Here is a 49,834-nt window from a genome sequence, read left to right on the forward strand (position 1 = left end):
AAGAAAGAATTAGGTTTCAGGAAGGCAGACAAAGATTTTGAACCGGTTTATTTCAGGAGCCCAGGTGAAAAGACAATTAACTCCACCAGTTTTTATGATGTATTGGGAGGAGACCGGGTTGTAACTGCGAAACTGGAGCAAAACCCTGATATATATGGAACAAACATTTTTAGTACTCCCAATTTAACTCCGTATGTAAATGCACAACAACAAGCAGATATACCTATATCTGCTGACAATGCTGTAAAACCAGCAAGAGAAAAGAGGACACAGGTTATTACTTATCTCAATGCAAAGGAGGCAAGTGAAGTCGGTTTGTCGAAGTATATAGAATATTATCCAGAGAATAAGTTTAATATAGACAGAAGTAAAGCTGAATATCAAGGTGAGTATCTAGGAAAAGGAGATGGACTTCTTACTAAGTACTATTATAAAACCGGTTTTGATGTTTATGACAAGACTGTTATTGATTCAAATGTGAACTTTTCTTCAAGAGCAGATTTTAAAGCAGACGCTCAGAATAAGGAATGGTTTTCCATGAAAATGTTTGGAAAGCTTAAGGTTCCATTTTCCAGTACTTATACATTTAAGTTAAGGGCTGATGATGGTATGAGGCTTTTGTTGAACGGTGAAGAATTTATTAATGACTTTAACGAGGGTAGTGCCAGAGATAAATATGCAACTATCCCGATTGAAGGAGGAAGATTATATGACATAGAACTACATTATAATAACTATACAGCAGATGCAGAATTTAAGTTATGGTGGAGTTCAAGCGCATTTGGTGACAACGGTTTTAAAATTATCCCTGCCGGATCTTTTTTTACTGAAAAGAATGATGATGTTTTCATGGTCGATAAAAAATTCTACAGGGAAAAGAGAGTTAATAATATAAAAAAAGAAAATCATATTTCCGAAATTGATGTCTTAAACCCAGATGGCCGAAGGTATGTATATGGTATTCCGGTTTACAACCTTAGTCAGAAAGAAACCACTTTTTCTGTAGATTATAAAAGAGCAGATATAAATGAAGGGTTGGTAGCATACACACCGAATGTAGACGATACATTAAATAATCATATTGGAAGAGATGAGTATTACAATGGACAATTCATGCCAGCATATGCACACTCTTTTTTATTGACTGGTATATTATCTCCAGATTATGTGGATGTTACTGGTAATGGCATTTCAGATGATGATGCGGGAAATGCTATTCGCTTTAACTATACTAAAACAGCAGATATAAAGAACCCCTATAGCTGGCGCGCTCCTTATAGTAGTAAAGCTACCTACAATGAAGGCTTGAAAACAGATAACAGAGATGATAAAGGAAGTTATGTAAGTGGCACCAAAGAAATGTATTACCTGCACTCTATTGAATCTAAAAGTATGGTAGCGGTTTTTACTTTGGAAAAGCGCAGGGATCTGTTACAAATAGATGCATATGGAAATAAAACAGAAGGAGCTGCAAGGTTACTGCGTAAAATTGATCTGTATACCAAAGCCGATTTCCTGAAGAATACAGATACTAACGGTATCGTTCATGCGAGGCCAGTGAAGACAGTGCATTTCGAGTACACCTATGAATTGTGTAAAGGCATCAATCATAGCACCCTCGATACAACCAGTGGTAAACTTACTTTAAAAGAAGTTTGGTTTAGCTATAATGGAAACGAAAAAGGCAAGAAAAACCCTTATCGTTTCAGATACAATAAGTTCAATCCAAATTATGCTTCTAACAAATACGACAGATGGGGTAATTATAAAGATGCTGTCAATAATCCAGCAGGAATCAGTAATGCCGATTATCCTTATGCCTTACAGGATAGTACACTTGCTGCCCGTAATGCAGCGGCATGGACATTAGACACCATTGTTCTGCCTTCTGGTGGTGTGATGACAGTAGATTATGAGAGCGATGATTATGGGTATGTACAAAATAAGGTTGCAACACAGATGTACCAGGTCTATGGCTTCGCGTCAGAGATTCCTGATGCATTGAATGGATTTAAACCCAAATTATACGATAATGCTTCGTCAGGAGATAATTTGTATGTAGCGATAAGAGTGCCATACAAGCTTAACTCTATTTATGATGTTTATCCTCTGTTTGTAAATGACCTTAACCGAATTTATTTCAGACTTGCCGTAAAAATGCCATCTGATAAATTTGGGAGCGGTATTGAATTTGTACCCTGTTATGCTGAAATAGGAAATACGTATTATAAAACTTATGTAGATGGAAACTCCACTGTTATTTGTCTTCCGCTCGTAGGTATTACGGCAGATGGTAACACTCCAGGTGACAGAAGCCCGCTAGGGAAAGCCGCATTACAGTTTTTAAAACTGAATTTACCTTCAAAGGCTTATCCGGGATCTGATGTAGGAGATGATATGAGCCCAATTGATGCAGTGAAAATTTTGTACTCACAAGTGGATAATATTGGTAGCATGGTACTTGGATTTGATGAGATGGCAAAGCTAAAAGGGTATGCAAAAGAAATTGATACTTCACGCTCATTTGTCAGACTTAAAAATCCTAATCTCAAAAAATATGGTGGTGGGATAAGAGTAAAAAGAATCTCTAGCTATGATAATTGGAGTAAGATGACAGGGCAACGCGGAGCAACCTACGGTAAAGAATACCAATACACTACTACAGCCCAGTTGAATGGGGTATATAAGGAAATTAGTAGCGGTGTTGCATCTTATGAACCATTACTGGGTGGAGAAGAAAATCCATGGCGGGTACCCATTGAGTATACAGAGCGTGTATCTGCACTGGCTCCAACAACTTTGGGGTATGTAGAAGAGCCGCTTGGAGAGTCATTTTTTCCGGCTGCTTCTGTGGGATATAGTAAAGTAAGGGTACGCACTATAAACGCTAAGAATAACCGTTCTGTTAACGGATATGATGAAAGCAATTTCTATACTACCAAAGAATTCCCAACAATTGTAGAACGTACTGTAATCAATAACCATAATAAGAAAAGATTTAAGGACCCTCTGAGAGATTTGCTAAGAATAAATGCTAAACATTTGCTGGCAGTATCTCAGGGATTCAAAGTTGAGTTGAATGATATGAATGGGAAACTTCGTTCCCAGGCTACTTATCCTGAAGGAGATTCTGAACACCCGATTTCCTATACTGAGAACTTCTACCGGGTAGATAATCAAAATACTGTTGAGAAGCATCTTAATAATAAGGTGTTAACAATTAATCCTAAGGGAATAATAGAAAATAGTGAAATAGGTAAGGATATGGAGCTGATGTTTGATATGCGCGAGGAAAAATCAGTTACCATGGGGGCAAACATTGGCGTGAATGTGGATATGTTTACAGCCGGAATCTGGCCAATAGTAATTCCATCAGTAATCCCATTACCTCAGCATGAAGAAAATATTTTCAGATCAATTGCTGCTACAAAAGTTATAAACCGCCACGGAATTATTGATAGCGTTATGGCTGTAGATAAAGGTAGTAAGGTGGTGACACATAATTTACTTTATGATTCAGAATCAGGAGATCCTGTTCTGACAAGCGTACAAAATGAATTTAATGACAAAGTATATAACCTTACTTACCCTGCCGGTTGGATCTATGAAGGAATGGCCGGAGCATATAAAAACATTGGAACAGTATTGTCTGGTGTTTATTTCAAAGGTGGTAAGATTGTGAAAGGGTTTAATGGAAATATAAACGACTACTTCTTTAGTGGAGATGAGTTACTTGTTTACACCAAACGCCAGGTAGGAACCAGTGCTTGTATTGATACACTTGCACACTGGCCAGGTGCATTTAAAGTGTGGGCGGTGAATGCCAATATGCTTAAAGGTGGGAAACAAGATATCTATTTTATTAATGACGATGGAACACCTTTTACAGGTAATGATGTGAGCCTTAAAATTATACGTTCTGGTCGTAGGAATATTGCTGCTAATGCCGGAAGTATAAGCATGCTTAAAAACCCGTTGGATGCTGCTCAACTAGTGTTGAATGAACCTTCAGATGTTATTAATGCTTCAATGGTGGAGTATAAAGAGTTCTGGAAAGTGCCTGATAGAAAAGTGCCTGCTATAATTATAGATACTTTTAGGAACACGGCAATGACAATGTCTTTCCTGGTTACTTGTGGTGATAACACTCAAATGGTACCTATAACAATTGAAGCTGGAAAATTTACCTCGGTTGTTAGCCAGGAAAGAGCAGATGACGATGCTAAAAGTTTCCTGTTGATCAGTGGTCCTATGCTCGCATTTAATAAGATTGGCTGTACCTATTATTACAGTGATGCCAACTTTATGTATTTTCAAAAGCAATGTGGTGACCCAACTGCTATTGGAGAATTAGTAAAATATGTTTTAAATGCCAAAGCTGATTCCTCTCTCATTAGTAAAGCTGATGCGAACGATAAAGCTCATGCAAGGTTGTTAGCTGAGGGCCAAGCATTTGCGAATAGTAATGGTAGATGTTATTATTTAAGTGATCCGACTCAGGGAAATTTTACTCGTACCTGTACTCAGGGAATAGCAACACCTGTGACCTATTATCTTAATAGAGGGGCGGATACCTCATATATTAGCCAACTTGATGCTAATGCTAAGGCAGCATTCAGGCTGGCAGTTGAAGGTCCGGCATATGCAGAGTCAAATAGTTATTGCACTTACTTTGTGAAACTAAAACAAGAGGGAGACTGGTCATCGGCGAGCGGTTATTATACCAATTTAGTAGCTTATTTCTATGAAGATGAGGCCTGCACAATACCGACAACAGCAACTAACTTACCTGTGATTATTAATGTTGACGAGTCTACTCAAGTCATTAGCACTTCAACAACTGATACTCATAAGTATTACTCATGGAACGTTATTGCAAATGGTTCAAGAGCGGTACTTAAGTCAAATGTATTTGTTAGTACAGGATCGACAACAATGGAGGTAACAACTATTATCAGATTTTATTATTCACTAGAGATCCCAAGTCAGTATAACGTAATTGTAAAATAGACAACATCCTAATAATGAAAAAGTATTTGTTATTTATATGTTTTGTATTAAGTCGGTTTAGTACATATGGTTTTGATGCTCACGTCAGTAAATGGTATGTTGATACCAGTGGTACTTGTTATAGTGCAGTGCTGGACACAGGAATTAATCCATATACGCTTGGTATTGCTGCCAACTGGCGGCCTGCCAGAACATATGTCTACTATAGTTCAAGAAAGGAAAAGGATGCAACAAGTACGCAGACGAATATACGTAAGGACGGAACTTTTTCAAGTTTTTTGCCATTCTTTAAAAGGAGCACAGATGATACTCTGTTAAAGGTAGCACCGGATACCAGCGTTTGGGTCTGGAATGCACAATCGACCCTCTTTAATATCAAAGGATTTGAAATTGAAAATAAAGATCCTTTAGGTAGATATAATGCTGGTTTATATGGTTATGATTACACATTGCCAACTGCAGTCGTTCAAAACTCACATTTCAGAGAAGCTTTGTATGAAGGGTTTGAAGATTATGACTTCGCTACCAATGGCAATATAGTATGTCAGGTTAGCAGAAATTTTGACTATTCGACCTTTAAAAATCAGTTCGATAGCCTGAACGCCCATAGTGGTATCAGATCCATCAGGGTTACAAAAAATAATCCTGTTGCTGTAGGTGCTAATATTGTGAGTCAGGATGATGATAGCTTCAGTTTCACTGTTAAAACTGCTATCAATCCTTGTGCAGCTAAGGATACCATTTTGACTGCAATACGTGCAGATGCTAAAGTGGTATTACCTTCTTTTTCTCCATACGCTGGCAAAAAGATGTTGGTAAGTGTTTGGGTAAAGGAGGGGGCTATCTGTAATTGCGCCACTTATACTCATGCTGATATCTCAATTAAAACAGGAACGCTTACCGTTACAGCTGTTCCATCAGGTAATATTATAGAAGGTTGGCAAAGGATAGAAAAAGTAATAGACATTCCCTCAGGAGCTACCACTTTTACTGTCACATTTAATAGTAGCAGCGATAGTAATGTATATTTCGATGACCTGAGAATACACCCTTATAATGCTAATATGAAATCGTATGCGTATGACCCGATTTCACTTCGTTTAATGGCAGAACTGGATGAAAATAACTATGCCTCATTTTATGAATACGACGATGACGGAACTCTTATCAGAGTTAAAAAAGAGACCGAAAGGGGTATAAAAACTATTTCAGAATCAAGAAGCGCTTTAATCAAGGAATAAGATGAAGAAAATATTTTTTATTTATTGCTGCCTGCTTATTTCTCATATGATGAAAGCCCAGGATAGTAGTAGCTTAATAAAGGCTACTACTATCCTGTCAGAAGCGGGTGCAGTATTTGCAAAAGGTAATATGGCACTGGATATTACTTATACCTATGCAGATGAACAAACTCCAGATATTATAACAGATTCACTAAAAGGTTATGTTCTGGTATCAGGTGAAAATTATCGGGGTGAGATAGGGAATACGCTTACAGTAAAGAACTCACGTTATAGTATCATCGCATTCAGAGATGAAAAACTACTATATGTGGCCAGATCATCAGATTCAAGTGCAAATCCGGATGCTATTTCTCCATTCAGATTAATCGATAATGCAATCAAATCCGCCGGCATAAAAAATTGTGTGATTAAAGAGAAAAATGGATCTATTCAACTCTCGTTTGTATTTCCTGAAAAAACATCTTATAAGAGTATGAAGATTGTTTTGGATAAGAAATCGAAGAAGATGTTGGAGATAAGCTACATTATAAAAAAATCTTTATTGCCTTCAGAAGAGAAAACAACTAAAGATCTGTATGCCCAGGTAAAAACACTTTTCAATTACCGAAACATAGGCACCATTGCAAAGACTGACTTTGATGAGCATCAGTTTTTTACCAATAAGGCCAACGTTCTGGTGCCAGCTACTGCGTACCAGGGTTATGAAGTATTTATTGGATCTCCTACCAACTAATTCAGATGAAAAAAACTCCTATACCTATTAGAACATTCTTATTGTTTGTAGCTATTTTAATTAGCTGTGCATTTTCTTTGCAGGCCCAGAATATTCTTAGTGTCAAACAAACTTTGAAAGGCACACAACTCGTCACTGGAGCCGCCATAACAGTAACTGATGATGTGTATTATGATAATACATTGAACTCCAGACTGGAGCCTAATTATCCTGTAAAGAATATCGTCACCCTGAATCTTGATGAAACAAGTGCAGGGTACCCAACTGCTCCGTTTACAGCCACCGCAGTAGTAAAAATAACTTATAAGGGAACAGATAATAATCCACATTTTGTACAGGAAACCTTAACAGTTAATTATGATACAACAACCAGCTATAAAGCCAGGAGTAGCTTCATTTTTAATAATGCGCATTCTGTAACAGTTGAACTGGTAAGCCTTACTTCAAATAATACGGCAATGAATAACTCATTAATTCTTACTAATGAGATGAGTGGAAGCCGTATTTACAAAATGGATATGGCCAAAGATACTGTTACTGCTATAAGTTTTGATCTGGGATCTTTATCACCCAATGCAGACCAGGTTAGGATTACCTGGCCTGGTGTTATTGGCGCTGATGAATATGACTTGGAATGGACCTATATTGACTCTTCTGCTTATAAGAATAATGTTTATGGCAATCCAATAAACACCCAGTTGCTATTCCGTAATAATACAACTCGTACAAGCGTTACAGGTACTGAGTATAGCATCCCTTTGATGTATGATAACAGAGGATTTCTGTTTGCAAGAGTTAGAGCTGTACAGTTGAAACCGGGAAATAAGCGTTTGGAAACTATTTGGCCAAAATCTGTTGCTGTTATGGAATTTTTGGGCCATGAGAATAAATTGAACTGGCAGTCGAATATCAGCTTTGCAGAGGAGGGGAAACGCAAGATTGTAATGCAATACTTCGATGGACTTATGCGTAGCCGCCAGACCGTTACCAAAGATAATAGTACGAATTCTACAGTAGTAGCTGAAACATTCTTTGACAAACAAGGCCGTCCTGCTATTCAGGTATTACCTGCTCCAACTTTAAATAATATTATTTCTTATACTAAGGGTTTTAATACGGGCATCAACGGTGCATATGATGTATCCAAATATGATACACTTATTTCACCTGATCAGCTTTTGAATACTTCCGCAGCATCTATGGATAGTAGTAGTGGGGCATCTCAATACTATAGTGGCAGTAATCCGGACGCAACTAAAGATATCAGCCAATTTATACCAAACGCTGGAGGTTTTCCTTTCACGGAAACTATATATACACCAGATAATACAGGCCGTATAAGTCGCCAAAGTGGTGTGGGGCCGGATCATAGAATTAATAGTGGCCATGAAACAAAATATTCTTATGGAACTCCGTCTCAGCGTGAGCTAGATATTTTGTTTGGTACAGAGGCCGGGGATGCCTCGCATTACTTCAAAAATGCAGTGCAGGATGCAAATGGCCAGTATAGTGTTACCTACCTGGATATGCATGGGCGAACCATTGCGACTGCCTTAACAGGTAATGCAACAGGCGCAAATCTTCAAAGATTGCCTGGTGATACCTCTTTACCTACTGTTGAAACGCTGAGTGGAATAGGGAGGAACACCTGGTCAGATGGAGAGCTGACTATTCATAAAACATTGGTGGTACCTGTAGATGGGCAGTATGATTTCAATTACGAGTATCAGGTTCCTGGGGTGTCGCTAACTACCTGCGGTGGGGGTAAAGTTTATATTGATTTATACTTTGACCTTGAGATTAAGATAACTGATGATCAGTTTAATCAATTACTTCCTGGCAAAACACCATATATATTTAAAACAAAGAATTATGAAGGTTATATAGTACGTAACTTTATCAAAGCAAATTTTTCAGTTTTTCTTAAAGCAGGTACATATGAAATTACCAAGACCCTAAAAGTAAATTCTGAGCAAAACAATAAACAGCAATCATTTTATTTTGATAATGCTACCTGTACTACTTATGAGCAAATCATAGAAGAACAACGTAGATTGCAATCTCCTTCCAATTGTATTCCGGATTGCCAGGGGTGTTTGGCTAATTTGGGAACAAGGATAAGTTTTGCTACTTCGTATATGCAGAAAATGGGTAGGCCGGCTACCGATTCTGTAAAATATAGGGAGGAGATAGACAATGCATATAGTGTTTTGTTGGCCGATTGTGATGCTTTATGTGGCAATACCACATTAGCCGATTCGTATCGCACCAACATGCTCGGAGATATGACTCCTCCTTCCGGCCAGTACGCTAATCCTGATAATAATCAGTTTAAGTATTCTATATTTTATTCTGATGGAGATAGAATTGCTCCAATATATCAGAATAAGAATATTGTTTATCTCGGACCAGATAATAAGCCTTCAACAGTATATGATGAAACAATTGGTAGTTACGTAAAACCTCAGGACCTCTTACCTCAGCAGTTTATGGAGAAGTTTCAGCCTTCCTGGGCTGAAGCGTTATTGCCTTATCATCCTGAATATTGTAAACTTCAGGGTTATGAATTATTTAAACCTGTTTTGCTATGGGATAAACAATTTGGAAATACAGAAACTTATGCTGAGGCATTGGCTGCTAAGTATTTAAATCCTTTGGCCGCTCAGGGTAACGTGTTTGCGCCTTACTCTCAAACAACGCCAACAGATCCGCTTGCAACCAGTTTTCCAGCCTTAAAAGATAAGCTGATAAGTGAAATTAGAGGGGATAATGATAAAAATAACTGGTCGCTGTATAAGACTGCTGCTGTATCTACCTTCTGCCGGAACAGTAATGACCTTACTTGCGCAGATCGATATACTAATGCACAGAGTATCTTCAGCACTGATCTTTGCAAAGGGGATCTGGATATGTTGTGGCGTAATTTCAGAGAACAATATCTGACTGCCAAACGAAAGATTATTGATAGCAAACTGGCTGAAACTGCGTGTCAGCAAAATGGAGGGGCCGTTGATGTCAAAATGTTGTATGACAGCAGTAAAACAGTTCATTTCGGCTCTCAGGATATGGTGCTGGCTGCTGCCGGGCTTTCCAAATACCTGACAGCGGATAAAAATCAGTTGAAAGATTCGGCCAATATTATCTCAGCACGGTTGTATGATGAGAACTGCAGGAGTTATATCAATACCTGGAAACAACAACTGGCACCATGTTATAATAGTCAGCAGATAGACCAGATAATTACACAGTTACTGATAGTTTGTAAAGCAGGGGCAGATGAAACTCATCCTTATGGAGCCAGCACTGTTCCTGAAAGCAATACTTCGCTTGCCAACAGATCTTTCCAGGACGTCATCAGAAAATATAATATTGCCCATAATATTACATCATGTGGTGAAACCAGTCAGTTTTTAGTAACAATACCAGCTCCTTATTATGCACAGTCGGGTACTTCTGACAAACCTGTACTTACCAGACCTGAGGATTGTGAATGTGCAAAATTGGATAGTGCCAGAATGGAATATTCCTGGGCTAAAGTGGGAATGGAAACATTCTCTGAATATTTATTCAGAACATCAAAAGTAAAAATATCGCAGATCGACCTTGAGAATATGATTGCTGCTTGTCATCCATCATCTTCTTCCTGTACATTTTTGGAAAAGCCTATAAATATTCCGCCATATTTCCAATGCTATACACCGGCTCCATGTACTAATTGTAAGGTAGTTAATCAGTTGATTAACCGATATGCCACTGAATTCGGAACAGCAGCCCTACCTGTAATGCCAGGCACTCCAAATGCCCCTGAAATGGATTCGGCATATGAGTTAAAAGCCAACCTCTTTGCTTCATATATGAATAGTAAGCTAGGATATGGGTTATCGTATGTCGACTATCTGAATTTCAAAGATTCCTGTGATATACTTAAATATTCAGATAGTAGTATTATTAGGAAAACAAATACTATCAATGTATTTCAGTTGTATTACCAGGGGAATAAAGTAGATGTTGATATTGCGGACGTTAAGCCAACAAAAGACAGTGGTTATATTTTGGCTGGAGTTACGAATGGAAGTGGGAGGGTCGTATTGGTTAAAACGAATGTTACAGGGAATATCGTCTGGAGTAAGATTTACAATGCTGTTGACACATCCGAAATTTCTAAAGTTTTATCACTAAAAGACGGTAGTATACTAGTAGCAGGATCTTCCTATAAAATGCCGGTAGAGGGTACTGGTGCTCCTGCTTTATTGCGTAAGCAATTGGAAGGTTCGGATAGTGCTAATACTAATTTTGCCAATAAGATGAACACTGCAAATCTGAGTATTGGTAGTGATGGTGTATTACTTGATCGTAGTCGTTCAGCCATTTTCATAAAAGTTGATGCAAATGGAAATCTGATTTGGAGTAGAACCCGGGAAAACATTGAGCAACATACTGGTTTTAATATCAGAGACATATATGAGCTATCTAATGGTGATGTAGCATATGTAGGAGATTACGATGCTAGTTCAAATGCGGTGACCTGTACCCTGGGGGTTCTAGATAGTACGGGAACCGAGAAATGGATGAAGAATATTACGAATAGTAAAATTTCTCAGAATATAATTGAAGACGGTAATGATTTAGTTGTTGCCACCATCAAATTTGGTTCGAATTTTTTCAGTCCATTGCTTTCAAAATTTGATAAGGCTACCGGAGCAGTAGGTGCAACGAAGACTTACAATCTGGGTTCTCATACTGTTGTTCGTGATTTATTCAAAACAACAGGGGGTGGGTACTCTGCTGTGATGGCGAAGTATACTGGTATATACAGTGATACTGCCGCTGTTGTAATCATGAATGTGGATCACGACTTCAATATTAACAACATTTATAAGCTATCTACCCCAGCAGGCAAAGTAATATCAGAAGTAAGTGCTTATCAGCAACAAGATGGCAATTTGTTAATTTCTCAGTTATCAAGAGATAATGTTAACGGAGGTTTTATATGTAAATGGAATAGTAGTAATAACACTATTGCATGGTCTAAGAGACCTTTGTCTACAGAACGCTCAAGCGTAATGCGGCTAATGTCTAAGTATGATGGTGCTTTAGTGGGGGGCGGAGATTACAAGGGTAGCGTTGCTATTTTTCAATATGATAAAGATGGGAAATTAGGATGTGGGGATATGGATGACAATATTAGTGCAACCCCTATAATTGCAGGTGCCGGAACATTTATGCTGTTTACCAATGATATTGGAAAGGGCCTTAATCCTTATTCTGTAACACCTCAAAATTGTACTAGTAAACTTGAGAAAATTGAATGTATTGGTAAGATAGCTTCTAATATCAGTTATATAGATGTACAATATAATGGTGCGAAAGTGCAGATGACGGTAAGTGATGTAACGATTACCAAAGATAGTTGCTATATACTGGCTGGTACTACCAGATCTGATAGTAAGCCTATTATAGTAAAGAAAAATGTCAAAGGCGATTTATTGTGGGCGAATATTTATGATCCGGGATATGTAACTACTGTAGCCAATGTGTTGCCTTTGAGAGATGGCAATATATTGTTGGCAGGTAATTATAATACTGCAGCACCAGTGCAGGCTACAACAATGGCAATGGTAGCATCGGTATCAGAGGATACAACTACGAGGAGAATGGAATTAATGGCCGCTGCTGCCACTACTAGTAGCCTCTCCAATTTATTTGTGAAAGTTGGATCTAATGGAAATGTTATATGGAGTAAGTCAATCCATGGTGCCGGTACCGGATATAACCTCAGAGAAGTCGTAGAACTATCTAATGGAGATATAGCCTATGTGGGAGGTGATGATGCAGATTCCTACAATATACGTGGAACCATCGGACTTTTAGATAGTAATGGTAATGGTAAGTGGTTGAAAACCATGACGGGTATGCATATTACCCAGCGAATTCTTGAAGATGGTAATAATTTGCTTGTAGCTGCGATATGGTATGGCAATGGTTATTATAATCCTGGTTTTACCAGGTTTAATAAGGTTACCGGAGCAAACGTTGTTCATAAAGAATATAATGTAGGGAACCATGTCCAGGTGAATGGCTTATATGCTATGCCAGGTGGTGGTTACAGAGCAGTTATCACAAGGTATGAGTCTATAAACTCATTTAATGGATCTGCCATGATATTGAACCTGGATAATGATTTAAATTCAACAGGTGCTTATCTATTATCTAATCCTGATAAACCTATAAAGAAAGTAGGGTCATCAATGTTGTCTGATGGTAGTTTGTTGTTGACTCAACAAGCGACTGATGATTTGAATGCTGGATTCGTTTTAAAATATAAAAACAATAATACGGTTGCATGGTCTGGTCGTCGTTTAACGAATGATTCTTCCCTTATTGTGAAATTACTACCTAAATATGATGGCTCTTTGGTGGGGTTAGGACATTACTATTACAGTCCAGCAATCTTCACCTATAATGATCTTGGAAGGCAGCTTTGTGATGATAGGGCTGACAATATTTCTGTTACCGGCTATTTACCAACAGCAGCGCCTATCAGCCCATATTTTGATACACTTTCTTCAGTGATGTCTGATCGTCCATTAACCGTAAAACAAGGTATTGGAACGGTTCAAATTATAGAATGTGGAGTTGCAGGTGGCGGTACAACTAATATGTCGTTGTATCGTGGACCATTACTATGTCCTCAATCTACCCCTTCCTTCCCTGAAGTAGAAGGAAATACTGCTTCCAATTGTTCTGACAGTACATTCTTTCTGGTAAGTACTGCAACAGAAATTTTAAAGGCGAAGAGAGATTCGCTTACACTTAATTTTAACAAGGTATTACTAAATGCTGCATCTGCTTCAGGTAATTCTGAAGTATTTACTGTTGGTTATAACAAATCTGAATATCATTATACCCTGTATTATTATGATCAGGCAGGAAATCTTGTTAAAACAATTCCTCCCGCTGGAGTTATATTAGATACAAGTGCAGGCTGGCTCAAAACAGTGAAGGATGCCAGGACTGCAGGTACAACAGCATCGCCAAACTATAATTTGGCAACAACATATAGGTATAACACCCTTAATCAGGTTGTTTCTCAACAAAGCCCGGATGGTGGTGTTTCGACTTTCTGGTATGACAGGCTTGGCCGCCTAGCTGTTTCCCAAAATGCAGAGCAGCGCAGAGGTAATTACTTCTCGTATACTGTTTATGATAATTTAGGAAGAATTACAGAAGTTGGGCAGGTGAAATCTACAGTTGCGATGACTGATGTAATTAGTCGTAATGCCTCTCAGTTGCAGCAATGGTTGAATAATGTTACCAATTCTAAAACTCAGGTTACCAAAACTGTATATGATATACCTAATGAGATGATAGATGGTATATATCTAGTTAGTAAGAACCTGCGGAATCGGGTAACTTGGTCGGCTGTTTATCCAAGAGCTACTGAACTGGATGCGTTGGGGCATAGTCATGCAACCTATTACAGTTATGATATTCATGGTAACGTGGATACGTTGCTGCAGGAATATCATTTAAACAAGATGGATACCTCTGGCAATCGCTTCAAAAAAATCGCCTATGACTATGATCTAATTTCAGGTAAGGTAAATAAAGTCTCTTATCAGCCAGGGTCACCAGATGCATTTTATCATCGTTATTCATATGATGCAGAGAATAGATTAACAAATGTTGAAACTAGCAGGGATGAAACCTATTGGGAGAAGGAAGCATTTTACAAATATTATAAACACGGACCATTAGCAAGATCAGTAATTGGTCAGCAACAGGTGCAAGGTATCGATTACGCCTATACGTTGCAGGGGTGGCTGAAGGGTGTAAATAGTAGTACACTTTCATCTTCCTTTGATATGGGTAAAGATGGAGGAACTGGAAGTACCGTAGCAACCGATGCTTTTGGTTATTCATTGCATTATTATGGCAACAATGATTATAAGCCTATAGGAGGCAACATGGTTTTAGGCAAAGGGGCCGCAAATAACACAACCCTGTTCAATCCGTTATACAATGGTAATATTGGAGCGATGGCAGTAAATATTGCAGGTATAGATAAACCATTGTTATATAACTACAAATATGATGTATTAAACCGTTTGGTAGGGATGAAGGCCGCAACTGGATTAAGTATAACCACCAATACATGGACTCCGGTTGCAACAAACGATTTTGCAGAAAATATTACGTATGATGGCAATGGTAATATTCAATTTTATGCCCGCAATGGAAATGGTTCTGTTACTGGTAAGTTGGATATGGATAAAATGACTTATAAATACAAGTCAGGAACCAACCAATTGGATAATATAACTGATTCTGTACCATCATCCAACTATTCTACTGACATAGACACGCAAGTACCGAATAATTACAGGTATGATGCCATTGGTAACATGATCTCAGATAGCGCCAGTAATATCCGTGCCATAGGATGGAATGTGTATGGAAAAATCCAGTATATCGTTAAAACTGGAAACGATACAATTTTCTACACTTATGATGCTGCCGGCAATAGGGTAAGCAAAATGGCAAATGGGGTACAGACTTGGTATGTAAGAGATGCTACAGGTAATATACTCAGCGTATATACTAAGAATGATCCGAATATTAACAATAAAGATCTGACTCTGATCGAAACCAATCTTTATGGTAGCAGCAGATTAGGTGTTCTGTATCAACAAATTAATGTAGAAAATTTATTGCCTCCATCTACCAAAGATTTACCTAATTTAGGATCAGGATTTAGTTCTATCTTTAATCGTGGAGAAAAGGTCTTTGAATTAAGTAATCATTTAGGTAACGTATTATCCACTGTCTCAGACAGGAAACGGCCTAATATTCTCAATGGCACAACAATAGACCACTTTGATCCGGTAATCAAAACCGCTCAGGATTATTACCCGTTTGGGTCACTGATGCCTGGTCGTGGAGGGTATGCTATTGTCAATGGTTGGGTAGGTAATAATACTACAGTTAACGGCTATAGTTTACCTTCGAGTTTATCATTGAATACCCGTAGTGGCAACCAGCCTTCAGAGTACGTGGCTACCAATTCTATTGATTTTAATGTTGGTTTTGTTTCTGGTACTGGTGATAATTTCAATGCATATATTGCTGATGCGAGTTATGCTGGAGGAAGTGGTAGTCCGAATGGAAGTTTGGGTATCGATGGAAACGGTACATATCGTTATGGGTTTAATGGGAAGGAAAATGATAATGAGGTGAAGGGAGAGGGAAATCAGCAAGATTATGGGATGCGAGTGTATGATCCGAGGATTGGGAAGTTCTTGAGTGTGGATCCGTTGGCAAAGAGTTATCCATTTAATAGTGTGTATGCCTATGCAGAAAATAGTCCTATAAATTTTGTTGACCTTGATGGGCTAGAAAAATTATCTCAACAGTACCTTAATTCCATTGATAACAATAATGGACCTCGTTTAAAAGTTATAAAAGAGGATAAAAGTCTGAGCCAAATCGCAGCGCGTGGAGGATTTGATGCGGCACTAAATGCAAACTCTTTAGGGATATCGGATTATACTGGAGTTACAGATCATTTAAATGAATATCAAAAACCTGATGAACGGGAGGCATATATTAGAGGACGAATAGGTGGTGGTGTTGCAAGTGCGGTTCAGGGTCTTTTTGAAATTTCAGGGGGTGCATCTGGAGGACTTGCAACCGCAGGGCCAACATTAGGAGGAGGAGCAATTGTTGGTGCTGGTGTTGTTGCACATGGCTTTGTGGTTGGTTCATATGCGATGGCGGATATAGGAAAAATGCTTGCTCAACTTAGGCAATTAAATTCCTCAAGTGGTGAAAGCCCTGAAGGTACTTCCAATACTCAAAATGGTAGCGAGGCTTCTAGTCCTTTATCAGGTCAGGAAAAAAGGAATCAGAGATATTTGCAGTATAGAGCCAATTGGTCTCGGGCAAATTTAAAAGAAGTTGTTAATAGATTAACTCCGAATGTTGAAGGAGTGGTTAGTCAAGATGGAGTGAAGACTAGATTTATAAATGAAAAATGGGAGATTATTGCGGATAATGAAAATAATTATTTTAGGATTAAAAATCTTGAGACTAACCAATATGTTCTTCCTAACGGAAAACTTCCAAGTACAAGTGGATATACTGGAAAGGAAGCAAGTAATTACATGCAACAAGTTACCCATATATTAAATGTCGAAAATTAAATATGCATCCCTACGATAAAAAATATTGGATTTACGTACCTCCTAAATTTATTAATGAAGATGAAATGGAGTATACAGAGGTTAAACTTTGGTGTTTTTTCAATTTGACTCCAAATAGCCCTAATACCTTAGTATTGAAAGAGGAGGAAGTTTATTTGTTACAAAATGAGAGTCAAATTTTCGATATAATAAATGAGGAAAATGATTCGATGCTTGGCATATTTGAGGACACTGAAATTTTTGATTCGTCAGTCAAATCAATAGTGATTAGCCGTTTAGCACAATATAGGGTTGAAGTTAAGAATGAATTAATATTAAGACTACTTAATGAAATTCTCAGACTTTTGGAGATATCATATACTACAAATAAGGGGATTTACTTTATGTTTTAGAGTCGAATATTCCTAAACGTAATTGATACGTTTAGGAATATCTAAGGATTATTTAAATAACATTTGATAAGTCGTCCTTTTTGATATTATGATTAGTCCAGCATATTTTTTTGAAAGAAATCTTTAAACTTAGTGTCTTGTCCTGAAATAGGTTTACATATTTGATGTAAATCTATTTTTATGACAAGGCATTTTTCTTCTAATTGTAACCGACCTAATTATGAAAGTTAATACAACACTCCTGCCTTCATCATATTATGATGATTCTTTTACTAGATGTTCAAATGCGAAACGATAATAACTCGCTAGGAATTCTTTATTAATAGGTAGTACCTATATGTATGATATGAAATGACTGAAAAATCGGTGGTTAAACTAATAATGGAGGTTCATTTAAGATAGGAGGCTATCTTTATGGGTTAAATGGTAAGGAGAATGATAATGAGGTAAAGGGAGAGGGAAATCAGGTGGACTTCGGAGCAAGAATTTATGATCCGAGGATAGGTAGATGGAATAGCTTAGATCCTTATCAAAAGAAATACCCAAGTTTTAGTCCATATAATTTTGTGCTGAATTCTCCTAACTATCTGAAAGATGTTGATGGGCGTGATGTAGGGGTAACAATTTCTGGAAATACAATTACGTTTAGTAACACCTTCTTTTTACAAGGTAGTTCTCAAGTAATGCTAGATCATATTAATAAAGAATACAATAGGATGTATAATGGAAAACTTGGAGGTAAATATGTTGATGCTACTAGTGGAAAAGAATATACAGTAAAATTTGAATTTAGTTTTAAGATAGCTACTAATGACGATATAGTGAGGATTTCTCAAACTTCATCACCTTTAGCAGAGTCGCTTGTGAAAATTAATCCAAACTCTGGAAATGGCTATTCATCTGGTGACATTGGGGGCAATATTATCAGAATGGATAGGGGGGTAGCATATGATATTGGGTTTTATTTGCATGAGGGTTCTCATAATCTTGGCCTTAGTGATAGATATGATAATATGGCATTAATAGATGATAATGGTTTTAGAGCGAAATTACCGAAGGAATTTGAACATTTAGATAATCAATCCATAACACAACCAGGATTTGAGGGTGATCCGCTTGGAGGTAATTATAAGTTAGATGAAAATAATAATTTGGTTCCAGATAAAGCAGTGAATTATACTCAAAAGGTGGTTGATCAATTTGCATCTAAAGCATTAGAGTATTCTAAAAATAATAATGCAACAAAATTTGTATTGGACGGAAACTTGGATACAGAGGAGAATAAGAATAAAGGAGGATTTAATAAGATAAGGAAAGTTCCAGTAAAATCGGCCGAAAATATTATTAATAAAAAATCTAATTGATGGTTAAATATTTGTGTCTATTGGGATTTTTAGCAATTTGTGGTAAAACTATTAATATTTCAGACTCAACTAAAGTCAGCTATAAGATAATTACAGATACAGGTTTTGTAATTTATACTCAACCACACTTTACAGGTCTATTTGTTGTCACGAGAAGTGATAACTTCATAAAAGAACTAGATGACAGTAATAGTCTAAAGTATTATAAAACATATCATGAGGATTTTAAAAAGTTTATTCTTCTTAATGATACCCTTCCAAAATTTATTAAATATGATAGTTCAATTTGTGTATATAATAATGGAAAGTTAGACCAAGTTTCTATTACTTATTTTAGGGTCGTGTTGACTTTACGAATTCCAAAGAATGTTGTTTTAAATAACGTGGTTCCGAGGAATTATCAATCAGAATATTATCTTGAGAATAAACGGTCTGGGAAAAAGACATATTTAATGGAGTATGGCAGTCCAATATGGGATATATTTGATTGTATTGCTTATAAGTTACTACCTTAAGTTACTATTGTATTGAGCGATCAAGGGTCTTCTAATTATAAAATGAGTGCGGTGATATTCTGAATATTCGAACGAAGGTATTATATTGAATGAAGATAGTATCATTTTTGATGATTTAGGTATTAATGGTTTGGAAAATGGTAAGTTTTTTAAAGAGGTGATTTCGTATTAAAAAGATACTTTGGAGGAGAAGACGTATATTTTTTACTAGAACGACACTATTGTCTTGTCCTAAAATATATTTACATATTTGATGTAAATATATTTTAGGACAAGACATATTTATGGCTTGGGGAACTCAGACCATACTAAGTTTATATTTCAAGGGCAAGAGATGGAATCCCAAGATATAGGTAATCATCACTTTGGAGTAGTGGCAAAGGCAACAGGCTTCTTTTATGAGAAACTAATTTTAGTTAAAGCAGGTGAAAATCAAATGACTAAACCAGGAGCCTCTAAACCGGAGTGGCAGAAGTATATTATCCATCGTGAGCGAGTTCCATTAGAGCATGGAGGTTCATATACAATTGAATACAAAGAATGGCTACCGCCATATGGGGATGATCCAAGAGATCAGTATTGGATTATTCAAGGGTTTAACTACTTTAGAGAATTTAATAAACGTTGATTTAATATGAAACCTTATACTCCAAAGTTTTTTTTGATAGTATTATTTAGCTTAATAGTATTGAATTTATTTTCCTGCATTTCTCCATTGTCAGAATCGAAACCTTCTGTTTTTAAGACAATAAAGCTGCCAAACAAGGGGTATTTATTGAATGTAGAAATTTATCCATCAGATGCTACTATTCAAGGAAGTGTAACAGTTCTTGCAAAATATATTGATTCGACCTCTGTATTGGGGCGTTTTGAAAGATATAATCAGATATTTATGGATTCGGTTTTAGGAGATTCAATGATTATGTTGTGCTTAAAGGATACAAATTCATCTGTTATTATTGCTGATACTATATATCTTAAATTGCCTTAAGTTTTACTTAAGATCGAGCGTATAAAAATTAATAAGATGCTTTCTGACTGAGATAGTAAGGACTTCGATTTTATTTATTCACAGTTGAAGTTGGTCTATCTTGAAATCCTTGGCATAAGTATCAATAAGATAAATATGTAACCCGGTCGCAGACCGGGTTACATATTTGATGTAAATCTATTTTCATGCCAAGGCATTTTTCTTCTAATTGTAACCGACCTAATTATGAAAGTTAATACAACACTCCTGCCTTCATCATATTATGATGATTCTTTTACTAGATGTTCAAATGCGAAACGATAATAACTCGCTAGGAATTCTTTATTAATAGGTAGTACCTATATGTATGATATGAAATGACTGAAAAATCGGTGGTTAAACTAATAATGGAGGTTCATTTAAGATAGGAGGCTATCTTTATGGGTTAAATGGTAAGGAGAATGATAATGAGGTAAAGGGCGAGGGAAATCAGCAGGATTATGGGATGCGTGTGTATGATCCGAGGATAGGAAGGTTTTTGAGTGTGGACCAGTTAGGAATGCATTTTCCATGGAACAGTGCTTATGCATTTAGGAAGAGGAATATACAGTTTTTGGGGGGGAGGAAATGAGAAATATAAATTATGGGTTTCCTGGACAATCTGTAAACTTTCATTTCAATCCTAAAGTTTCTAAAACTGAAGTTATCGATATATCAACACCTGGTTTGAAACAAAAATAATATGCATCGAATTATATCAGAATATCTTAGTCAGTATAAGTTCCAGTATAGAAAATATAACTTGCTTATGAAAAAAGTGCAGATGGGAACTATGGGCTATGATGATTTATTGCGAGAAATAGACCCACGCAGTATAGAAAAATTGAGAGCTCTTTGTGAAGATGATTATGCTAAAGCTCTTAATGAAGTATCAGATACAGGATCAGTATTTTTTGAATGGATCAGGAATGCAGCTGAAGAACATGACTTTTATCTTTTGGAGGTGTTGATTTCAGTAAAAAGTGAGGTTGAAAATGTTGACTACACCTGTATTAATTTGTATCTACTAAATTATTTCGTGGAGTGTTTTGAGAAATTAGAAGACGAGGAAGATATAAGTTATGCAAAGTATTTATTTGAATGGATACTCGATGTATTAGATAACGAAACGGAAGAATGTACTGGAATATTAGAAAGAATTTTTTCGCTCGGCAAACCGCCTGAATGGTATGTAGGATTTTATGATCAAATTATGAAGCTTACTTTAAGGGCTCCTGTAAATGAAAAGACATTTTCCGCTGTGAAGAAAGGACTATCAGTAGAGACGACGCCAGATATTAGAACTTTTTTGGAGGAATATCTTGAGGAGAGAATGTCTTAATGTATCGAATGTTAATAGATAAATGACAAAGCCAGAACATCTGGGCTTTGTCATTTTATGGAAGTTCTTTGATTGCATAACTGTCACCTTTATTATTGTATCTTTTTTCATTCGATGTTCAAATAATAAACAATAATAACTCACTTGGAATTCTTTATTAATAGAGTTGCATCTATATGTATGATGAGAAATGACTTAAAAATCGGTAGTTGGACTGGTAATGGAGGGTATTTACGATTAGAGGCTATCGTTATGGGTTTAATGGGCAGGAGAGATCAGATGAGATAAAAGGTGAGGGAAATAGTTATACAGCGCAGTTCTGGAAGTATAATCCGAGGATTGTAGGATATGGAACTTAGATCCGAAACCTGTAACGGGTATTAGTGAGTATTCTGTTTTAAACAATAGCCCAATATTTTCCAGTGACCTATTAGGGGATGTATCAGACCCACCTCCTGGTGCAAATTTGGCTGTCTGGGTAATAGCTTTTATGTATATGAATTATTATCAACCGGTAAGTAGAGGAGTAGAAAACTACCATTTAAAGGAGTGGAGTCAGATTAAAACAGATACAAAGGAGTTTGCAGGAAATACTTATTGGGGTAATATGGGAACCATCAATGGACAGCTAAGTCTATATACAGGAGGAATGTATTCTAGATCTGCAGAGAATTTTAATTTAAGTGTAGAACAAGCTAAGGCTTTCCAAACAGCATCAGGAGTGAGTGAGAAAATATAAGTGATATCTGAGATGGGTGGAGGTGCTCCGATGCCAAAAGTTGCCTTGTCTGGAAACGCTGGTGCAGTTTTGAAGCCTGTGGTAGCTCTTGAAATAAAGATAGCAACTGTAGTAATGGCTAAGGCATCTAACGCAACTGTTTCGGGCCAAATATCTGGAATGTTGAATGGAGAACCTAGAGATATTACTACGCATAACTTAGAGAATGTTGTAAAGAATTTTAACAATGTATATTTCCAAATAGGGAAGAATAGTAAATTGATACTTGATAAAGCTGGACTAACCCATATTTTGGGGCGGAATCATCCAGATTTTAGATAAGGTGTTGATAAAGCTATACAATCTAATTTTCCTTCTAATACAACGGTTAATGTTATAGTATCCACAATTGAGAAAATTATTAAGGGAAATACAAATAAAATTTTAGAATTAATGACAGGTAAAAATGGTGCCAATGCCCAGTTTGAAGTAGGTGGGAAAAAATATCAGTTAGGTCTTAATAGTAGAAACACCAATAGAATTGGACAGTTTTTCGAAATAACCAATTAGAAATTGTAATTATGATTAGTATAAAGAACTATTTAAGGAAAAGGCAACTTGAAAACATTCAGAGCATGCGTCTTGCTAATGAAGATGATTTTTTTTACATAAAGGACGAAGTTTTATTGAATAAGAATAAGGAATGGTTTCAAATGGAATTAATATACATTCCAGGTGCAATAAACATAGAGATTAATTATAAAGAAGTAACAGGATTTGTAGATTGGGACTATCCATATTGGATTTATACGCAGGCTACCTGTCAAATGGACAACATTTTGGAAGGAAAAGGATTTCGGTTACCACACCTAGAGTCAGATATATCCTTGGATGTTAATGTACTTAGTAAAGATCGATATTTAATTGAATATAGAGAAGGGAAGAATGTCAAGAGCAGAATTAATTGTGAGAGATTGATTTTTTTGAAGAGTTTCTTTTATTCTGCTCTCGAGGCTCTTAAAGTTGCAGAAAGATTTGGAATAGATTGTAGTAAGGAAATAAATATACTAGAAGGTGGATTGTTAAAGTTAAAATAGAAAATTCAGAGGGGATGTCATTGAAAAGGTGAGTATAGCTGTATGGGTTTAACGGGCAGGAGAGATCAGATGAGATATAAGGTGAGGGAAATAGTTATGCAGCGTAGTCCTGGGAGTATGATCCGAGGATTGGTAGGAGATGGAATTTAGATACGAAACCGATGGTTGGATGGAGCATTCAATGATAATCCAACTATGTTCGGTGATCCTCTTGGAGATTGCAGTGTATTTGATCCTGTAGGGAAGATTGTCCATTATGACAAAAATGATAATGATAAGCGGGTTTTTATGTTGCAATATGATAATAACTTAAAGCTTTTAGGTAGGATAGGTAGACTTGTTGATGTAAATGAAATAGTTGGAAATATTGTTGTAGCAAATACTCCGACTGCACGACAAACATCTTCTGCAGGTTGGGTGAGGAGAGTGCTTCCAAATGCGCTCTGGTACTACAAAAATAATAAGAATACAATTTTTGGTGTAATATGGGCAGAAGATATAGCAGCAGCAGGTAGTATTAAACCAAATGATCCTGAAAAAGCGAATAATCCACTAAAGTATAATGGAATGACTATATGAATAATGAAATCTATGGCTAAAGTTGGAGCAGCCTCAATGGTGAAAGGACAACGGACAAAATTTCTTTACGGGTCATATGTATTTAATGGTTCTGCAGATTTTGGTAATTGTCATGCAGGTTTCATGGGTGTCCAACAAGGTATGCCTAGAAATACACAGTATTTGTGGGCTGGTATGGATGAACTTGTGAAATTGCATCCTAATACTTGGGAGCGAATAGTACAAATATTGAGTGGTAGTTCTCCAATGGGAGATCAGCCGATTGATCATATGTGGAATAAACAAGGAATGACAGATGGAGAAAGTTTATTAATAATTTATCCCAATAAGTATAATGCAACAATTATGGATCGAATTCTACGCACCGGACCGTATTAGTAATTAAATATTATTTATGAGACTATTATTAGGATGGATCACTATTTTTTTGATAGCTGTTTTGTCAATTTTTATCAGCTTCAATGATTATAGATATGAAAATGGAATTAATATGAATATGCTTTTATGGTCAATAGTATTGTTGGCTTTGGGTATATGGTCATTAGTAAAACCAAAGTTGGCATTCATATTAATTCTAATTTTCTATCTAGTCACTGCCATTTACCGTTACATTACACAAGGCGGAGAAATACTAGTATTTTTACTTATTCATATTACTTTTATTGTGGTGATGCTTTTATCTATATGGGTAGTCTTTACTAAAGAAAAGTAACATAGATTGTTAGCTGAAATGTTAGAAAAAAAGGTGAGTTCACATTGATTAATAATATAAACAGCTCTGATAATATCGGAGCAGTTTTATTTTAGTATAGATTGTAATTTAGCTTTGGCAAGAAATGCGTCCAGTAAAGAATATACACATTAATTATGAAGTGGATAATATTTATTTGTCTCTTAAGTTTAGGATTCGCTTGTAGAATGAGGTCTAATTCAAGAGTGACTTATAAGAAATATTTAAAAGAAGCCTTCGCACGGAAAGATACATCATACGTTCTATCTGTAATCGATAACTTGAATGACGTGACAATTTCAGATTTCGAGTATTATGATATGTTAGTAAGAATATGTCAATTGTCTGGATTTTATTATGGAAATCTTGATGCACGATCAGATTTATATAAACATAAATCTCAAAGCGAAAGAATGATACTTCGACAAAATACAGCAAAAGTGATGTCGATATATTCGAAATCGTGTTTCTTTCTGCATTATGCAGATCCCGATGTTTTTCAGTCTATCGAGCAAGATTTTTGGAAATATGAGAAATTATCAACGAAAGATCTTGATCAGATAAAGCGAAGGTTTGATTTGCTTTGCATGGCCGATAAGAGAGACGTCAAAAAAAACTGATTTTTTGATCTCAAATAAATTCAAATTCACTTGTGTCTTTTCCTGAAATAGGTTTACATTTTTGATATAAATCTATTTTCATGGTGAGGCATTTTTCTGCAAATTGAAATTGACCTAATTATGAAAGTTCTTTGAATACATCGATCCTGCCGTTATAATATGTATACATCTTTTTTTACTTCATGTTCAATGGCGAAATAATAATAGGTTACTGCGGATCCTTTAATAATATCGGGTGTACCCATATCTATGATGTTGAATGGCTGATAAATAGGTTGTCTGGGTGGTACCTTTGGCACAGTGACGATGGGAAGCTATCGTTATGGGTTTAATGGTAAGGAGAATGACAATGAGGTGAAGGGTGAGGGAAATCAAGTGGTCTTTGAAGCAAGGGTGTATGATCCGAGAGTGGGCCGTTTCTTATCATGTGATCCACTGGGAAAAGAATATGCATTTCAAAGTTCATATGCATTTGCTGCTAATAGCCCAATAAAATTGATTGATGCATTGGGTTTGGCACCAGACGATCCGCCTAAAACTCTCTATACAAATACACAAGCTGGAAAGCAAATTTTTACAGAGGGATTTAATGCTTCGGCGCATGGTAAATATTCAAAATATAACTGGTTTAGTACGGAAGCGAATGCTTCAAATACTGGAAGAACAGGGCTGGGCATATCGTTACAAATGGAAGGGATTAATGTATCAGATGCGCATATTATTACTAAAGAGCAAACAAGTGCTTGGGAGCTTGAAGCGATAAAGGAAATGGGTTATGATGATAAGAAAGGTTTTAGTGCTGCGAAGAAATCTATGAGTAAGGAGGCATTTAGTGACTTGTATACAGAAATGAGAGGTCGAATGTATGATAAAGTTGGTAAATATATGGATAGTAAGAATCTTCCATCTTATATTCTTGAAAGAGATGGAACATACGCAGTGTCAGATGCAGCAGCAAATTCTGGAACTATAAAAAGTATAAGTGGGTCAGCAGTAGCAGTCAAGGCCCTTAATGGTTTAAAGTGGGGAGGCCGCGTACTCATGACAGTTGCTGTAGCTAAGGACTTGTATGATATATATAATAGTGGTTTTGAAGTAAGGACGATTGTAACGAAACTAGGCTTTTGGGGAGGGGCATGGGCTGGTGGTTCGGCGGCAGGTACTGCTTATACTGCAACTGGATTAGATTTAGCAGGACCTTGGGGATGGGTTGGACATGGTGTAAGTGTGATAGCAGGTGGGGCAGTAGGTGGTTTTTTAGGACAAGAAGCTACTAAAACAGTATATGATTATGTAACAAAACCTGGTGTTAAGCCAGGGATGAAATAAGTTATAAATGGTCTTTCCTCAAGAATTTAATGAAGCATATTGGTACAATGATGAACTTGGTTATTTGCAGATAATTTTAAGTAATAAGAATGCAAAAAAGTATTTATGGTTTAACGGTATGGATTTTTATGGTTTGATTACTTTAAATTCTATTCCACTTTCATTTAAGGAGTGTGATTTGAAAACCAAAGGTGATAGCTTTGTTGTTGAATCCATAAGACAGTCTGATGATATTTTTTTTATTAAGCTATTAGATGGAGACATCTGGCAAATATATTTTATGCTTGATGGAGAAAATATTCAAAGACTGTCAATATTTAGTAAATTAGAACATGGTAGTATACTTTCGCCATTAGGAGTAAGCCTTTATGAAGCAGCTTGGCGACGGTTTTCAGAAGCCATGGAGATTGAGGTTTTGGCTGTTGATTTCATTGAGTAGTGTTCTAGTTCATCGTTACAAGTAGGATACATCAGGTAGAAAATCGGTGGTTCGATTGGTAATGGTATGGGTTTAATGGTAAGGAGAATGATAATGAAATCAAAGGAGAAGGAAATCAACAGGATTATGGGATGAGGGTGTATGATCCGAGGATAGGAAGGTTTTTAAGTGTGGATCCGTTGACGAAGAATTTTACTGACTTGGCTCCCTATCAATTTAGTGGCAATACACCAACAGATCTTGATGGTGCAGAAACATATCTGCAACGTCACCAAACTGCTTTAAGAAATAATGTTAAAATAAAAGTAGCAATAGCGGATAAAGTTATTGCAGATGCGCAACAGGCGGAATTAAATAGATGGAAGCCGAAAGAAATGGAAGTATGGTTAAATGATCCATACATGAAACTCCTCCGATGAAGGCTCAAAGCGATAGCAAGAAAGAAAACCGTTCTGAATATGAAAAGTATAGAACCAGAAGACCAAGTTATGGACCTACTCAAGTTCAGGATGTGTGGGATTAAAATATTAACAATGATGGAAAGGTTAGAGACCAGAATAAAAAATGGATTATTTTAAAGTGGAATAAGAATTTACCGCGTACTGGTCAGTGGGATATGGGGCATAAACCAGGTCAAGAATATAAAAGACTATTTAATAAACTTATGAAATGAAAGATCTCATTCGAGAAGTTTCTAAAAGAATATAGAACCCCAGAAAATTATCATCCCAAAGACCTTTCTAGCAATAGGGGTCATGAACATGAAAAGTAATAATAAATGAATAAAAAGTTTAAATTGTCAGCAAAAGAGATTGTTGATTTAATCCCTCCAATGGGAGGGGCTTTGGCAACAGACAAAATTACAGTCGATGGAATGAAAATTGGTTATATGTATAGAGAAAAACCAATAAATGAATTAGATAGCGGCTGGAGATTTTTTGAAGGAGATGAAGGTCAGGAGTATACTAATAACACTAAAAATAGTGGAGTTTATAACGTTAATACAATTGCTAATTATGATCCAACAATAATCCCTTATTTGTTAATGCCTATAGGAACTAAGATGGAGAGGATTCCTGGAACGAATAGGTTTAAAGAAGTATTTGATTGAATATTGCAATTCCATCTTTCAGAAATTTCAAAAAAGAAATGGCCTACTTTAAATTGTACAGAATTACAACGATTAAATATTAGAAATAATTTAGAAAATTATGTACTATAGGTCCTTGTAATAATTGTTAAGTAATTTTTTCTGATAAACCTAAAAAGGATAATGAGTAGTATATATTATGAGAGTATAAAATTGCTTTCAATTAAAGCTAGACTTGCATTTGCATGTAGGTGTCTAGAACTTGCACTTGATAAATACAAAATTAAAAGTGAAATTCTAGATAAGGTTATAGCCCAAATTTGGGAATTTACAAGTGAGGATGAACGGTTGGATTTATGGGAAAATTTGACTGCTGGATTTAATACGAAAGATGTATTAAGCCCCTATTATAATAATGAGGATATACCTGAATTAACTCCCGATCAATTTAAGTCACTTGTTAATTGTTATAGAACTTTGCCAATTTTTATTTGTGAAATAATTGATGAAACTATATGGATAGGAAGAGCCAATTTATATTCTAAGGTTGATGGATTTAGTGATGAAACATTGTCTCCATTAAGAAAAGTAATTACCCTAATGATTGAAAATAGTATACCATTACCTGGTTTAGATACATTTTCTAAATCTTCGTTTACAGAAGATGGAGGATGGGGATTGCCACATACTAGAAGCTATTATTTAGAGCAATGACTTGTATTACAAAAATAATTTGTATTTATTCCCTAATAAATGAAAGCAGTTGATTAAAAAGATAACTCCACATTCCTATGAAGATATTGCAGTGATGGCAATCACTTGGTAGGGAGTTAAAAGGCTTGTTCGAAACCTCCACCAAGTGTAAAAATGGATTACCCAATACCACCAATCTCACAAACAATACCAACACAATGTATTTATTGCAATGTGTGTCAACGATAGATCATCTGCTAGTATGAGACTGCGTAAAAATGAGCTATCTTTTAGCAACTATACTTTGATGCTATCTGGTAGCTAGAAGGACTAGCAGCACAATTAGGCTTCTGGAAAGGTTTGGATTTGTAATGCTGCTGGGAATTATGTAGGTAAAATTGTTACTGACAATACTAGAATTACATCTAAGCTGAATTGGGCTACCCAAAATATAATATTGTTGTCTGTTTGTGCTGCCGATCGGCTTGGTCTTTTTCGTGTTGCTAAAAAGATGGAAAATAAGAAAATTGAGCTATGTGCGTAGGTACTGATAAGACAAAAATAGTACAATATCAAAGTACATATCCAAATATCAATATAAAATTCACAGAACCAAATGAATAGCATATTACAAATTAATGATGTTTATGATATAGCCAGTTACCTAAAGGGAAAGGGTATGGAACTAGAACCGTGTACTGCAGATGAAGTAATTTCTTTGGAAGATCATTTCAAGCTTACACTTCCCCAGGTTTATAAGGATTTTTTACTGCTAATGGGTAGGGGAGCTGGTTCCTATATGCGAGGAACGAATGTGTTTTATAAAGATATATTCTTATTAAGTTCTTATGCTGAAGAAACTATAAGAGAATCTAATTTGAAACCACTGCCATCAGATGCATTTGTATTCTGGATGCATCAAGGGTATATCTACGCTTATTTTGTAATGGGAAGTGATAACCCTCCTGTTACTGTATTTTATGAGTCAGGAGAAATTATAGAATTTAATACTTTATTTGAGTTTTTAAAATCTGAGCTTCACCTAGATGGGTTTGTTAATATAGTTGGTTAGTTAGTATTGAATCGAAGTGTGATGAGGGCGTCACGGAGTTATGTTGTGCAATGGCTGATAACTCGTTAATTCTGGTAGGAGCAGCAATATAGTGTTGATGTGAGGCTATCGTTATGGGTTTAATAGTAAGGAGAAAGATGAAAAGGTAAAGGGAATTCGATAAGTTATAAATATCGGATTTCAAAATGCGAAGATCGACGGGTTTTTTGCTAGCATTAGAAAACAATAAAGATGTAACGGAGATAATAACTATTGATTCTAAAGCTTTAAATGAGAAAACTATTTTAATAGGTATACATGAAAATTACAGGAACGCGCTCATACATTTTGATAGAATATGACCATCGTGTTTTGAATATTAAAGGAGAATTGGCACTGTCTGCATTTTATGCAAGTCTAAGCGCAATCAATTGTTGGGAGCCACCATTTGAGAAGGTTAAAGTTACGGAAGATGAGAAAATAGAATTAGTAAAGAGACTTCTAGAAGAACAAGAGAAGGGTTCTTTTAGATTTAAGATAATATTTGTGGAATAAATATTTCTAAACAGGAATAATATCAATTTTGAAAAAAAATAATATGGATAGAAATATTTCAAAGTATCTTAATCAATTTGAATCTGAGTCTAAGAAATATGAGTTTCTTATGAGAAAAGTTCAAATGGGAGCTGTGACTTATGATGATTTACGGAGAGAAATAGACTTACGTGAAATAGAAAAATTAAGAACTCTTTGCATTGATGAATATGCTAATATTCTTAAGAAAGAATCGGATCTGGAATCAGTATTTTACGAGTGGATTAAGACAGCGACTGATAATGATGATTTTTATCTTTTAGAAGTATTGCTTTTAGTGGAAACCAGAGTTACAAATGTTGATTTTACTCGTGTTGATTTGCATCTACTAAATTATTTTGTGGAATATTTTGGTAAATCAGTTGACCTGGAAAATATGAATCATGCGAAGTATTTATTCGAATGGGTACCTGATGTGTTGGATAATGACACTGAAGAGTGTAGTGAAATATTGGAAAGGATCTTTTTGCTAGGCAAGCCGTCTGAATGGTATGAAGGTTTTTATGATCAAATTATGAAGCTTACTTTAAGGGCTCCTGTAAATGAAAAGACATTTTCCGCTGTGAAGAAAGGGCTATCAGTAGAGACAACACCAGAAATTAGAACTTTTTTGGAGGAATATCTTGAGGTGAGAATGTCTTAATGTATCGAATGTTAATAGATAAATGACAAAGCCCAAACGTTACCTTAAGTTAGCAGTGATGGGAGGGATTGATAAAGAATATGCAATAAATGGAGATTCATATCTATAATATCACGTACGCTCATTACTTGAGCTAAACTAAAATAATCACACTAAAAAAACGAATGATATTTATATGCTGCAGACTACTAATGAAAATTTATTTAAGAAATTTTTAGAGACAATTTTATTTACGGTTGGAAGTAACGACAAATTTTATGGCCATTTATTAGAATTTTTAAATTATAGAAGAACCATTGCAAATAGAGAGGAAGTTTACAGCTTATATTCATTGCGGCGTGGTATTGGAGAAAGAACACGAGAACAATTAGAACAGTTTGATAACGTGTTAGATAGTATGCGTAGGTGTAGTTCCACTGAAGTAATGATTCATACAATTCAATTTCAATCAGAATGCTTTATGTTTTTTACAAGTTCCGATTTGAAGGAATATTTTGGATATATTGTATTTCCTTATATCGAGTCTTGATGGAAGATGATGTTAAAGTAACTCCTAATTTTTGCCATGTTATTTGTATTTATTCAAAGAGTACTATCCTCAGCTCAAAAGGTGTTTTTTTTTACTTGTTAATGAAGGTGTAATTACTTATATGTCGGTACTCTGATATAAAGAGAGTTGTAAAAAATAAGCGAGAGAATTCTGTGTGCATATGTATGGATTTTAAATGAAGCTTTATTATGGATATTCATTCAATTACGCAATACTTGTTGAGACAAAAAATGAAATTAAAGGGTTGCAGTATATCTGAAGTGAAAAGACTGGAATGCAATTTTGACTTGAAATTTCCTCCTGCGTATAAGGAGTTTTTATATTCTATGGGTAAAGGAGCTGGGAAGTATATGCAAGGATCGTCAGTTTTTTTAAATGAGCTTTATATTATAAAACCTGATTTTGTGGATCTGCTATCAGATCATGGACTTTCTTTACCTGATAATGCTTTTGTGTTTTGGGCTCACCAAGGTTATCAATTTGCTTTTTTTTGTATTGATGAGGGATATAATCCACCTGTGTATTTTTATTATGAAGGGGATATTTCTATTGAGAAAAAGGAAGACTCTTTAACGGATTTCTTCACAAATCAATTATTGATGTCGGGATTCGATCTGGAAAGATGAATTCCATTCCCTGTTTTAAAAATAAGAGTTCATGAATAATATAGAATAGGACAATGAAATTTTTGGAACCTCGGTAATTCAGTAATTGATAAGTAAGAGCCTTATTCCTAAACAATAATTTATGAAGCATAGTTTTGTAATAATTATTCTATCTGTTTTTTTTATTTGCTGTAATCAGAGAATAGCTGATAAAGAATCGAGTAACCAGAATTTTGATTCATCAAAAGAGGTCTTGCTTAATCCTGCGCCTGCCCAGGTACCTGTTGCCAGTGATATATCCAAATTGCAGTCAGATAGTTCCTTACTGGTTGAGAATAAGGATACGTTGGATTGTGGGGCAATTATTAATACACTATTTCATAGGAGTTTATATAAATTTCCTGTAGACAATGGATTTGAAAAGGAAGAATTAACAGCGGTAATTGAAGACGCAAAAGATTCAGTACTTTCTATTAAAATAATGCTTGTTGATACAGTAAGTAACGATCGATTAACCGTCGACTGGCTTACATTAAATTGTAAAAGCAAAGAATTTCAGACTATCCCAAAAGACGGAACAAATAATGGAATTAGAAGAATAAAGTATGATACTAGATTTCTAGATATATTAATGAGAAAATGCGCACTTAATTATTAATGGATTTCCTGTGGTAAGAGAATAAACTGGTGATGTTTGGTGGATTTAGTAACCACATAGTATAATAATCTAAAAGTAAGAATGGTTATATTTTGAGATTATTTTAAACATAGAATAAAGTTTTACTCTTGAAAAGTTGCGTTTAGACTTATTTAGTTATTTAAACCATAGGAATTACACCATGAGTGGTGAAAATGAATTCAGTGTATCTATATCTAATATTGATACTAATATTTATACTGAACTAATTTTGAGCCCAAAAGATAATATTCAGGTCATTTAGTATATTGTGGACTATGATATAATTAAAGGTCTCCGTTATTACTTAGTAGTTGGGATTGGCAAATATGTTGAAGATACTGAATTAGGTTTTTTTACAATAGAAAAATGTTTAGTACAATTAAAGTATAATGATGATTTAACTTTCTATGATGCAGAATTGTATATAGAAGAGTTGAGCCGACAGCGTTAAAAATTAACTGTTTTTTTCTTGAAATTAGGTTATACCTTTTCCTGAAATATAAATCGACTCTTATGATAAGACGTTTTTAATTTATTCTATGCTCTTACTATTTAATTTACTACCTATTGCCACGAAATGCTAAAAACAATATTATTGCTCTTCTTAATTTGTAGCTTCAGTTCTTGTAATGAATCACCACAATCAAGGATTAAAGGAAAAGTTGATTCTACATCAATAGAATCTATAGCTACCCCTAAATTTATTGAGCCAGCGTCCTATAGTATCTGGGATAGTATTAGTAGTAAATTTCCACTTAATACTGAACAAATTAAAAAATTAGGATTCAGTGAACTTTATATGACTGGAGAAGAGGAATCCTGGGGAGAATCATATTATAGTATAAGCGACAGCTTACGAGTAGTTATTTTGAGTTTTAATGATAAACGTGTTTGTATAAAGAAATTATTGGTAACTGTAAACTCAAGATCAGAAACTGGGATTGAATATAAAGTGATCAGTACAGATTGTGATATTGATGCAAGTACAGAGAATGTCAGAACGAATTTTCAACATATTAATGATACTACCTTTGCTATTGAAGAGAGACTGTATGCCAAAGGTGATGAGGACATGGAAAATCCCCAAATAACAAAAAGAAAATTCCGAATTAAAGAAAATGGAGAGATTCTGGAATTGAAGTTTTGATATATTTTTTCGAAGTAATAAAATTAAAATAACATCCAAAATATAAAATTGAGAATGTCGTACCACTTGCTAATTCATAATTTATGAATTTAATAGAGCGAAATGAAGTTAGAGGATTTGGACAACCTGTTCTCTTAGGGAGAAGGTTAACTGTTTTTAATACTTTGTTTTATGCTAATGCCAGAAATAGTATAGGTGAATTTCTAGAAGAGTTTGCTGTATCTATTGATGAATTAAAATCAGCAGTATCCTATTGTAAGAATAGAGAGTGCAAGACTTTACATCATCCAACAGATAAATATTGTGATGGTTGTATATTACGAAGTTTTGCCGAAGGTTATCAATCTACTAAAAATGATTTCACTGAAGAGGGTGGGATATCATATTCTAAAGATGGAACTATAATTTTTTTAGGAACATTGACGGAGTTAGATGATGACGAATTTGGTCAATTGGGATGGATTTTGGCGGAAAAGGTCGAGAAGCGTTTATTAGTCCTTTAAAATAACTCTAGGTATTGAAAGCTCTTCTAATCTCATTTTTTAATATCAGACTCCGTAATTTTTGAAAAAAGAACCCTATGGGATAATTGAATATTTTTTAGTTAAATAATACCAATAATGAAATAGACCTAACCTGGAAACAGATAATTAGATTTGATATGGCAAGATTTCATTTGTTGGCAAAACTTTCATGAGATGATTCATTACAACATTGAAAATAAGTTTATTAGAACAGCTGCAGTTTTCTTATTTATTATTTTTATATTCTCATGTAGCAATGAAGTGAATCTAAGAACGGGAAATGAATTAGTTGAAGTGAGTTGCCTATCATGTCATAATTATAATGAAGTCAGGACGTTGTATCAACCATCAATTTCTAAAATGAGAAAAACGTTGCTGAGAGATTTTTTGGACTCTGTGTTAATTGATTCCAATCATAGACTCATTTTAAAACGTTTTTCAAGAATTGAGAGAGATAGTATTTATCATTATATAAAGTTTTGGAATAATGTGTATGAAGATCCAAAATGATATAAATGAATGAAGCTTCAAAGTAACTGAAATTATATGATTATTAAAATATATGATAATACTTTATGACCCATTATAGATTGGTGGATGATTTATCTATAAACGGAAGATGGTTTTTAGGTGAGTTAACTTCTCCGCAAATTGAAGTTGATGTCTGGGAGTATAATTCAGTGGGTCCGGTTACGGTTAGTGATTTACCCTTGTTTATTGAAGTTGCAGAAAATGGAGTGGCACTCGATTTAACGTTTGCTGCATTTGACGTGCTGATTTGTAATAGTAAATCGGCCAAAATGTTAAAGGAGAATGAGGTACAGTTATTACCTGTAAGTATAATTGGTGAGCAGGATACCGATTACTATGTAGTCATTATTTTAAATGAAGTTGATTGCATAGATAGGGAAAGCTCGGACTTTACATTGTTTGAAGAGAACGACTCTATTAGACCTGATCTGGCGGGAGAGTTTAGTAGTTTTTTTGTTATGGTAGTTAATGATGATTTATTGGGGAATTTAGATATAGTGAGGGTAAAAGGGTTTAATAATACAGTAATTATTAGTGAGCGGTTGAAAGACTCAATTGTTACTTTGGGATTGACTGGAATTAAGTTCGAATCTGTTAGTAAATAATATAGTTAGGATGGTATGAGAGCCTTTAAAAGATCATAAAGTATTCCTTAAAAGTAAAGAGTTATGGCTAATTTTCATAACAATACAACATTAGACAAAAATTGAAATAGGATAAAAACTATTGTTAGAATTTTTCTATTGTGGGTTATTTAGATAGTACTTGATTCTATTTCAAGTATGTTGATTAGTAATCTTTTTGAAGACGATATTGAACTTGTTATGGGGTTCTATTACGTTTTGGTACCATTAGCTTTATTTATTTGCTTAATGGCTATTATTGCAATAACAACATCAAGATGGAATCAGACTAGGATGAAGTTATCGTATTTGGGCTTGTTTTTTGTCATGATCTTATTGAATTTTTATTTTTATCTGGCTAGGAATCCAAGCTTTTTTTCTGCTTATAAACAAAAGTCGAGCTTATAATCCAGGAGAGAAATTGCGAATTGAAATTAGCCCACCAGATAAAAATGTTGAAACTTAATTCATTTGCCAATGATCAAATAAGAATTTAAAATACATCAAATAATGAATTCCCAAAATTTAATCCCTATAAAAAAGTTTGTGTTACTTTTATTAGTATTATCCTTTATCCCCAGTAAGGCTTCAGCCCAAGCCTTATGTAGTTTTAACCAAATCTGCTTAAAAGAACGAACTGATTTGGTTAAAGAAATTAAAGTACATCCTTCATTATCTAGTAAAGAATATGAGAATTTTCCTGTTATAGATACTTTTTTGTCTTTGAAAACATGGATAATTAATAAAACTTTCAACATAAAACATAAAGCCCCCAGTTTTTCTTTAAGGATGTTTAGGGATAATGTCTCTGATACCTTAATAATAAATAATCAAAAGTTCGATTTAAATAAAATTGTTAAGAATCAGATTGTAGCCATTGTTCACAAACTCTTTACCTTCAAACAAGGTAATGATGATTATTTATGCCTTAAGATTCTGGATGCAAGTAATGGCAGGGTTCTCACATGCTATTTAATAGTGTTTAATATAACCAACAGAAATCATGTTATATGTCTGAATGAGAAAGCAAACATTTCTGGCGCTACCTGGAAGGTGAAAGAGAATCTGATCACAGATCAGGACAATGATGGTTTGCTAGAGTTAAATCTTAGTGATTCATTGAATATCAGATCATATCTCATATCTCCTACAACCTTAATTAAAACTGATAAATGTTTAGTCTTAGAACAAGTAGATGATTTAAGGTTTTGTGTTGATTTAAAACGATCTAACTGGTATTTTAATATAGGAAATTATCTGTCGAAGTGTGGTAGATGCAGGTTTGATTTTAATGAAGTAATACCAGAGTCAAGTTATTAATTTAGAATGAGTTTAAAATTTAATGGATGGAAGTTGAGAAAATTGACTGGCAATTTGTAACTGATTTTATCGTGGAAGTTTTATCAAAGGTACAAGTGTATTTGGATCAGGAAGCTATTAATACAATAACAATGTATTTAACTTACGACGAATACGAAATGGCATTTGAGATTTTGTATCTTAAAATAATGGAATTACAAAATACACCTCCTATTAACCTGGCTAAAAGCCTGGAGGTAGGGAAACTATTAAAATTAGATGAGTATGCTGTTTTTGACGGGGGCTTTTGGAATAAATTTGAGCATTATATAATTAAACATCAATGAATTGCAACTTCTAATAGATTGTTTATGAACGAATTGGATAAAACCTTAGGTTTATTCGTAGATCACCTGGTGGCAAGATTTAGAGCTGAACTTGTGTTGAAAAGTATCCTGGATGTCAATGTCAGACTAGAAAAGCATTATGAAAAACAAAAAGTTCAATTCATTATAGAAGTAATAGCCTTAAATTATCAAGCACGCGAAGATAGTTACTATGACGAATATGGCCCTGTGCTTTCCATTACATTAAATACACAAGATAAGAAGTCGACAATCGAGTTTTTAATAATTAGATCTCATGGTCCGATACTTTATGAGAAGATAGTAGAGTTTGAGGAAGAACTAAATATAGAGTTAAAATTCCTGGAGACGGAAGTTTTATTAATGAATTTTCTGGTTGCATTATATCTTAATTAAAATATATGACTACAATGGAGGATGTTTATCAGGGAATGGACATTGGTTGGTATGCCTTGGATAACGAAATGAATCTGGCAATGTTTCTTTCGGGAGGAGGCTTACCATTATCTGTATTAATAGCAAGTGAAAGTGATGGGCGGTGCGATTGATTCTGTATTAATTATTGCTTTAATAACTACCATTATTATCCTGGGTACTATTTTTATAAGTTTGAAAAATAGAATCAAAAAGAACTGGGTGTTGGCTTTATTATTAATTATACTGATTCCTGTCGTCTTTTATTTTGTATGTAATAGAATTATTAACATAATTGGAAATCTTTAAGAAAGCTTGATAATTAATATACCCGTTATGAAATACTTATGCGCAACTGTTTTATTAATCCTATTTACCTTAAAATCATTTTGTTGCAGCTGTATTGGTTTTAATTCTGTAGAAAGTGGATTAAAAAATTCGGATGTGGTATTTGTGGGCAAGGTATTATCGAAAGAAATAATTGATCTTTCAGATCCGCTATACCCGCAAATGCTATTTCAACAAGTAAAGTTAAAATTTCTTGTTACTAAAGCTTATAAAGGAAAAGTCAAAAGCGATACTCTCACTGTTATTACTGGTATGGGAAAAGGTGATTGTGGATATCCATTTGAAATGAATAAAAATTATATTGTTTATTCCTCCTATTATAGGAATGTGGATAAACGAAGAAAAAAGGATAAAAGATTTCTAAGCACAGATATTTGCCAAAGAACAAGAAGTTCAGATGACAAAGACGAAATAATAGCGCTTGAGAATAGTTGATGTATTAATAAAATTTGTAACTCAATTCTTCAAAAAAATTGGACCAGTGCCATTTTGGAGAGATCATAGAACTATTGAGTCCTGCTGTCGAAAAAACTAAGGTGTTTAGTGGATTGATGATAGTATTACTGTGTAGATATTGAATCGTGTTACCAGTATAACCCTAATGTTAACTAATGAATTTATTTTTACTATTGTATGGCAATAGATATTTACAAAAGAAAAGACACCAGGAATCTACGTTTTCAAATCACAGATCAATTGTATAATTCTATTGAAGATACTATAATTGCTCAATTTCAGAAGAAAACAGGTGTCTATATTGATAATTATGGCACTACTATATTAACTTTCCAACATGCCAGAATTTTGAAAGAATTATTGGAGGTAGAAAGCAAATCTGCAGGTAATGATGTCAGTAAAGAAACAGAAATGTTAATAGCTTTTCTTAGTGATGTATATAATAATGAAACAGACTTAGATCTTATTGGTGACTAATTCTATTTGTACAAGATGGTTATATAACTACATTCAAATTCTAACCACGAAATGAATTGGATTAAAGACTATATAATAACTTTCGTGGGCTTAGGGCTTATCGACTATTTATTATATACTGCAATGATCAGAAAATTGATCGACCAATATGTAGAAACAAAACGTATAATGAAGCACTCAAATTATACAAAAGGAATTATTATTGGTTATGAAGAAGGAAAAAATTGGGATGAAGATACTGTATACTCCCCTATAGTTAGATTTGCAGACAAAGAAAGTGTTATACATACAAAAACTTCCGATGAAGAAAAGTTCACTAAAAATCAATTGCGTAAGAAAGTAGATGTTTACTACGACAATGATTTTAGTAGAATTATTGTGGATACCGGGAATCTGCTATTCTTTAAATTTAGTTTGATTTTATTTGCAATTGGTGTTGGCCTTGTCGTAAATATTGGAACCATCTATTCTGCGTTATTTGAGTAGTGTTAAAGTTGTCAAGATAAAATAATTCCCCTTAAGCTTTTGATTTATAGTTTTGTAAATCAATTTTTGTTGAAAAATCACCATGCAATTAAAGTTTGAAATTTCATGTATAGACTATATAATTGCTAAGATATACAGACACAACAATAACCAGACTATAGGGCATAGTTCAGATCAAGGAGATAAGTTTCAGGAATTATTGAATGTTTTCTTTCAGATTGATAAGCTTAATGAGTCGGCAGATAAACAACAATTGCTTCCATTTTCATCCATGGTTTGGTGGTACAATGATTTTATAAATTACTGTTGGCATATTCAGACATCTGATGGTTTCAATTTGAATATTGAAATTGTAGAACACTCTCCTGAAAATGAAAAATATCAACTTGCGATAGTAAGTGAATATTTGACCCTGGATACACTACTGCTTGATATCTATAAATCGCTGCGCGAAATGTGGATGAAATTCGGGTTTGTTGGATATAAAATGAATTGGAGTGCTGGTAATTTCCCAATCTATGAGTTATTGACCTTAAAATCGAGATTCAGCGATATTAAACTAACCTTTCTGGAACAGGACGAAGAAAATGAATGGAGATATAAGGTACGCCCCGAAGAAGAACTACAATTACTCCTTAAGAATTAATATGAAGTTTATAGATATCAAGCTTTCCTTGTCCTTATTAATATTGCTGACTGTGTTGAGTTGTCAGAATAGGAGTACAACAATAGGAAAATCATCCAATACCCAATCGACCGACAGCATTGAACATTTTAATGTAAAAGATTCAATCTTAAGGCTTACAGCTACTCCTCAGACAGATGGTGAAATATGTTTAAAGTACTATTTGAATCATTTTGCATCCGAAAGAGATTTATGTTTTAAATATTTTGATTATTCGGATGTTATATTCCCAAATATTTCTGTAGGTATTCTAAATGGCCATTCCTTTAGAAAATCGAATTACGGACTTATACACGATAGTATCCTGGTGTTGCCGTTGATAGGAATGAATGATTTTATGTCTGTATATGTCTTAAATCTGGCATCTCAACAAATCCTAGCAAACGATATTCGCACTTCTATGGAATTGGTTTGGATTGATGAAAAAAAGTCGACCTTTTTGCTTTCCGATACCCCTCTGTATATTAATGATACAACCTACTTGTATAAACTTAAAATGTATAAAATTACTGGAAGTCATCTTTCAATAGTAAGAACAGATACTATTCATATGCCAATAGATGTCAAAGATGATTTGAGAGTAAACTACACGATAGCTCAACGTATTTTATATGAAAATTGATAAGACGAACTATCTCATAACTTATGAAAATAGCATATAACCCTTCAGAAAATATTGTCCTTAATGAAAGTGTGATAAAATTTGGAGAGTCTCGAAATTTAATGGGATCTGTAAGAAGTGCTTTGGGATATTCTACTGTTCTGCAGATGTAAGCCGTTTAAGATAGTTAAAAATTGAATAAATGAAATTACTCGCTATATTCACCTTAACCCTGCTCATATTTTCTAATGGAGACCCAAAATTAATCTCCAAACAAGGTGTTGGAAGGATAGATTTCAAAACCCGATTAGATAAAGTTACTAAGGCTGGTTATCTAAAAACAAAGCGACAAGACTTTGCCGATGAAGCAGGCGAATTTAGCCTTGGATTAATCCTTTATAATTCAATAGATAGATTTGTCTCTCTTCAAGCAGATCCAGCGACCAAGGAAGTATATGAGATATTAACAAATGATCCTGACTATCATACTCAGGATAATATTAAGGTTGGAATGGGATTTTTAGAATTAATTTCTAAGAGGAATGACCTGGAATTAGTAGATGGGGAAGGAGGTGAGATTGTTGCATATCTGAGAAATGACAATCTTAAAATATATTTCGATAACTTAAAATTTAAGAATGAATTTGATTATGAGAATAAGCATATTCTTACAAAAGAAAAGATTCAAAAGAATTTAGTTACGAAAAGATCCGTTGTTACTTTTATTTCAGTAGTTAAATATGCACTACCAAGGTGAGAATTTATACTCTTGTTGTAGGATCATTATTGGCAATATTGATTAATCGGATTTCCAAAATAGCTGTAATATTAATTCCTATTATCTTGTGTCTGGTCTTCTGGGGCTTAACCGATATCTATCAAATTATTTTTTACTTTGGGCTGAGTATAATAATTATGCTTTTATTAGCTTATAAACTATATCGATAGTAAATTAAAGACTTTGACTATGGGAACATTTAACTTATTAATGTTGCAGAATGTCGCTTGCCCAAATTGTAGACAATTCCAAAACTGGACTGTACAGTTTAAATATGGTGATTGTTGGTTACACAAATATGGTTTATTCGAAGAATTACGTTGGGATGGAAATGATGTTGGGGTGAGAGCTGCAAAAATTGTTTTAGTAGAAGGAATTTGTGAAGAAATGTGCAAGCACTGTGCGAATGATGAAATTTATGCACGTATTTTTATTGATAATAATAAAATAGTAGCCGCATCATTAGTTGTTAAGAATATTATATTCCCAATTAGTAGTGATGGAAATTATATGATAATCAATTAAAATAGTTTATTAGTTAGAAGTATATCTATTCCCTATAAAATGACCAACAAAATTTTTGGACTAGAACAAAAAATAATCATCCAGAAAAGGTAGCTCTGTTCAAGATATAATGCCCAATATTTAGCTTCTCCATTTGAGCAAATAATCGGCGTGGCAATGAATACTTTTGCTAAAGAACTCCTATGGCCAGTTAACGGATTACGACATCCCGTTAAAGCTGTACATTCGGCTGGTTGGTATATTTGGGGAGGAGAAGAATTTTCAGAAGCTTCTGATTTTTTTAGTCCGCTACATATTCATCATTTACTGGAAACTATGCCTAAAGTACTTCAATATTTAGGTTTAGCACCTGGATGGCGATTTTTGTTTGATGAGACATATGAAGATGTGTGGTTTGATGAAAGTTTGTTGATTCTTTAATAACCATTCACATTAACCTCCACACATATTCTTTTACTTTTAAGTTACTCACCACTAAGCTTAATTCCCAAATATTGGGTAACTTATAGTCTATATTCCTAAAACCTAATGAAAGACAGAGTAAACGCGTTCTTAATCCTCTCACTATTATTATGTTACTGTATTTCCTGCGTTGAAGTAGCACAAGATAAGAATGTTGCAAAGTCTTCTCCCGACAATATTTGGGATACAATAGACCATAAGTCGGAACTTAATATGAACCAACTTATAAGAATTGGCGCTTATAATTCCTATATTTCTAATGGCGGAAGAGTATATGGTGATTCTTATTATAACTTAAATGATAGTGTGCGGGTTATAGTTTTGAGTTACACAGATAGAATGTCGTGTTCGGGTAAGTATCTGGTGACTGTTAATTCAAATACAGTGCAAAGTATTTCTTCCCAGGATCTGAGTATAGATTGCGGGGCAGATACCAGCAATGGATTTTTTAAAAGAACTTACAAAGTTATTAGTGACTCAACATTTGAAATTATTGAATATGCAGTAGGAAGAATGATTGATGGAACCCGTCATGAAAAGTCGAGAACCACAAAGTTTTTAATTCAACCGAATGGCGAAATAGTTGATTCACAGAAAGTTAATACTCAATTAAAAACCGTTGTTGTGAAATATAAAGACCCAAAATCGGGATGCCAATGTGAAATTACAAGATTCAACCTCGATTCGGGCATCTATATGAAGCAATTGACTGGTGAATATAGAATCAATAAGGAGGATGCTGATCTGAAATGTTTTGCATTAGATTTATGGGTCTACAATCATAAACTTTCCCTGGATTCTGTTTACTATTCAAACGTCCAAAATAAAGACTTACTATACATTGGAGGTTTTATAGAAGGAAATTATGTTAAAAAAGAAAATATTGTAAAGCTAAAGTTGTCATTTATTAATGAGGCATTAAATTCCTCCAGACCTTCAGATCATACTTTTACCATAGAGTATAATCTGGTTACACATAAGTTTGGTAAGGTGGAATTAGATTTTGATGATGAAGATTTTGACCTGTTTTAAACAGAATTTAAATTTTGAGTATTTGTATAATATGAAAAATAGCCTGTTATTAAGCATTGTTTTTTTCGCTAGTACTATTACATTATTGGGGCAGAGACTTGATAGTGAAAAGATTTATGATGAATTTGAAACTTGTATCCATAACTACTTGAAGTCAAAATACGTTAAAGATTCTGATTATTTAGTTTATTATGGAAATAGCAATAATTTTAAAGTAAATAAATATTACTCCTCAGGTGGGGCTTATTATAGTGTGGAGGCCCTGCTTCCGGAAATTGATACCTCACTTAATATGAATAAGTATCATTTCAATAGAGAAATAGATTTTAGAGACTTTATGCGGATGATGATTAGCCAGGTTGCAGGCGATGACTGCAATCTACCAATACTTAATGGAACTATTTTCTTTATACACTGCCCTAATGAATCATGGGAACAATTCCACTTCGATGAAATCATTTATGCCGACAATTTCTACCTTACACCAACTATAGATATCATAAAGGCCGACGAAAAGGAAAAGTATCATAAAAGAGAAATATTGGTCTGCAAATATTCTAGAAAAAATGGGTTTGCAATCGAGAATGCCGTGAAAGTTAGAGAGAGCTTAAATTGTAAATAACATTTTATGCAGAAAGATCATATCAACATTGTTTATTCTGCCAAATTAATTGATGATTGCACTTTCAGTGCCTTCTATAAACTGGTTAATTTCCTCGAGATGGAACTAAACATTGGCTTTATTGATATTGTGGATGACTTTGATTCCTTATTCTATACTTTTAATTACAAGGAAATGAAATTAATATTATGTTATAGGGTTGATGATGGAATTAAATTGCAGTTATTAGCTTCTGGTAAAGAGGTTTAATCCAATTGCTAGTACCTATACAAGATAAATACTTATGAAATACATCAAAGTTACCTGGATTCATGATGTTGAAGATGACCCCATCCTATTTTACAGTGAAATCGATTCTGAAAGATATGAAGTGCGGAAAATAGAGATTTATATTGATGAGAGCTTTGGATTAGCATCTCAGAACTTTGAGTTCGGAGGGGCTGCTTTAGGAGAAATGCCTGTTCCATCTCTTGATGAAATAGCGGAGAATACAGAGTTTTTGCCTTTTGAAATTTTAAAAGAAGAGTTTGAAGAGGCTTGGAATAAGTACTCTAATTATTTAAGATTAGAGGAGAAATAGCTATAAATGCCTTCTGTGTTGAGAATTATTAAAATAGCATTGGTCGGACTAGTTGGTATTCTAGTAGCTTGTAATGAGGTTCGGCATCAGCAACCCCAATCAGCAATAGGAGATACTATCAAAGTCCAACAACATAAATCATCTTCAACATTACGCCATGCCAATGGCGGTGCGAAGGACGATTATGATATTGTAACTCTTAAATCTTTAATTCGCCCATTCAAAGATTATTTATCTATGACAGTTTCAGATTCATCATTTATTACGGAAAATGGTGTAACACTTGGACTATCAGAAAACTGAATTCCTTCAAAAATTTGAGAATGTTAAATGGACTATTACCCATACAGGAACAAAGAAGATCTATACATACCATAATGAAAGTATGGTTTACTTGCTGTTTATATCTTTATGAACGAACGATTAATTGAGTGTAGATTTGGGTATGATGAATCGTGAGAGATCAAATAAAATATCCCTATATAATTATGAGACACCTATTTAATTGGCAACCATTATATTACTCGATTTTTATTCTATTAGTTGCAGGTTGCCAAAATTCGGCCCGGAAAGTGTTACAGGATAGTGTTACTACTGTTGATACTGTTACTCATACTGAGGTTAAGCAGGATAATGGGGGCTTGATGACTATACCAGAAGATTCTCTGGATAAGTTTATATATCGAACATATAAGTTTGATTCAGCTTTTGGCACCAAATGGAAAGCAGTTCTCAATAAATCAACAGATCAGCAAGATAACTATGAAACAGTAACCTACCAATATACTTTTGGTGAGCATAGGCTGGAAGTAAAATCAACCAGATTTTTTAGGGAATCTACCTCCATACCTGATTCTACATTTACTTCATATTATTTTGATGGCAAAAAGTTCGATACAACTAGAATTGATGAAGGCAACTTCACTACAGCAGGTATAGATCTCGATTTGAGTGATGAGATCGTGTATCAGTATACTACAGATAAAAATTATTATGTTATAGAGGGGAGCCCAATTGATGCTGTTGGGAAGTTTGCACGGATTGCTTATGCTCTTGTATTTGATGTGAACAAGAAGCAGGTATATTTGGCATCGACTTATTATGATCCCGGAGAGTTTTATTTTAAAAATGATAAAGGTGTGTTAACTTATCTATTCTATTATCCGGCTGATAGGGAAGATGGTGAAGAAAAAAAGTATGAGATAAAAGTGGATAGCCTAATTTTCTAACTTATGCATATATCAAAATTTATTGGAGCAACTCTGATCTTACTAGCAATATTTAGTTGCAATAATTCTCATACAACTTCTAAAGCTGATAGTATTTCGGTAAAAGAACCCATTATAATTCCTGTTGAGGAAGTAGAGGAGCCTATTCGGCAATTAAATAAAATTTCAGTCAATACTATTGAATCAGATACAATGAATTTCGAGGAAGATTCTAATTTTGGTATTGGAGATGATGATGCATTCACAGCTGAAGACTTCACAGTACACAGAGTTCGTGATGGCTTAGTATCTGATGACATAAAAAAGCTTAATGACTATTGCTTAACTACTTCTGTTAAGAGCAAATTTAGTGGCCGGGATACCTTTATGATAATAATTTGGTTTCCGGGAATCGCTGGGCGACGGAACGACACTCTTATTTCTGTGAGTAAGTTAGAAATCTTTAATGGTGACAGGAGTAGTTATCATAACTGGGAGAAATCGGGTGGCATAAAGAAAATGTCTTTAGCCATAAATCAGGAAGTACTTGATTCGGCCATTATTCTTGAAAATACATACAAGCTCCAGATTATAGATTTCTCTTACAGGCCTCTATACAATATAAGTGGAAACAGAGATACAATTAAGGTAATTGTTGAAGAAATTTATCCAGGAGTAAATGGTACTTATGGACTTAGCGAGCTAAAGTTGGATGCCTGGAGGTTTTATTAAATGAAAGTTAAGAGATGTAATTCCAACATTTATACCAAATCAAATGTATAGTTTAATCGCTGGAAAATATTTAGAAAAAACAGAAGTAATATCTGTAATTCAAATTTATTTTCACAATGTTTCAGTATCCTGGTTAAATATCAATTGCTCTAATACAGCAGATATATTGCTGGAGCAAGAAGAGTTAACTGGTGATTTTAATATTACTCTTAATGTTTATACAAATATTGAAATGGATATCAAAGAACTCGCACTTTTCTGTAGCACTAAATGGTGCACTGAACTTATTATAAGTAATAATGAAATGAATCCGTATACATGGATTATGGTGAGCCCAAATGGATCGATAAAGAATGTTAGTCAAATACCTACTGATGATGGACGTTTTTTGATTCTTTAGCCTAAGTTAAATTATTTAGTGACACGTTTATTTAGAATTACAGAAGATATGAAGAAGAAGGAAAAATTTAAAAGCATGGACTGCTTCCATTACTTCTTATGATCCTGCAATCATTCCATATATAGATCTACCTATTGGAACTAAGCTGGAAAGAGTTACAGGAACTACATTTTTAAAGAAATTGACGATGAATTATGAATTATAAAAACGGTATCGGGATCGAGTATGAAATCGATCATAATTTCAAAGATAATGATCGAAACTTTATTTATGGAAACTTCCGATTCATTATTAACGGTAGAAAATTAGGTTCTTTTGAGGAACTTACTACTATTTCTATTGTAGTTGCTTACATGAGGGAGTTTATAGGCCAGAGAAAACTTTATGAATATTTAGGATCTGAAAATCTAACTAAAGAATGTCTGTTTTATGAATTACATGATGTATTTATTGCAGATACCATTCCTCCGAAAGGCGTACGACAGTTTATAGAATTACATCGTTTAAATCTTGGAATGATACGTAATCAGTTTTGGCTGGATGAAATAGGTGAAGATAGTTTCAGAGATAAAATATCTTGTATTATAGTAGACGAGCCATATATGGAAAGAGAAAGACTAGTATGGAAGGATTTGCGTAGTAATAAAGTATTTGAAGAATTCCTGTCTCCGGGTTTATTTAGAAGGGCTTTGATTCAATTTGTAGAGACAATAAATGCAGAATATGGAATATAATGTTAGACTGTATGAATTTGATGTCCATATGGTAGATCAACTTATCAAATGTCACAATTAACTACACCACACCATGGAAACAACAATCCTTATAGAAAGAAATGAAGCCATGCAACTTGTCGCATGGAAAGAATTAATGGCTCTTAGCATACAACGCCGCAGAGATATAGTAAAAGAAATTTTGTTTTATGATGAAACGCCAGAAGAAGAGGTTAAACAAGTAGATTCATTGAGTGAGATTTTCAATCATAAGATTGTAGATTATTTGATAAAGAAATTGCTGTGTGCAACAAATGAATATATCGAAGATGAATTGAAAACTCTTTATAATAAAAATTATATGGTAGTTGGAGAACCCATTTTATACGATAAGTGTGAATGTTGTGGCTACAGAACCATAGAGGCTCATATTGGATGGGATATTTGTCCAAACTGTTACTGGGAAGATGATGGCATTAAGGAGTTAAATAAACATAGTCCTGTTAATCGTATGACCTTACAACAAGGCAGAGACAATTTTATTGAATTTGAAGCCTGTTCTTCTGAATTTGTGAAATATGTAAAAGCTGGAAGAAAAAGATATTTACGTTAAGTTAATTAGATCAGACCTATTACCATGAAATTATTTCAATTAGTCCTATTACTGTCTTCAGCAGGAATTATTTCCTGCCAGAGCAATAATGTAACCAAACAACCACAAAAAGATACTATACAGTCTAAGCCTCAAGATGGTCATTCTGAGTTCGTAGATCCGATAGTAAAGGAAATAGAGAATATAGATAATGCAGATTTACCAATTTTGGATTCATATCTGCCACCAACTAAATCTACTGATACTTTATTTATAGTCTTGAATTACAAGAATGGTGCTCCTGTTAAATTAGAATATACAACCTTTGAAGATGGTGGCGCAGCTTATGGAACTTCGAGTTTTTACTTTTTGAAAGATGGAAAAATTGTTCATAAATACAATTATGATAGCTATGATTCTTACCAGGTTTATATGCCAGGTAAGGCGCTTATTTGGTTCACTCGAAATAAGGATGATAAGCAATACAAAATAACTGATATTCCTGCTGACGGTATGGATGCATATTTGGCCGCATTTATGAAGAATTTGAATGATTTAATACAGGTATTTCCTCAAATAAAATTCAATATTCCCCAAATGGAGCATCATGGAGATTTGCTTTTAATAGTATTCGCTCCACTAAAAATTTATGAATCGCCAGATACAACTTCAAAACTACTTGGTACTTTAGAAACCAGAGACAGAGTAGGTTTTGTTGGAGTTAATAATAAAAAAGTAACTATTGAAGAAAAAACCTGGATATGGTATCATGTAAGAAGTAGAACGATTGAAGGGTGGGTGATAGGACATCCTGATTTTATACAGGAACTTAATGACGAAAATGGAGATTAAGTATTTTTACAGTTGCTCATTACAACACTGAAATAGGTAATGATTGGGAAAAGCTAAATTACTAATTATGTTCAATCGAGACTATAAAATAAATTGTGTAAACAGATAATCAACTGATCAAATTCGACATCTGTTTTCAAAGATAGTAATATAT

Annotated in this window: 49 protein-coding genes and 3 pseudogenes (1 of these 52 only partly in view); all 52 read left to right on the forward strand. The window is 34.4% G+C overall.

Translation table 11 applies throughout. The features are described 5' to 3' along the window. A protein-coding gene (locus DVR12_RS17560) for a DUF5977 domain-containing protein (protein WP_116977091.1) crosses the window boundary here: on the forward strand, positions 1-5,010 show its 3' portion. The gene continues 1,476 nt to the left of window position 1, outside the view; only the last 5,010 of its 6,486 coding nucleotides appear in the window; its start codon lies beyond the left edge, outside the window; the stop codon is at positions 5,008-5,010. Positions 5,011-5,024: 14 nt separating this feature from the next. Next, positions 5,025-6,251: a hypothetical protein gene (locus DVR12_RS17565; protein ID WP_116977092.1), complete on the forward strand. Its 1,227-nt coding sequence runs from the start codon at positions 5,025-5,027 to the stop codon at positions 6,249-6,251. Position 6,252: 1 nt separating this feature from the next. Beyond that, on the forward strand, positions 6,253-6,987 hold the full coding sequence (locus DVR12_RS17570; RefSeq protein WP_116977093.1) for a hypothetical protein: 735 nt from the start codon (positions 6,253-6,255) through the stop codon (positions 6,985-6,987). 5 nt (positions 6,988-6,992) lie between these two features. Continuing rightward, the gene (locus DVR12_RS17575; protein ID WP_116977094.1) at positions 6,993-17,189 is read left to right on the forward strand and encodes an RHS repeat-associated core domain-containing protein; all 10,197 of its coding nucleotides are present in this window, start codon (positions 6,993-6,995) and stop codon (positions 17,187-17,189) included. A gap of 2 nt (positions 17,190-17,191) precedes the next feature. Beyond that, a complete protein-coding gene (locus DVR12_RS17580; RefSeq protein ID WP_116977095.1) occupies positions 17,192-17,581 on the forward strand; it encodes a hypothetical protein in 390 nt (129 codons plus the stop codon). A 398-nt stretch (positions 17,582-17,979) separates the two neighbouring features. Beyond that, positions 17,980-18,945, forward strand: a complete 966-nt coding sequence (locus DVR12_RS17585; RefSeq protein WP_116977096.1) for an RHS repeat-associated core domain-containing protein — start codon at positions 17,980-17,982, stop codon at positions 18,943-18,945. Positions 18,946-19,749: 804 nt separating this feature from the next. Continuing rightward, the gene (locus tag DVR12_RS17595; protein ID WP_116977098.1) at positions 19,750-20,088 is read left to right on the forward strand and encodes a polymorphic toxin type 44 domain-containing protein; all 339 of its coding nucleotides are present in this window, start codon (positions 19,750-19,752) and stop codon (positions 20,086-20,088) included. A gap of 6 nt (positions 20,089-20,094) precedes the next feature. Next, complete coding sequence (locus DVR12_RS17600; protein WP_116977099.1) at positions 20,095-20,451, forward strand: hypothetical protein; 357 nt, start codon at positions 20,095-20,097, stop codon at positions 20,449-20,451. Positions 20,452-21,238: 787 nt separating this feature from the next. Then, a complete protein-coding gene (locus DVR12_RS17605) occupies positions 21,239-21,811 on the forward strand; it encodes a hypothetical protein (protein ID WP_147323478.1) in 573 nt (190 codons plus the stop codon). A gap of 496 nt (positions 21,812-22,307) precedes the next feature. Further along, a complete protein-coding gene (locus DVR12_RS17610; protein WP_147323479.1) occupies positions 22,308-22,550 on the forward strand; it encodes a hypothetical protein in 243 nt (80 codons plus the stop codon). 12 nt (positions 22,551-22,562) lie between these two features. After that, positions 22,563-22,871 (forward strand): hypothetical protein, encoded by a 309-nt coding sequence (locus tag DVR12_RS17615; RefSeq protein ID WP_147323480.1) that lies wholly within the window; start codon positions 22,563-22,565, stop codon positions 22,869-22,871. Positions 22,872-23,110: 239 nt separating this feature from the next. Next, entirely contained in the window at positions 23,111-23,626 is a 516-nt protein-coding gene (locus DVR12_RS17620; RefSeq protein ID WP_116977103.1) for a hypothetical protein, read from the forward strand. 195 nt (positions 23,627-23,821) lie between these two features. Further along, entirely contained in the window at positions 23,822-24,205 is a 384-nt protein-coding gene (locus tag DVR12_RS17625) for a hypothetical protein (RefSeq protein WP_116977104.1), read from the forward strand. Positions 24,206-24,217: 12 nt separating this feature from the next. Beyond that, positions 24,218-24,583, forward strand: coding sequence for a hypothetical protein (locus DVR12_RS17630; RefSeq protein ID WP_116977105.1), 366 nt, complete (start codon positions 24,218-24,220; stop codon positions 24,581-24,583). A gap of 16 nt (positions 24,584-24,599) precedes the next feature. Further along, positions 24,600-24,917 (forward strand): hypothetical protein, encoded by a 318-nt coding sequence (locus DVR12_RS17635; RefSeq protein WP_116977106.1) that lies wholly within the window; start codon positions 24,600-24,602, stop codon positions 24,915-24,917. 944 nt (positions 24,918-25,861) lie between these two features. Next, positions 25,862-26,884, forward strand: a complete 1,023-nt coding sequence (locus DVR12_RS17645) for an RHS repeat-associated core domain-containing protein (protein ID WP_116977108.1) — start codon at positions 25,862-25,864, stop codon at positions 26,882-26,884. Positions 26,885-26,891: 7 nt separating this feature from the next. Then, positions 26,892-27,323 (forward strand): hypothetical protein, encoded by a 432-nt coding sequence (locus DVR12_RS17650; protein WP_116977109.1) that lies wholly within the window; start codon positions 26,892-26,894, stop codon positions 27,321-27,323. 77 nt (positions 27,324-27,400) lie between these two features. Then, positions 27,401-27,742, forward strand: a pseudogene (locus tag DVR12_RS28020) (RHS repeat-associated core domain-containing protein); the annotation flags it as partial. A gap of 107 nt (positions 27,743-27,849) precedes the next feature. Next, positions 27,850-28,095, forward strand: a pseudogene (locus tag DVR12_RS28150) (GH-E family nuclease). Between the two features lie 6 nt (positions 28,096-28,101). Further along, the gene (locus DVR12_RS17670) at positions 28,102-28,434 is read left to right on the forward strand and encodes a DUF2185 domain-containing protein (protein WP_116977111.1); all 333 of its coding nucleotides are present in this window, start codon (positions 28,102-28,104) and stop codon (positions 28,432-28,434) included. 162 nt (positions 28,435-28,596) lie between these two features. After that, a complete protein-coding gene (locus tag DVR12_RS17675; protein WP_116977112.1) occupies positions 28,597-29,127 on the forward strand; it encodes a hypothetical protein in 531 nt (176 codons plus the stop codon). Positions 29,128-29,722: 595 nt separating this feature from the next. Further along, entirely contained in the window at positions 29,723-30,178 is a 456-nt protein-coding gene (locus DVR12_RS17680) for an SMI1/KNR4 family protein (RefSeq protein WP_116977113.1), read from the forward strand. Between the two features lie 297 nt (positions 30,179-30,475). Next, positions 30,476-30,712 carry an Imm74 family immunity protein gene (locus tag DVR12_RS17685; RefSeq protein ID WP_116977114.1) on the forward strand — a complete coding sequence of 79 codons (237 nt, stop codon included), beginning with the start codon at positions 30,476-30,478 and terminating at the stop codon, positions 30,710-30,712. A gap of 43 nt (positions 30,713-30,755) precedes the next feature. Beyond that, positions 30,756-31,394, forward strand: a complete 639-nt coding sequence (locus DVR12_RS17690) for a hypothetical protein (RefSeq protein ID WP_116977115.1) — start codon at positions 30,756-30,758, stop codon at positions 31,392-31,394. Positions 31,395-32,132: 738 nt separating this feature from the next. Next, positions 32,133-32,570 (forward strand): SMI1/KNR4 family protein, encoded by a 438-nt coding sequence (locus tag DVR12_RS17700; protein WP_116977117.1) that lies wholly within the window; start codon positions 32,133-32,135, stop codon positions 32,568-32,570. A gap of 121 nt (positions 32,571-32,691) precedes the next feature. Further along, entirely contained in the window at positions 32,692-33,207 is a 516-nt protein-coding gene (locus DVR12_RS17705; protein ID WP_116977118.1) for a hypothetical protein, read from the forward strand. 598 nt (positions 33,208-33,805) lie between these two features. Further along, on the forward strand, positions 33,806-34,375 hold the full coding sequence (locus DVR12_RS17715) for a hypothetical protein (RefSeq protein WP_116977120.1): 570 nt from the start codon (positions 33,806-33,808) through the stop codon (positions 34,373-34,375). Between the two features lie 83 nt (positions 34,376-34,458). After that, positions 34,459-34,878, forward strand: coding sequence for a hypothetical protein (locus DVR12_RS17720; protein WP_116977121.1), 420 nt, complete (start codon positions 34,459-34,461; stop codon positions 34,876-34,878). A 596-nt stretch (positions 34,879-35,474) separates the two neighbouring features. Continuing rightward, positions 35,475-36,035 carry an imm11 family protein gene (locus DVR12_RS17730; RefSeq protein ID WP_116977123.1) on the forward strand — a complete coding sequence of 187 codons (561 nt, stop codon included), beginning with the start codon at positions 35,475-35,477 and terminating at the stop codon, positions 36,033-36,035. A gap of 528 nt (positions 36,036-36,563) precedes the next feature. Further along, a complete protein-coding gene (locus tag DVR12_RS17740) occupies positions 36,564-37,373 on the forward strand; it encodes a hypothetical protein (RefSeq protein WP_147323481.1) in 810 nt (269 codons plus the stop codon). Between the two features lie 26 nt (positions 37,374-37,399). Continuing rightward, a complete protein-coding gene (locus DVR12_RS17745; RefSeq protein WP_116977126.1) occupies positions 37,400-37,699 on the forward strand; it encodes a hypothetical protein in 300 nt (99 codons plus the stop codon). 24 nt (positions 37,700-37,723) lie between these two features. Continuing rightward, complete coding sequence (locus DVR12_RS17750; RefSeq protein WP_116977127.1) at positions 37,724-38,113, forward strand: hypothetical protein; 390 nt, start codon at positions 37,724-37,726, stop codon at positions 38,111-38,113. Between the two features lie 5 nt (positions 38,114-38,118). Further along, entirely contained in the window at positions 38,119-38,265 is a 147-nt protein-coding gene (locus DVR12_RS27615; protein WP_158563298.1) for a hypothetical protein, read from the forward strand. A 202-nt stretch (positions 38,266-38,467) separates the two neighbouring features. Beyond that, positions 38,468-38,914 carry a hypothetical protein gene (locus DVR12_RS17760; protein ID WP_116977129.1) on the forward strand — a complete coding sequence of 149 codons (447 nt, stop codon included), beginning with the start codon at positions 38,468-38,470 and terminating at the stop codon, positions 38,912-38,914. A gap of 198 nt (positions 38,915-39,112) precedes the next feature. Continuing rightward, positions 39,113-39,412 (forward strand): hypothetical protein, encoded by a 300-nt coding sequence (locus DVR12_RS17765; RefSeq protein ID WP_116977130.1) that lies wholly within the window; start codon positions 39,113-39,115, stop codon positions 39,410-39,412. A 51-nt stretch (positions 39,413-39,463) separates the two neighbouring features. Beyond that, on the forward strand, positions 39,464-39,898 hold the full coding sequence (locus DVR12_RS17770; protein ID WP_116977131.1) for a hypothetical protein: 435 nt from the start codon (positions 39,464-39,466) through the stop codon (positions 39,896-39,898). An 82-nt stretch (positions 39,899-39,980) separates the two neighbouring features. After that, positions 39,981-40,544 (forward strand): hypothetical protein, encoded by a 564-nt coding sequence (locus DVR12_RS17775; RefSeq protein ID WP_116977132.1) that lies wholly within the window; start codon positions 39,981-39,983, stop codon positions 40,542-40,544. A gap of 1 nt (position 40,545) precedes the next feature. After that, a complete protein-coding gene (locus DVR12_RS17780) occupies positions 40,546-41,205 on the forward strand; it encodes a hypothetical protein (RefSeq protein WP_116977133.1) in 660 nt (219 codons plus the stop codon). A gap of 181 nt (positions 41,206-41,386) precedes the next feature. Continuing rightward, positions 41,387-41,941: a hypothetical protein gene (locus DVR12_RS17785; protein WP_116977134.1), complete on the forward strand. Its 555-nt coding sequence runs from the start codon at positions 41,387-41,389 to the stop codon at positions 41,939-41,941. A gap of 210 nt (positions 41,942-42,151) precedes the next feature. After that, entirely contained in the window at positions 42,152-42,487 is a 336-nt protein-coding gene (locus tag DVR12_RS17790; protein WP_116977135.1) for a hypothetical protein, read from the forward strand. 105 nt (positions 42,488-42,592) lie between these two features. After that, positions 42,593-42,907, forward strand: a pseudogene (locus DVR12_RS17795) (immunity protein Imm33 domain-containing protein); the annotation flags it as partial. Positions 42,908-43,015: 108 nt separating this feature from the next. Further along, positions 43,016-43,981: a hypothetical protein gene (locus tag DVR12_RS17800; protein WP_116977137.1), complete on the forward strand. Its 966-nt coding sequence runs from the start codon at positions 43,016-43,018 to the stop codon at positions 43,979-43,981. A 31-nt stretch (positions 43,982-44,012) separates the two neighbouring features. Continuing rightward, the gene (locus DVR12_RS17805; RefSeq protein ID WP_147323482.1) at positions 44,013-44,603 is read left to right on the forward strand and encodes a hypothetical protein; all 591 of its coding nucleotides are present in this window, start codon (positions 44,013-44,015) and stop codon (positions 44,601-44,603) included. Between the two features lie 6 nt (positions 44,604-44,609). Then, the gene (locus tag DVR12_RS17810) at positions 44,610-44,852 is read left to right on the forward strand and encodes a hypothetical protein (RefSeq protein ID WP_116977139.1); all 243 of its coding nucleotides are present in this window, start codon (positions 44,610-44,612) and stop codon (positions 44,850-44,852) included. 34 nt (positions 44,853-44,886) lie between these two features. Further along, positions 44,887-45,183, forward strand: a complete 297-nt coding sequence (locus DVR12_RS17815) for a DUF6881 domain-containing protein (protein WP_116977140.1) — start codon at positions 44,887-44,889, stop codon at positions 45,181-45,183. Positions 45,184-45,189: 6 nt separating this feature from the next. Continuing rightward, complete coding sequence (locus DVR12_RS17820) at positions 45,190-45,486, forward strand: hypothetical protein (RefSeq protein WP_116977141.1); 297 nt, start codon at positions 45,190-45,192, stop codon at positions 45,484-45,486. 185 nt (positions 45,487-45,671) lie between these two features. Further along, positions 45,672-46,412: a hypothetical protein gene (locus DVR12_RS17825; protein ID WP_116977142.1), complete on the forward strand. Its 741-nt coding sequence runs from the start codon at positions 45,672-45,674 to the stop codon at positions 46,410-46,412. A 3-nt stretch (positions 46,413-46,415) separates the two neighbouring features. Beyond that, complete coding sequence (locus DVR12_RS17830; protein ID WP_116977143.1) at positions 46,416-47,123, forward strand: hypothetical protein; 708 nt, start codon at positions 46,416-46,418, stop codon at positions 47,121-47,123. Between the two features lie 43 nt (positions 47,124-47,166). Then, positions 47,167-47,523 carry a hypothetical protein gene (locus DVR12_RS17835; protein WP_116977144.1) on the forward strand — a complete coding sequence of 119 codons (357 nt, stop codon included), beginning with the start codon at positions 47,167-47,169 and terminating at the stop codon, positions 47,521-47,523. Positions 47,524-47,717: 194 nt separating this feature from the next. Further along, positions 47,718-48,257 carry an Imm42 family immunity protein gene (locus DVR12_RS17840; protein WP_116977145.1) on the forward strand — a complete coding sequence of 180 codons (540 nt, stop codon included), beginning with the start codon at positions 47,718-47,720 and terminating at the stop codon, positions 48,255-48,257. Positions 48,258-48,330: 73 nt separating this feature from the next. Beyond that, the gene (locus DVR12_RS17845; protein WP_116977146.1) at positions 48,331-48,849 is read left to right on the forward strand and encodes a CPCC family cysteine-rich protein; all 519 of its coding nucleotides are present in this window, start codon (positions 48,331-48,333) and stop codon (positions 48,847-48,849) included. A gap of 24 nt (positions 48,850-48,873) precedes the next feature. Then, on the forward strand, positions 48,874-49,680 hold the full coding sequence (locus DVR12_RS17850; protein ID WP_116977147.1) for an SH3 domain-containing protein: 807 nt from the start codon (positions 48,874-48,876) through the stop codon (positions 49,678-49,680). Positions 49,681-49,834 lie beyond the last annotated feature (154 nt).

This window comes from Chitinophaga silvatica, from assembly GCF_003419895.1.
GTDB classification, from domain to species: Bacteria; Bacteroidota; Bacteroidia; order Chitinophagales; family Chitinophagaceae; genus Chitinophaga; species Chitinophaga silvatica.

Bases quoted from the DNA above. Each gene is read 5' to 3' on its own strand.
- DVR12_RS17740 (WP_147323481.1), top strand. From the start codon at position 36,564: ATGAATTCCCAAAATTTAATCCCTATAAAAAAGTTTGTGTTACTTTTA.
- DVR12_RS17620 (WP_116977103.1), top strand. From the start codon at position 23,111: ATGATTAGTATAAAGAACTATTTAAGGAAAAGGCAACTTGAAAACATT.
- DVR12_RS17825 (WP_116977142.1), top strand. From the start codon at position 45,672: ATGAGACACCTATTTAATTGGCAACCATTATATTACTCGATTTTTATT.
- DVR12_RS17760 (WP_116977129.1), top strand. From the start codon at position 38,468: ATGAAATACTTATGCGCAACTGTTTTATTAATCCTATTTACCTTAAAA.
- DVR12_RS17840 (WP_116977145.1), top strand. From the start codon at position 47,718: ATGAATTATAAAAACGGTATCGGGATCGAGTATGAAATCGATCATAAT.
- DVR12_RS17765 (WP_116977130.1), top strand. From the start codon at position 39,113: ATGGCAATAGATATTTACAAAAGAAAAGACACCAGGAATCTACGTTTT.
- DVR12_RS17600 (WP_116977099.1), top strand. From the start codon at position 20,095: ATGAAACCTTATACTCCAAAGTTTTTTTTGATAGTATTATTTAGCTTA.
- DVR12_RS17625 (WP_116977104.1), top strand. From the start codon at position 23,822: ATGTTCGGTGATCCTCTTGGAGATTGCAGTGTATTTGATCCTGTAGGG.
- DVR12_RS17780 (WP_116977133.1), top strand. From the start codon at position 40,546: ATGAAGTTTATAGATATCAAGCTTTCCTTGTCCTTATTAATATTGCTG.
- DVR12_RS17565 (WP_116977092.1), top strand. From the start codon at position 5,025: ATGAAAAAGTATTTGTTATTTATATGTTTTGTATTAAGTCGGTTTAGT.
- DVR12_RS17645 (WP_116977108.1), top strand. From the start codon at position 25,862: ATGGGAAGCTATCGTTATGGGTTTAATGGTAAGGAGAATGACAATGAG.
- DVR12_RS17750 (WP_116977127.1), top strand. From the start codon at position 37,724: ATGAACGAATTGGATAAAACCTTAGGTTTATTCGTAGATCACCTGGTG.
- DVR12_RS17630 (WP_116977105.1), top strand. From the start codon at position 24,218: ATGGCTAAAGTTGGAGCAGCCTCAATGGTGAAAGGACAACGGACAAAA.
- DVR12_RS17635 (WP_116977106.1), top strand. From the start codon at position 24,600: ATGAGACTATTATTAGGATGGATCACTATTTTTTTGATAGCTGTTTTG.
- DVR12_RS17675 (WP_116977112.1), top strand. From the start codon at position 28,597: ATGAGTAGTATATATTATGAGAGTATAAAATTGCTTTCAATTAAAGCT.
- DVR12_RS17830 (WP_116977143.1), top strand. From the start codon at position 46,416: ATGCATATATCAAAATTTATTGGAGCAACTCTGATCTTACTAGCAATA.
- DVR12_RS17705 (WP_116977118.1), top strand. From the start codon at position 32,692: ATGAAGCATAGTTTTGTAATAATTATTCTATCTGTTTTTTTTATTTGC.
- DVR12_RS17790 (WP_116977135.1), top strand. From the start codon at position 42,152: ATGGGAACATTTAACTTATTAATGTTGCAGAATGTCGCTTGCCCAAAT.
- DVR12_RS17820 (WP_116977141.1), top strand. From the start codon at position 45,190: ATGCCTTCTGTGTTGAGAATTATTAAAATAGCATTGGTCGGACTAGTT.
- DVR12_RS17800 (WP_116977137.1), top strand. From the start codon at position 43,016: ATGAAAGACAGAGTAAACGCGTTCTTAATCCTCTCACTATTATTATGT.
- DVR12_RS17715 (WP_116977120.1), top strand. From the start codon at position 33,806: ATGCTAAAAACAATATTATTGCTCTTCTTAATTTGTAGCTTCAGTTCT.
- DVR12_RS17615 (WP_147323480.1), top strand. From the start codon at position 22,563: ATGGGTGGAGGTGCTCCGATGCCAAAAGTTGCCTTGTCTGGAAACGCT.
- DVR12_RS17685 (WP_116977114.1), top strand. From the start codon at position 30,476: ATGAAAATTACAGGAACGCGCTCATACATTTTGATAGAATATGACCAT.
- DVR12_RS17850 (WP_116977147.1), top strand. From the start codon at position 48,874: ATGAAATTATTTCAATTAGTCCTATTACTGTCTTCAGCAGGAATTATT.
- DVR12_RS17690 (WP_116977115.1), top strand. From the start codon at position 30,756: ATGGATAGAAATATTTCAAAGTATCTTAATCAATTTGAATCTGAGTCT.
- DVR12_RS17610 (WP_147323479.1), top strand. From the start codon at position 22,308: ATGAATTATTATCAACCGGTAAGTAGAGGAGTAGAAAACTACCATTTA.
- DVR12_RS17835 (WP_116977144.1), top strand. From the start codon at position 47,167: ATGTATAGTTTAATCGCTGGAAAATATTTAGAAAAAACAGAAGTAATA.
- DVR12_RS27615 (WP_158563298.1), top strand. From the start codon at position 38,119: ATGACTACAATGGAGGATGTTTATCAGGGAATGGACATTGGTTGGTAT.
- DVR12_RS17815 (WP_116977140.1), top strand. From the start codon at position 44,887: ATGAAATACATCAAAGTTACCTGGATTCATGATGTTGAAGATGACCCC.
- DVR12_RS17575 (WP_116977094.1), top strand. From the start codon at position 6,993: ATGAAAAAAACTCCTATACCTATTAGAACATTCTTATTGTTTGTAGCT.
- DVR12_RS17785 (WP_116977134.1), top strand. From the start codon at position 41,387: ATGAAATTACTCGCTATATTCACCTTAACCCTGCTCATATTTTCTAAT.
- DVR12_RS17700 (WP_116977117.1), top strand. From the start codon at position 32,133: ATGGATATTCATTCAATTACGCAATACTTGTTGAGACAAAAAATGAAA.
- DVR12_RS17670 (WP_116977111.1), top strand. From the start codon at position 28,102: ATGAATAAAAAGTTTAAATTGTCAGCAAAAGAGATTGTTGATTTAATC.
- DVR12_RS17845 (WP_116977146.1), top strand. From the start codon at position 48,331: ATGGAAACAACAATCCTTATAGAAAGAAATGAAGCCATGCAACTTGTC.
- DVR12_RS17770 (WP_116977131.1), top strand. From the start codon at position 39,464: ATGAATTGGATTAAAGACTATATAATAACTTTCGTGGGCTTAGGGCTT.
- DVR12_RS17605 (WP_147323478.1), top strand. From the start codon at position 21,239: ATGAAAAAAGTGCAGATGGGAACTATGGGCTATGATGATTTATTGCGA.
- DVR12_RS17730 (WP_116977123.1), top strand. From the start codon at position 35,475: ATGACCCATTATAGATTGGTGGATGATTTATCTATAAACGGAAGATGG.
- DVR12_RS17720 (WP_116977121.1), top strand. From the start codon at position 34,459: ATGAATTTAATAGAGCGAAATGAAGTTAGAGGATTTGGACAACCTGTT.
- DVR12_RS17580 (WP_116977095.1), top strand. From the start codon at position 17,192: ATGCATCCCTACGATAAAAAATATTGGATTTACGTACCTCCTAAATTT.
- DVR12_RS17650 (WP_116977109.1), top strand. From the start codon at position 26,892: ATGGTCTTTCCTCAAGAATTTAATGAAGCATATTGGTACAATGATGAA.
- DVR12_RS17680 (WP_116977113.1), top strand. From the start codon at position 29,723: ATGAATAGCATATTACAAATTAATGATGTTTATGATATAGCCAGTTAC.
- DVR12_RS17570 (WP_116977093.1), top strand. From the start codon at position 6,253: ATGAAGAAAATATTTTTTATTTATTGCTGCCTGCTTATTTCTCATATG.
- DVR12_RS17810 (WP_116977139.1), top strand. From the start codon at position 44,610: ATGCAGAAAGATCATATCAACATTGTTTATTCTGCCAAATTAATTGAT.
- DVR12_RS17745 (WP_116977126.1), top strand. From the start codon at position 37,400: ATGGAAGTTGAGAAAATTGACTGGCAATTTGTAACTGATTTTATCGTG.
- DVR12_RS17805 (WP_147323482.1), top strand. From the start codon at position 44,013: ATGAAAAATAGCCTGTTATTAAGCATTGTTTTTTTCGCTAGTACTATT.
- DVR12_RS17775 (WP_116977132.1), top strand. From the start codon at position 39,981: ATGCAATTAAAGTTTGAAATTTCATGTATAGACTATATAATTGCTAAG.